Below are 51,700 nucleotides of genomic sequence, written 5' to 3' on the forward strand. Positions count from 1 at the left end.
TCTGCTTGTCGGAAAGCGATGAAACAATAGGGCCAAACTCTACATGAAGATCAAACGGATGATGAACCCATTCAGCATATTCCTCTTTTGGCTGACCGTTCAACGCTGTACCGAGCGCATTGCGGATAAATGAGCAAAAAATGCTGCTCACTGCAAATTCACGATCATTAATATAATGAGTAATATCGTATGGATTGGAACGGCTATTTGATAATTCAATAGGATCAGGTGTGACAAATATCGTCGCCTCTACCTCTTTTTCTTTAAACAGACGATAAAAAAAGCGTACTAGATGCCCTTTTTGTTTTCGCTCGTATACATTGTTTGGATTTTTCGCCAGCAGGTGCGACAGAACCTGTGCTTTCTCTCCCACCGCTCGTATTGTCAGCTGCATATTAAATACCCCTTTTCCACTCTCTTCTGTATTTTAGGTTATTAAGATCCATTATTGTCTTCTATTGTCTCAATAGCAAGGCTTTTACATATGATCCCTGACGGTATCGATCGCAAAATCAGTTTCTATCTTTTCAACGCGACACTCTCTCATACCACTCCAAAACGGGATATGTTTCGGCTGCGCATCCTCATCTTCTTTTCCTATTTTAATCTTAAATTCCGCCCGAAAACATGAAGAAAAATTTGAGCATTAGCAGATAGAAGATGGTGTTTGGAGGATAAATGAAGATGACTTCAGCAGGAAAGTAAATCCTAAACTGCTTACATTAGTAAGTATCAATTGTTTACTAAAACAGGATCAATATTATTTTTTTATATGGACATATAACTGGCATCAATCTTAGCTCAGAGGGCAGTTGACCAAAACGGTTGATAGATTAAAATGTTATTTCACCAGAGAGTAAGCCTAAAAAGAGGAACGCTAAAACAGGCGCTAAGAATGAAAGTGGAAGTTTTATTCATGGGCGTATTACACTTACTCGATTTTTAAGTTTATCCGCTATACCAAAGGCTGACACGGCAAGTAAAACAGTTATAATCGTTTTAAGTATACTGACAAGGCTAAACGGTTTGCGGATAGATTCATCAAAGTAAAAATAAAAGGCAGAAAGCATAGTAATCATTAAAACTGATAAATAAAAAATCTAAAGTAATGCATGTATGAATTTACTCCTGTTCTACAAATATCTTGTATATAAATTAATAGCTTCTCCTCGAAAATAACAAGTTAGCTTATTAGCTAACAGTTCGTCCATATAAATAAGTGATTATTTTTAATTATACGTTTCTAAAGCTTAAAAGCATTGTTGTCCCTTTACAATTCTGATATGATATTTTTTTGTGCTTGAAGTTGCTTATATACTAAAAAATGAGGAGAGAACTATTACTTTATGAGGAATAAAGACATTAAAAAAGAGGCCCAAAAATGCCTTACAGGACATTGGGGCAAAGCAATTTTACTTACCTTTATATCGGGATTACTGTTTGTCCTTCTGCCTACTGCCGTAGAAATTTATTTATCAGGCGGGTTTGAAGCATGGATGTATACGACAAGTACGCCAGTTGCTTCTGATGTATTTAGCACCGTTCTTTCGATTTTACTCACTCCTTTTATGGTCGCTTCTTTATGGTTTTATCTAGCTATTTATCGAAAAGAGAACCCGTCTCTTTCAAATGTATTTGGGATTTATAAACATGGCCGGACTTCTTTTAAAACAATTATTGCCTGCTATTGGATGCTTTTGTTAACTTTTCTTTGGTCACTGTTGCTTATCGTCCCAGGGATCATTAAAGGCTTTTCGTACTCACAGACTTATTTTATTTTAAAAGACCATCCTTCTTATACCGTTAATGAAGCTATCACAGAAAGCCGTAAAATGATGGACGGTTTAAAAAATCAGTATTTTACACTTTGGCTGGGCTTTATTGCTTGGGCCTTTTTATCCCTCCTTACATTCGGTATCGGGTTTTTATGGCTTTTCCCTTATGTTCAAGCATCTCTTGCCGTGTTTTATTCAGAGGTTGCCGCAAAACGGAATACTCAAGCAGCAGAAACGGTTACGTCTTAATCAAAAAAAGAACTTCACCCGAAGTTCTTTTAAAATTTGAATGTTACTATTTTTAAAGAAATTAAGTGATTCTACTTCACTCGTTTTCTTCACTTTTCTTAAGCAGCTGCTCTTTAATCGCCCTGGCTTTTTCCTTAATGCTTTCCCTTCCCCCTTCTAAGAGTTCACCCCGAATTCCTTCCGGACGAGACTCGATTTTAAACAAGTCATATAAAGGTGGGGTGGCTATGAATTCTAAAGTGAAAAGCAAAGGTGGAAAAACAAACCATAAGCCGTATGTATCCTCTGCTCTTTATAAGGCTTACAAAGATAAAGACCGGGACAAAGATGGTATTGCTTGCGAAAGATAAAAAGTAACCAATGCTCTATGGGAAAAAGCCGTATCGGTAAATAACTGATATAGCTTTCCGACTATGGACAAACGCCTGCTTTTTTACTTCATCTACACTCCCAGACTGCTTACGAGTAAGCAGTCTTTTTCCGGAAAGAAAACATATTGACAATAAAAAATGAAATATGATACCATATAAAATTTGAATAAAAATTCATGGTGTGTTAATCTCAAGAAAGGAATCATCCATGGAGGTGGATTAGTTTGTTTGAGATTGGTGACAAGATTGTATATCCAATGCATGGGGCAGGCGTAATAGAAGCCATTGAGGAAAAAGAAATTCTAGGGAAAACACAGCAATATTTCATTATGGCTTTTCCTCTTAGAAAACTGCAGGTAATGATTCCAATCACGAAAGTGAGCGACTATGGGATGCGGCTCGTATTGAACATGGCGGCGATTGAGCAGGTCATGGACATGTTTGGGCAAGGTGAAATTGACCGGTCTATAACACATAAACAAAGATTTAAGATCAACACCGACAAAATGAAAACGGGTATGACGAAAGATGGAGCTGAGGTTATCCGCGATTTGGTTATGATCCAAAAGGAAAAACCATTGAATTCAAACGAAAAACTAATGCTCCGTGATGCCATGCAGTTTCTTGTCAGCGAACTTGAGCTAAGTAACAGCATGACGCAGCCACAGGCGAAAGACTTATTACAAGATCGGCTTAGCCGGGTAAAAACCGCTGGCTAAAAATATATATAATAAAAAAGCTTGCAGACATCGTCTTTAAAATGAAGACTTTTTCTACAAACTGAAAGCCATATCAGTCAATAACTGATACGGCTTTTTTCATTTCTTTTCTTCAGTTTGCTTGAGCAACTGTTCTTTCATTACTCTAGCTTTTTCCTTAATACTTTCTGTTTCCTCTTCTAAAACCTCAACTTGGAGCCCTTCTGGCAGAGACACGATTTTGATCAAGTTCCCTTCCTTTACATGAGTTCCAAGCTTTTCAGCCTCTACTAGCTCTTCAATCGATTCATCTTCCCGCCATAGCAGCTTCGCCTGGCCTTTTTCAATGGAATCAATCGTATACATACCGTTTCTCATCAGTCCACCGCACTCACAATTTCCCAGTTTGAATCAAATAACTGTGCTGGATCTCCGATATTAGCCCACATGTTAGAAGTTGTCCATTTCAGGTACGTTGGCAGCTGCTCTTTTGCGTTAGGACCAGAAGTTACATAAACAGTCTTTCCTGCCCCTAAGATGTATCCATCAGGGAATGTGTAGATTTGATTTCCTTGAACGCTTACAAGCTTCCAGCCGGACAAATCTACACTGCTAGCGCCGCTATTCTTGATGCCAACTGTTTCTCCGCTTAAATCTTTGCTGGCAATTTCGACTGGGCTGCTGCCTTCCACTGGATCTTCTACGGTTGGCGGTACATCAATCCCTTGTGTGAAATGAATCTCCTGGCCTTCTGTCCACGTTTCGATGTTCCCTTCTGGTGTTTTCCACACATCAACGCCATACTCAAGCAGGTGGTTCAATACCTCTGAATGAGGATGGCCATATATGTTTCCTTCTCCATAAGACAAAATTGCATCAGTTGGATCGACGGCAGCTAAAAAGGCCGGTGAAGTTCCCGTAGAAGATCCATGGTGTGAAACTTTTAATACTTCTGCATCCAGATCATATTTAGCCATTATCTCGTTTTCTACTTCAATGCCAGCATCGCCAGTTAACAAGTAATCTGCATCGCCGTAACTCACTTTAAGAACAATCGATCCTTCATTAAGATCCGATGCTTGGCTGTCTGCATGCAATACTTTTACTGAAACAGATGGATCCGGCGAGATATCCTGCCCTTCTTTCGCTACCTTAAAGGCCGCTCCTGATACCTGGATAGCTGCCAGATAATCTAGGTACGTATTTGTTGTATGGTCTTGGCCGGAATCAATAACGGTTTTCACACCGAAATCTTTAATCACGGCATCAGCCCCACCAATATGGTCAGCATCTGGATGAGTAGCCACAAAAGTATCAACTGTAAAACCTGGACCAAACCCGTTAACTGCTTCTCTAATATCAGCATCCGACCGGCCGGCATCGACCATCATTGTCTGGCCATCTGGGAACCAAAGCAGAATGGCATCCCCCTGGCCAACATTTAAGAAATCCACATATAACGCAGATCCTTCTGGAACCGGGGTTATATCTGCAGCATCTATAGCGCGTGACATAAACGCCGCAAACTCACCACGTTTGACTGCCTTATCAGGACGATATGTATTGTCTGGATAACCTTGTGTAATACCGGCTGCAATAATCTTACCAATATAAGAATAAGCTGCTGAATTCTTTGATACGTCTTTAAACGATACAGGAGCTGTCTCTGTCAGTTCATAAGCACGTGTCAGCAAAATCGCCAGCTGTCCCCGGGTAACCGGCTCATTAGGGCGAAATGTTCCATCTGGAAAACCGCTAATAATGCCTCCTTCTACTGCTTGTGCGATATAACCGGAGGCCACACTGGATGGACTTACATCATTAAATACCGTCGATCGCTTTGTTCCATCCACATCAAATGCGCGGCCAATCATAATCGCCGCCTGGGCACGGGTTACCTGCGTATCAGGCATGAACCGGCCATCTGGAAAACCACTAATAACGCCTGTGTCCGATAAATAATCGATATCTTCATAGAACCTGTAACTTTCAGAAACATCCTTAAATGTTGCTGCCTGAGCAAGCGGAGCCGCAATGCCAAGCGAAAAAGCAATACTGGATAATAAAGCTAATGGCTTTTTCAACTGTTCTTCCTCCCTCATTTACCAACCTGTTTATATTTTTAAATTATTTCTTTAGGTGTCAATATTTCGATTTAAAGAGAAAACCGCCAAATCGCTTGGCGGTTTCTCGTTTACTTCAATGTAGTCATGCCTGCTGCCTCCATGCGCTGGAAGAAAGCAGAGATTTGAGCACGGGTTAACGGTTCATTAAAGTGATAGTCTTCAAATGTTTTAGCACCCGTTGTGCCGGAAGAAAGATTATTTTTATACATAAATCCGACTGCCGAATATGGGCCATAAGCAGCACCCTGAGAAGCCGCAATGACTTGTGCCAATTGGCCGCGTGTTACAATAGCGTTTTTCGCAGTATCATTCGTGTACCCTTTAAGCGGCAGATTGTACGGTTTAAAGAAATCGTAATACTGCTGTGCCCGGTGGCCATAAGCAGCACCTGGCTTAAAACCGAAATATTTAGCCGCAATTACAGTGAAGTCAGATTCTTTCAATAAAGAAAGCGGCTGGAACCGGCCATCCGGGAACCCTTGAATCAACCCCGTGCGGAATGCCCACGTTATATTTTCACGTGCCCAATGATCTTTTCGAACATCGATAAATGCTGGATATAGCAAGTTTTCCAGTTTCCAATGCAGTCTGTCCGGATCGTAACTCAATTTTGGCGTGCCGCCAGACGTTAGAAAGAGCACACCGCGCATATGATATCTTGCTTCTTCATCAAGCTCAACGCCATTTACTGAACCCCATCCTGAAAATACATTAGTTTCGCCGACTTTCAGCAGGTCCACTGGCAATTGTTTATACCAGTCGAAATCAGACACAGCAAATTCATACACTGTTGTACCTTCTGGAATTAGAAAATCTTCATTTAAAAATACATCGCCAACTAAATCTGTTGCTTTTGGCTGGCCGAAATGAAAATAGCCATACTGGTTATCTTCATCCCAAATATCTTCAAAGGCATAATTTCGCAGTGTACGCCAAAGCATCGAACCATTTTCAGCGTCAACAGCTGCCCCTTTTTCTTTTGAAGTGTAAGCAGCATAAAATCCATCTTTACTTACAAGCATGTAATCTTTTGTATTGTGAGGCCGTGCGATAATATAATTAGGAGTTTGCTCATAAATTTTAGTAAACCCATACTTCATATTATTAAAATCAACCGGCTTGTGCGTATGAGTGTAAACAGTCATCCCTGCTCTTTCTCGTAAAATATTATAAATCTCAGCTGGAACTTCCCATTCTGGTTTCTCTGTCACATTTTCCCGCGCCGAGGAAAAATCTGGAACTAACAAAACAAGCGAAAAAAGCAAAGATGACAAAAACAATGATGTAATAAATTTTTTCAAACTATACTCTCCTTATCAATTTTACAATATATTACCTTAGAATATGGCGAGTTTAATGAGCTTAAATACCTATTATTGTTACAATTTATATTATTTTTTAAAAATAATTGTTAAACATCATAATACTGTAAAGTACAAGCGGCAATTCGGATAATTAAATATAAGTTTCTTTAATTGCTGCAAATTCGCCAGTTATACTTTGCAAGGAAACATGTTCATCAACACCCCTATTTTACTTTTTATCCTAAATTACTTTTTTTGTATACTGTCATCGGATACATACTCCTGTATAAATCAACGGAAGGAAAATTTAAACAGAGGGGCAAAAAATACTTCTGACTGGCTGTGGCTGGTTTTTTCCCAGATAAGATTATCTTTCATTAAAGACACGATATAAGAGAGAAATTAATCAATAATCGATCCCTTACTCCGCAAAAAAAAAAAAAACACCCACCATCATTAGAAGACAGTGGGGTTAAAAGAATCAAATTAAAATAGTTGTTTATTTTTTGCGGGTGTTTCTTCTGGCAGCTCAATTGGTGTTTCTGCGGGTGGTTTTGCCGGCACTTCAGCTGGCGGCTCTACAGGTGTCTCTACTGGTGACTTTGTCGGTGCTTCCACTGGCGGCGGCTGTACCGGTGTCTCTGGCGGTGACTTTGCTGGAGTTTCTTCTGGTTGTTTTGGTATTTCTTCAAAATCGCTCATATTGATTCTCCTTTTTTTAGCAGCATGTAATATGATTAATTAACTCTATCCTTGTGTTTTAAACTTTCTTCAAAAAGTGACCGTCTTACATAGCAGTCCGGAACTCTTAGTATTCACAGCAAGCGCACCGTCTAACCCGAAAATCTGGCCTGCAATATTAGCTGCCATTATCACCATGAACACGCCCGCTTTTCTAGCGCAGCATAAAATACTGTCCAACTGCGCAGTCGTCCTGCTTTCCAGGCATACATAATACGGTCACAATATCACAGAGCAACACGTTCTTCTATACCCGCCATTGCATTGCTGGTTTCCACTTTTACTTCGAGGCAGCGCTCGTATTGCTACATGTTTGGTCTCACTAGAGACAGCTATTCCTTCTTCCGTTGTTTTAAAAAAACGAAGAGCATCTCCTCGTTCTGCTTTCTTTACATGAGCCCCAATCTTTTCAACCCCTATCAACGATGAATACTGTATATGGAAGTTACTCTAGTAACGAAGAGAAAAGTGATAACCCTGGCAATACAACTTCTACTCCTGCCCCTTTGAAAAACCTTTCACTTATACAGGAACATACTCATGCGCAAATCTATTTTTTTAAATGGTAATAATTATGTTTAAATGCATTATTTTCAGTGTTATGTCAAGGGGAATTATGTAGAAGCTCCTAGTTTTTTATAGCATAATAAAGAAGTTGTTTTTTCAATTCTACATTCACTCTTTTAGATTTTAGAATTGAAAATATCGTTGATTTAGTCTGGGAGAACTATTTTAGATGGGGGTACATACATAAGTGGATTTGAAAAACAAAAAAGTTATGGTTTTGCTCGGTGCTTTTATTTTGGTGACTATTTTACTGGTCACGAATGTAAGTTCTGTATCTGAAAAAGAAGATCAGGTAGCTGCTTTACAACTTAAACTAGATGAAAGTGAAAAAACCATCAAGGACCAGAACACTAAAATCACTACATTAGAACAGAAAGTCGAAGAGGCACAGCCATGGTTTGAGCTAGCAGAAAAGGAACAGCAACGAAAGATTGAAGAACAAAAAGCCAAAGACGCCGCTAAAAAAGCTGCTGAAGAAGCTGCTGCGAAGAAAAAAGCTGAGGCTGAGGCTGCTGCCGCTGCTGAAGCTCAAAGAAAAGCTGAAGAAGAGGAAAAAAGAGGATACGATACAGGAATCACTTATGACCAATTAGCCAGAACACCTGATGACTATACCGGTGAGAAAGTTAAATTTTTTGGCAAGGTTGTTCAGGTAATGGAAGGCGATGGAGAAGTCCAAGTAAGGATTGCTGTTAACGAAGATTACGACACAATACTTTTTGGCGCTTACGATTCCTACATTACCGATTCTAGAATCTTAGAAGATGATTTAATTACTGTGATGGGCACATCGAATGGTCTGTTAACTTATGAGTCTACAATGGGTGGAGATATTACTATCCCTAGTATATTTATTAATAAAATTGAGCAATAATTATTTGCAAAATCAAAGGCCGCATCAGCTGTTATGCTGACACGGCCTTTTTTAATTACTTTCGTTATTTCGCTTAAGCAGCTGCTCTTTAATCACTCTGGCTTTTTCCTTAATGTTTTTTGTTTCCTCTTCTAAAAACTGAACGTGAAGCCCTTCTGGAAGAGACTCAATTTTAATCAAATTCCCTTCCTTTACATGAGCACCAAGCTTTTCAGCCTCTACTTCCTCTTCAGCCGATTCATCTTTACACCATAATAGTTTCGCCTCGTCTTTTTCAATGGATCATAAAAGCCACGTTATTCTTACTTTTCCACAAAAGTTTAACAATAAAAAAGCTGGCACAAAAGCACGTATGCTTTTATGACAGTTCAATCTGGGTACTCCTATAAACATTATTTAAATGACAATCGATAGAGGAAAACGGCCAGCTGACCGCGGATAATATGACGGGAAACCCCGAATTGCGCTGCAGTGTAATTTGCTGGGAGCGGATGGTTGCAGCAAATTACACTGCAACCTTTCCACTTTTGGCTGCATCCTTTTTCGTTCGATCCCCCGGCCATCCTTCGCAGCTTTTTCGATCTTTTAAGGTACCGAGTTTTATACCATGCTTTTCCGCTAATGCAGAAAGCGCTGTCTTGGTTGTTTCCCATTCTGATCTAATGTTATCCCCGTTTGCCACTTCACATCACCACTTCCATTGTTTCTCCAAAATAAAAAGGGCCCCTCCCAGGAGCCTTTTTATTAAATCTTCTTTTAATGCTTAATACCGTTTTTTAGTCTTATCTTTAAAAAACAACTAATACTCAGATATAAACCATCATTCTAAAAGGTGTTCAATTAAAATATGACAGGTGCAAAAGTTTTTTCTAAATACCCTTCTAAATGTTCTATTTTAAATTCTTCACCATGCCTCTCACTAAAAAGCTTGCCGTTCTTAACAATGAGCTCGTCTAAGTATAGTTCTTTTTGATGCTGAAGAATTTTTATCTTGTTCGTACTTTGTTTTACCTTAATATGTAGTTCTGCATCTTTAATTCTAATTTTCCCGCCTGTTTCAGGTGACATCCTAAAGCTATAACTTCTGTTTTCTTCAGAACCTATTTTACTGTTTAATTCAGAGAGATACGGGAATAACACCTCTTTAAATTCTTTCTTTAAAACAGCTTTATCAGGATCTTCAACCAGATGCTCTTTAACTTTCCCGGCAAAAATATCTTGAAAACTCAAACGAATCACTCCTTCTGCTGTTTTATAATCATAATTTCGGCAAAAGGAGATAATTTCCTGCTCTTCACTAGACACAAAATTTATTACCATGCTCAAGTGACTTCATAAGAAAGAGTGAGCAGCATTAATGGAAAGAAAACAGGAAATCAATTTGAGCATTACTTACAATATCCCAGAAGTACCTGACAAAGTCAGCGGTCGTTGCGATAATTGTAATAATGCGCAGTTTAAGCGTTTAATAAAGAATATGATCTTTCTTCTTGAGTGCCGGAATTGCGGCATGAAGAAAATAATTTAACCCTGCCAGATGACAGGGTTTTTATTTGAGGAAAGAAAAATCCATCTCTTGCCAAGGAGGCTGCTATTAATTTTTGTTTAAATTTTTATAAATAACTAAAGCAGTGCAGTGAATTTTGCATTGCACATCAGTCTCTTTGTGAGTACTAATTGATAAAGGAACAATATTGTACTTTATATCAATTAATTGCCCTTCACATAACTCGTGATAAATAAAAAGATTAATATGTCTAGTTAGTTCATCAAATTTATTGCTTTCAAAACTTTTTACTGAATAATGTCGTTTATTCATTTTTCCCCTCTCTTTCCTCATGCTGTTTCGGTAAAAAAAAAGATAATATCCTGCATAATCGTTAGTCAAATAATTACTCGGACATCAATCGTCACTTGCACTTATCCTTGTTTTTGTCTTTTCAAAATTGTTTTAAGCTATTGGGGGCAACCTCCTGCTTGCTTTTGTACTTACTGCTATTATCACTTTATTGGGATTAGGAACTTTTTATGTTAGCTAATTAAATGAATGATAACACCAGGTGAATTATTTCCTTCTAAGACTGCCTCCAACCCGAGCGTATGTACCTCTTCGCTGTCCCATTAACTCTTACATTCCCGGCGACGATAATTTTCTTTCGGGTTTGCAGGCTTTATCTTTTCTTTCTTCTTCTGGCCAGAAACAGCGGTCAATTGCTTCTTTAGTATCAGCTGAAAAATGATCTGCTATTCTTATTTTCGTGTCCCCTTATTAGCATCGTATTGCGCTATTTGTTTTTGTGAATTTAAAAACCCGTTCATACACAATCATCCGGGGGAACGGCCAGGATTGCAGGTAACGGTCGTTGTGAATCTGGACAATCGTTTTTTGCAAGGGACTTTCACACTTACCCCCGTGACTATCGTGCGCAATACTGCTAGACTCCAATTGTTCCCCCCGTAATTTCAGCCGGCAGCCTTCACAGTCATTCGATACACCCGAATACGTCTTGATAAAGAAAAAGAACTTCTCCCATCGACTATTGCAAAATGCTTCATCCGCAAGAAAATATTACCTTTCAGGGAAAAATAAAAAGGTGCTCAAAATGGTACCCGTTTTGTTCGAAACTTGTCCAGAATTTGTTCGTTTTTTATCCGGGAAATGCTTAGATGATGCCGGGATCTGCAGCAAGACGATAAATAGCTGATCGCTTTTTGTCATAGTACTTTCCTTTCTTCACTCCTAATTCCATGTAAATGTTAATGTCTTTGGTTTCCTCGGAAGTGAAGTACTTCATTTTAATGATTCTGCGTTCGATAAAATCCAAGCTGTGGTTCAATGCCCGGTCGATCTGTTTTACTTTAATTCATTCAATTGATCCTGCTGCCTTACAGAAGCAAAAAGGGCTACGATTCCTGCTGTTTCCCGCTCCTTCTTATTTTTGATTTGTACGCCTAGGACCCGAAGTTGCGCAGTTCTATAATTACGTAATTTTTCGTTTCTTTTCCATATGTGTTTACAAAGAGCGCCAGTTTTTTTGCCGTCATCTCTTTTCTCCCTTTCCCTCCTATTTGTGTGTAAATAAAAAGGACACTAAACAGCACACGGGTTTCCGCGTCTGTTCAAAGCCCTTGAGGTTTCCAATAAGCGTATTTATTTAGTTATGCTGTACCAAACTATCCTTCTTTTTGGATGTTGCCATTACGTCACCAGACAACATTTTTTCTTTTGCATCCAGCGGCATACCAACAACCACGCCGATACTTTCTACCTTTTTTTAAATCATCGGGATCGGTGTTTCTTCTGCAATCTATCCATCTCGCCGGTGTTCAAGTCATGATGAACGCTCCCCCATTGCCGCTCTATTCCCTTTATTTTCTTCAAGATATTTACGAATATCCCTCCTGGGTGTATAAAATTTCCCATAACTGGACGATACTATATTTGTAGGAGGGGAGGTTGGCCCCTCCTTACTTTTATCTAAAATACTTTCATCCCCGTCAGACGGCCCACCATAAACAGTGAATGGAATCACTTAACTACTTCCTCTTGGTTTCAATATTGAAATTTGCACAATGTTTATTATGTTTAAAAGGAGTTTCATTTTATTAATACCAAGTCTTTTTGCCGTAAATTGTCGCTGCTCTCCATTTAGGAAACGCAAATCAATAGCAGCTTGTTATGGCTTGCTTTCACCCCAACAACATTTCCAAGCCCATACTGCTGTATCCACCAGCTCACGAATATTTTGCAGGCTAGGTTTTTCCTCTCTCATCACCCACTTATCCTGCTTTTTTTTCACCGATATGGGACTCCCTTTCTGTTTTCTATCTCTACTCATTGTCATAATTAGAACAAAGGAAAAAGCACCCACTAGCATTAGTGAGTGCATCCTTCTATTTAGGATATTTATAAAGAAGCTTATAAAATAAAACTTATTCAGTAATGGTGAAGTATGCCGCTATGGACACCTTCTCTCCTTCATCCGTTGATGGATAAAATGTATGACTGGCTCTGTATTCTCCCACCGTTATTAATGTTTTAAATTCCCCAAACCAAAGATTTATTTTTTGGGTTTCACCAGCTTCTATGCGTGGCATGTCGGCCGGGAACTGAAGTCCCGTAACGTATTGTATTTGTCGCCACTTATCTCCTTGTTTCTTTTCCAGCCTGTACATCCGGTTTCGTTCATAAGAAAACGCTGCTGTGTTTGTAAGGGTCAAGCTTACAGACGTATCAGACGGTAAACGATAATGCTTCTTTTCAGCTTCCATCATCAGCCCTCTTTCCGAAGAAGGCAGGTCACCGTAAGGAGATGGAGGAGACAAAGCGGGATCACTCAGCCGGGCTACCATTATCGCAAAATGACCCCGTTGTATAGGGATATTTGTGCCGAACTGGTCAGGCGTTACTCCATTTACAATGCCAGTAGCAACCAGCTTGTTGATAGCCTCCGCGTACCGTCCTGTTGCATCTGTGAAATGATGCACTGGCTTGGTCGGTGTTACTAGCACACCTCTATATGCTCTTGAGAGAATGATAGCGGCTTCTCCTCTTGTGATCGTATCATTAGATCCGAAAAAAGTTTTCGTTTTTCCATTTACTACTTGATAAGATTGAAGAAAGGCAACCGCACCTTTTGCACGGTCTGGAATGTCCTTAAACGTCGATACCTCATTCGGGCTAGAAAATTCATTTCTAAAACCCATGCCGCGTGCAGTGATCATCGCCGCATCTATCCGCTTGATCGTCTGGCTCCATCCAAACTTATCAGCACTGACACCGTTAAAAAACTCGTTTTGGTAAAGAGCCAAAATGCTTCCCATATGGTCTTCAGGAACATCAGTAAACGGGAATTCAGCTGTAGGTTTTGCATAAATCGGCATGAAGTCTGCCGCCTCTGCTGACGGGCTAATTGAAGAAAATACCGCTCCTGCAAATACAGCTGTAGCTAAAACACAAGATATCTTTTTCATAAAATGTTTCTCCCCCCTGCCTCTTAACAAATTTTCTCATTAATTGATATGTCATACAGTATAACAGAAAGCAGAGGAAATTAATTGTAAAGAAAGGAAAAACTGTAATATTAAAAGCTGTCGCTATGATAACTGTAGTATCGCTGAGTTTAAAAGCTCTATTAAAAATATGATCTATCTTTGTGAGTGCCGGAACTACGGTATGAAGAAAATTATTTAACCCCGCCGGCTGGCAGGGTTTATTTTTTACTCTCTCATATATACGGTATTTGTACGACAATGCAAAGGGATTTTATTCTTTGAGCTGCCTTTTGAAAAAGCCTAGATTTTTATCGAAATGTTTTTGGTTGAAATGAACAATGATAAACATAACAATGTTTACGATTAAAATAATAATACAAGGAATATTAACAACGTCGGAATAAAACACAGCTAAAGAAGCTACAGTCATAATTGATAAAGCATGACTAGTCTTAAGAGCTCTTAATTCATGTACTCTGGATAAGAGATGTCTGTAACGCTCTCCTATTTTCCCACCTTTGTTTTCAGAATCAAAGATAATTCTATCCAGTTCATACTCTTCTTTAAAAAATTTGTTCTTATTTGGTGTCCATATAATGAAACCAAAAAACATACTCACCTGATGAATTAAGTATCCGACCGGAACACCTAAACCAGCTAAAATAGCCCCTAAACCTATTAATGATAAGCCCTCTTTTCCTTTAAGGTCCGATATATAGTTAGGATTGTCAGTAAACACATAAAATATAATCGTGATTAAATAAACCCATCCTGGAATTCCCCATCGGATCAAGTGTTTTGTGTCAAAGTTCATCCTATTATACTCCCTCTCTTTATCTATGCATTTATATTCTAGTAATACAGATACTATTCCTTCTTAATGATAGCTTGTTAAAACAGAAAAAGCCTTTCTCTCGAAACAAGAAAAAGGCTGCCGTTTTTGCGTTCTTCATTTTCCGTTCGGCTCTCTCAAAATACGTTTGGACAGATAACTTAGTAAGCCCCAGCAACTCCGCTGTGTACTCGTAAGTCAACCCTTCTGCTTTTAATACATCTCTTTCCCTTGCTGCTAACTCAGCCAATACATCATCCAGCAGCCATTGTTTATGCGCTGTGAGTTTTCTCTCTTCAATGTGCGCTTGGTTTTCAATCAGTTTCAGATCCAGCGTATAAGCTCCTATCCGATCCACTCCGCGTCTTGCATCTGGATTCCGGCCAGATATCATCCATTGAAGAGCAAACCCTACTTCATTGATCATGCCGTTAATGAGCGTCTTATCCTGGATATCCTGCCCTGACAATTCTGGTTTGGCTTCTATAAATGCCTTCATTTCCTTTAGCGCTCTTTATGATTGTTTGTATTCGTAAATAAGTGTCCTCATTTTCATTCCCCATTTCTTGTTATTAGGCAAATAAAAAAGGACACCAAACAGCATACGAATTTTCGTATCTGTTTAGTGTCCTTCAGATGGCTGAGAGAACCTTTATTCACCTTTCTTATCTACTTGATTATTTATAGTGCCATTACTATAACTTATTTTTGGAGTTGCTGATCCTATCGAGTCTTTTAGACTGTACAGATCGGTATTAGGTAACCATTCATAATCTTTTGAAGACAGATACAGTCCTGCACTACCTGTAGATAGCTTCATGTAAGACTTCTTCTGCGCTTCTTCAAGTTGAGCTACTTTCTTTTCAAGAGATTTAATAGTCCCTTCCTGAATTTCTTTATTTTTAGAAAGCCCTCTTATCTCTTGTTTAAATTCTTCAATAAGCTTATCTTGTTCTTTTTTATCTTCTTGAAGAGCTTTTAGATTAATTTTTGTCTCACGTATAGAACTCACCAATTCGTCAGCACTACCAGCTATTCGGTTTAGAACTAGAAGCTGGTTATTCAATAATTCATTATCTAACTCATATGGATAGCGCAGCTGGTGATCTATTTCACTCCAGCCTTCTTCAAAAATTGTTCTCACTTGAATTTCAGCTATATTTTTCGCTTCTTTTACTTGTGTTCTTATTATATAATGCCATGAACGATAGCCTGCCGGATGCTCTTTATAACTAAAGCTTTCAGCGTCATTCTCTAATTTTTTATCTCTTAAATCGCCCTTTCTTTCGTATTTAGTTGGAGTTCCGTCTAACTCCCACGTTTTTCGAATAAGATGATCAATTTGAAAAGCTTGATCCTTGTATAAATGAAGAACGCGTATACCGATTAAATCTGTTACTTCTTGTTTATAATTATTTAATGTGATTTGATACTCGTTTTCTGTTTCCTGTTTCCGAATTACTTTTCTTATTATTTTTTCCAGCAAGTGTTCAGAACTTTTAATTCTTGATCTAACAGTGTGAACATCTGGATGCTCCCTTAAAATATCTGCAATAGTTCTAGAGGCTTCCTCTAAGACAGGAATGTTTCCCAAATGGTCCTCGTATATAGACGAGAGTACATCCCAGTTAATCGAAGCTTGTTGGAAGGCAGTTTGATCAATATTATATTTTTTAAAAAACGCATTTTTTTCTAATTGGATAGTCATTTATATTCCCTCAAATCTATATTTTTCCTGATCCATAACATATGTAATTTTATAAATACTTATTTAAAAATTCTTATATTAACTTTAAGTAGTTACAGGCGCTTTACGAGCTTATTTTAGATTTGGTAAAATTAATCGTTTTCCATAATAAGGATTCTTCTCCCTCTTTCCGCCTCATCCGCTTTACTTTACCCTGGTGAGTGACGATCTTATTTCCCCATGCGTTGGTAGCTCTCTGACCTTAACTTTTCCGTCACAAACCACCAAAACACATCTATCTGGTATTTCCATTGTATCCAATTCCAGCTTCATTATGGAAGGATCAATTATAATGTCTTTCATAGATGAAAAGCCCCCAGTCTGTTAAAATAGAAGTGCGAGTAATACGTTAAAGGCCGGGGACTTATTCTCGGCTTTTCTGCTCGTATTAATAACCTTCGCCATCTAATGATTGCAGCTGGACGGCAACATGGCCTTGGAAGCCCAGAAACGTTGCGTTACAGTGGGCAGTTAGATGAGCTTATTTTTCAATATCAATTTCAAAATAGATAAGTAAATTTTTAGCCGGGATCTCTTTTCGGTTTTTTTTGTATAAATTTTCATCTAATGAGGCAATACTAATACTGTTAATTTCTACTCCACTTCTAAAGATCGTAATTTTGTCTACAGTCAGGCACCAACCTGGCTGTTTTTGCATCCTTTTCTTTAATTAGGGGAAATAGTCAATATCAAGGCATTAAATAATAAGCCCCATGCAGTTATGTAACGCCCTTGGTGTTGGCTTTGGAGCTTGGAAACCTCCTTGGCTTTTTGTATAAATCTTTCTTAACTTGTCCATACTATTGACAGCGAGAGACTCCCTCTCTTGTGCTGTATCCCATAACACTGTGCAGTCAGAGCCCCTCTGGCTGTTTTTTTATGCAACAAATCCCCGCCGTTTCTTCGCTTCCTGTAACCAACCGGACGGCAGATCAGGATAACAGTTATTAATAATATTTTATTTGGTTAATCCTTGTTTAAGATAACGTTTATATTACTTCTTGTTTGGTCCCGTCAGGCAGAGGTCGTTCCTTTTTCACTTAATGTTTTTTGAAAAATGAAAAGCATCATCCTGTTCTGCCTTCTTTACATATGTCGGACGCTTTGACCCAAACTTTTCAGCACAATAAGCTTGTACTTCCTCCGATGTCCATTGCTGCACAATCAATACTCCACGGTATACCACTAATTGTCCACTCCAATCCTCTAACTGAACTATTTTCAACTGATTGTGTTGTTTCATTTAACTTTTTAAAATAAAGGAGCTGCTTGGAGTTTTTGCTTCACCCCTGTAATAATTTGATCCTCTGAACAATAGGATTAGGTTATTATAACGACTTGGAGGTGCATCAAATGCTTAGTGAAAAATTTGAATTAGAAGCTCTGTATGATGTAAGAGAAAAACTACACGAAATTCAGGAATGGTCCGTTGCTCAAACAAACGATAACCAAGAGCTTTACGATATAATTGATGGATTGTGCCGAGTTGCAAACATGTATAATGATGTTGTAATTCAAGCTGTCAGGGATAAGGGGATTTTCACAGCAAACCCACAAGACTATATTGAGAGCAAGCTGGGAGCGTCCTATGGCGCCTATAAATATAGAGAAGACTAAGCAAAAGCCCTTTTGCTAAGGGCTTCAGAGTCTAGACAAACCCTATTTTCGAAAAGAACTTCTGCGAAAATGGGGGTTTCGTCTTTTAGTGTTAGCTTATTTAGTTGACTTCCGACTAAAACAACACAAAATCTTGATCGCTCATTCAATAAAAAAAAGACTGTCGACTTTGTCGACAGCTTCGAGCCCTTTTGCTAAGGGCTTTTGTTTTTAATCCGCCCAAAAACTATTTATTGATTCATTCCGATAATTTAATGAATTTTGCACAATGTTAATTATGTTCTAATTAGTGCAGAATACCTTTAATTGAAGAGTTTGAGAAGTATGTAAATCGGTTTTTAAAATAATTTTGGTCCGGTTTTGGTCATTAGCTAAAATAAACTATAAAAATAGCTTTTGACCAAAACAAGAAAAACCCCTTGAAGCCATACGGCTCAAGGGGCTTGTCCATCTTAGTACATTTGCATGTACTGTTCGCGCTCCCAAGGGTGTACTTGTGCGGAACAGATCTTTTACTGCTAATCAAGAAAACTTAAGCCTTTAAAACCTTGATACATAGCCATTTCTAAACAAACACTCCAAATAGATAATAATTAAATAAAACCCCTTGATGGGCAAGTGATGAGCGATCAGATGGGCAAAATTTTATTATTTAATAATTAGATATTTACCTATAGGGATGGGATGCGTTTTGATATTAACTTAATATACTAGTAGTACTTGTCCCTATACTATAGCCTGACGATTTCACATCCTTTTGTGATTTTTTCATTAGTTCTGTAAAACAAAAAAGGAAGAACCGAAGCCCTTCCTTTTTCGTCATTAATTATTGCCCGTGACCTTAAACTGCATTTTTACAGGTTCTTTTAACTCTTTACCTGAAGCCGACTTTACTGCTTTTTCAACATAAATAATATACGTTTCTCCTGCTTTATATCCTGCTTCAGGAGCCTGGACTTTAACTGACCTCTTATCAGCATTTAGGGAAACTTTTACTCCATCTACTAGTGTTGAATTGGTTTTCACATAGACGTTGCTGCTAGTGACTGTCTCAGCATCCAAATCGTTATTGAACTTTACAGTGAAATCATAGTGTGGATCAACATTTATTTTGGTTTCTAATTGCTTATAGACAGTCTCTTTTTTTACTATCACAATCGTTGATTCACTTACATTGCCTGCTTTATCAGTTGCTGTTATAGCTAGCGTTGTTCCGGCTTCCTGTTTTGGAATACTAATATTAAATTTCCCATCAGTATCTGCAACAGCTGTGCCTACTACTGTTCCATTAACATCAACCATTATTCTTGAGCCTGCTTCTGCTATACCTGTTATCTCTTTGCTCGTTTCTCCTACGCTACTCACCTTTGGAGCTTCTGGTGGCAATTCATCTTGTTTAATAGCTTGAGACTCATAAATCATTCTAACGCCTTTTCCTTTTAATTCATTCACAATATTTAAGCCTAAAGAATTTTCTGCTATGTCAATATAGTTGTAAGTAACATCAAATTGCGGTACGTCAAACTTTCCTCTTTCAGCGATTGGCAAACCGTTTTCTAAATTTTCCAAGAGCGGCTTTATATCTGTTACATGGTTGTAGCTAATATCCAGCCACATGAGAGTGGGTAAGTTGCTCAGTGGCGTTATATCTTCAATCCTGTTATGAGAAAGATCTGTCTGATGAATTTTCTTTAGATTGCTAATTTCTGAAATATCAGTGACATTACTGCCTTCTAAACTAAGCGACCACAAGTTTACTAATCCACGAAGAGGTACAAGGCTGTCTAATGGATTGTAATCTAATCTAAGATAGGTTAGATTGGTCAGATTTTCTAAAGGTTTTATGTTATATAATTTATTATTTGATAATCCTAATTGCTTAAGTTTTTCCGCATGTTCTAAACCAGATAAGTCAGTAATTCCTTGATTATCTGCATATAGATTTTCTAGTTGCCACATATCGCCTAATGTTAGATGTTGCTCTGGAGTGATATTTAATTCTTTTTTGATTGCTTCTTCCAATTTTTTATCTGGAATAGTTACCTTTTCATCCCCCCCTTCCTTCAAAGGATTTCTATCTAAATCGAGATTTCTTAATTTTGTCAAGTTTTCCACTGGACTAACATCTATAATTTTATTTTGATATAAGTAAAGGTTCACTAAATTTATTAAATTTGTTACTGGACTAATATCCTTGATTTGGTTTTTATTTAAATAAAGGGCCTCTAAATTCTTTAAATTTGTTACAGCGCTAATGTCTGTAATTTGATTTTGATTCAAAGAAAGATTAGTTAAGTTCGTAAGGTTTGTCACAGGACTAATATCTGTAATTTGATTTTTATCTAAAGAAAGATATGTTAGGCTTTTCATACTTGCTATTGGGCTGATATCTTTGATTTGGTTTCCGTTTAAAGAAAGATCCGATAAATTTGTAAAATTTTTAATAGGGCTAATATCTGTAATTTGATTATCGTCTAAAGAGAGATAGGTAAAATGTGTAAAATGTTCCAACGGACTAATATCTACAATTTGATTTTTCCACAAACTCAAGAATTTCAAATTCTCTAATCCAGCTATAGAGCTAATATTTACAATTTGGTTTTCATATAAATAGAGATCTGTTAAATTCGTCAAATTAGTTATGGGGCTGATATCTGTAATTTGATTTTTAACCAAGCCAAGGCTTGTTAAGTTTGACAAATTAGCTACAGGGCTAATATCTGTAATTTGATTATCACTTAGATATAAAGTTTTTAAATTCATCAAACTACTTATTGGAGTAATGTTTGAAATTTGGTTTTCATCTAAAGAGAGAAACATTAAATTTTTTAAATTTGATAATGAACTAATATCCGTAATTTGATTTGAATATAAAATAAGTGTAGTTAAACTATTCAATTTTTCCAATGGGCTAATATCAATAATTTTATTTTCTCTTAGATCTAATTTTTCTAGATTAATGGCATTCTCTATACCCTCTAAATTAGTTATCCCTTTTCCTTCTCCATTTAATTGGGTTAAGGTAATCATATCCTCTTTCAAAATGTTTCCTGTTGGTTTATTAAGTTCTTCGCGTATCACCTTTTCTAAATTATAGTCTGGGATGTTTACTATTTGTTGGTCTGATCCTCCTTCTAAATCTTCTTGATTAGGATTTAACTCAATGTTTTTTATTATTGATAGATATGTATCGTCGTTTAATATTGCTTTCGCTTCACCAATAATTAAAATATTAGAAAAACCAAGAATCCAACACAAATTAATTACTATAGACCTCTTTTTCATTTTTTATCTCTCCTTCTGTTTAAGAATCCCTTAGTTACTTTCTACATCTCTATACACTTTATACTTAAGACTATGTAGTATAGAGTTACTATCCATTCGAAGCGTATGATAGAATTCCCATTAAGTTTCTCATTAACTCTATTTCTCTTTTTAAAGTCCATACTTAACACATAGATTTTTACTATATAGTTTATTTTTTTCTCTTGAAAGCACCATAAATCCTTCTGACAAATTCAGTGATTATTTTCATAGAAAGAAGTGTGAGGGAACAAAAAGAGTCATTATAATTTAAAGTTAGTGAAACAAAGTATTGCCGATAAAAAAAGAAGAAGCCCTAGCTCCTTCTGTTCTCAGTTTAATAACTGTAGTATTCCTTGTGGCAACTGATTCGATTGTGCTAACATTGCTTGCCCAGATTGTATTAAGATATTCCGTTTTGTAAATTCCGTCATCTCTAACGCCATATCTGCATCTGAAATACGTGATTCAGAAGCTGTTGCATTTTCACCTGAATTTATAACGTTGGTGTGTATGTGTTCTAGTGCATTTTCTTTTGCACCTAAATTTGCCCTTACATTGGACACTTTCATAATCGCTACATCCAAGGTTTCAATGGCTTTTTGGGCACTCTCCATCTCCGTTACTTTAACTTGGTCGATGCCTAATTTATGAATACGCATATCAAATAGTTCAACAGTAAATATGTCACTTTCATCTGCCCCTATTTGTAGTTGCACAGGATACATATCGTCTAATTCCTCTGATCCTCCTGCATCATCCGAAATGCACATCTCTATCGATTCTTCACCATTTCCATATATTTCAGCTTTATTTATCCTTCTGTCAAAATACCATTATTAGTATCCGTGCCTTATATATCGCTTCCTCCATAAAAAACCTCAGTCTGTTTCTTTATTATCTAAAAGCAGGCAATCTTCTTATACAATTTAAAAGTAAGTGAATATCCAACTAAGGTAACTTTAAAAGGGGGATTTTTAATGCATTTGGATCAAACGTTAAAGGATCTTTTAGAAAAAGCAAATTTATATGGACTGCTTGCAAAAAAGTATGAGTATCTAGATCCTGAAAAGCACATGTATTATGATCTAAAACACTTTCATTACGTCCTCGAGTAACCGGCTCGTTAGGACGGAATGTTCCATCTGGAAAGCCACTAACAATGCCTCCCTCCACCGCTTGTGCAATATATCCGGATGCAACACTTGACGGGCTTATATCATCAAATACCGTCGATCGCTTTGTGCCATCTACGTCAAAGGCACGTCCAATCATAATAGCTGCCTGTACACGACTCACCTGCGCATCCGGCATGAACCGGCCATCCGGAAACCCAGAAACAATCCCTATATCTGATAAATAATCGATATCATCATGGAATCTGTAGCTTTGGGAAACATCCTTAAATGATGCTGCCTGAGCAAATGGTATAGCAATACCAAGTGTTAGAACAACGCTGGATAGTAAAGCTAATGGCATTTTCATATATTTTCCTCCCTAGTTTACTAATTTAATTATATCTTTAATTTACTTTTCTCGTTGAAAGTATTTTCAATAAAACAAAAAAGAAACCGCCAAATAGTTTGGCGGTTTTGGTTACTTCAATATTATTATCCCCGTTTCTGTTGTGGAAATGAACTTAAAACATTGAAACTCTGATATTCATCAGAATAAAAGTAACCATTAAAATTAAAAAACTTTACTTTAAATTCATCATTATCTGTTGTAACGTCAAAAATATAATACGTACGCTCATGATATTGCCCTGTATACCAATCGCGCTGAATCTCTGTTCCAGTAGAGGAGTACGCCACTTCTACTTCATTATAATTATAGTAAGAACCGTCGAGATAATAGTTCGTTAAGAATTCTTGTGCTTTTTTTGCCGATACATTCAACGGCTTCACGTTAAACAGTTCAAAATCATAATCATCCAACAGCCACTTAGCATTCTCCTTTTTAAATGTATAGGTAACAAATCCCCCGGTGGTCATTTCATTAGTCAATTCCACTGTTTGCAACACTAATTTCTTAGAGCTTGATTCAAGTACTTGAAACGATAAATCCGTTGCCATTTCCCATGGAAACATTCTCGAGTCGCATTCATAGCACATGTAATCTTCGTAATAAGATTCTAATGTCCCATATATATATTCATTTGTAGCCAGCTCCTTAAGATCATCTTCAAGAGTAGAAAAGTCATTCTGGCCATAATTATCATTGTTTTCCCAACCACTAATTAAAACTTCAGAGATATCTGAACCTATCGTTTCGACCATTTCTTTCATTTTATCTAAAGACGGTACTCCTGAAGATATTAACACTTTTACAGTTTTGGTCACTTCTGGATCACTGCCATTGTCATACTTGATAGTAATATTTGTTGCATCCCCATCCATAACATTAGATTTAGCTATTACTTTTCCAAAATCATTCACTGTAACAATGTCCTTATTTTCCGATTCCAAGTCGAAACTGCTATCGGGCAGTTCAATTTCTTTCGCTTGTCCTGATTTATCAACTCCCTTTAAGGTTAATTGTTTTGCTTCTCCAGTTTTTAGTTCTATTGAGTCTACAAGGATATCCTTAAACCCACAGGTAGACTTATGGGTTAGAGGTTTGGATAATATCGGCACCTCTACATCCCAAAAACTATTATCCTCTGAACCAATTTGGGCGGTTGCTTCTACATAAATTTCATCTTTTTGCCTGAAACAGACTTCATCAATAGACACTTGTCCTGAGATGTTTGTTTTATAACCTGCAGCAATATCAACACCAGCAAGTGTAAATTGAAGAACTTGTGCTTGTACGTTGACCCCTGCTCCCATTTTTCCTTCCATGATTCCAGTAAGTGAATTCATTTTCGCGGAAGCGTCCATTTTAGAGCGATTAAATCCTCTCCAATCATCCTCTACTTTTTTTATACCGACATTATAATAGGTAGTGTTGGTTACTTCGAAGTCCAGATACACTTGACCTTCGGCAGTAAACTTTATAAAAAATTGAATTTGAGCTCCTGCTATGCCGTACGCCTTGATTGGGATTGGAACCCCAAGAGGGATGGTAGCCTCCTCCTTTTGGCCTGACAGTTCAAACTTCACATTCAAATTATTATCAATTCCACTTGTAAATTCCAACCGATTAACAGACAACCACTTTGAATCTAAATGTACTTCTGGGGTTAGAAGTTTAAGCTTGCCCCCAAGCGTTGCCGCTCCATGATCCTGCCCTTCGGGCAATAACTCGACTCCGCTGAATTCTATATAAGGATTCTCTCCCTCCATTCCAAACTTAATTGTTCCAACTGAATTTCCATCACTGTTAGCAATTTTGAAAGTACGTTTATTTCCTGTGCCACTCTGGCTAACAATATTCGGATAGACTTCAGGATCTAGGGTCATATCTTTTGCTTCAATAGGAATTACTTTTGAGATATCAATGTTTTCAATGACTTCTTCCATATTTGGTTCTATTGTTTTGATAACGGTATTAGTCCCATCAAAAACACAGCTAATAACTTCCTTAGACCATCCATAAGGATATGAACTTGTAGGAGGCAGAATAATGATATCTCCACCAGAAATATTTTTTAATTCTTCTGGTGCACCTGCAAAGGTAAAGCTATTTTCTTCATATACAGGATTTAGCAGTACGTCTAAAATTTCTTTTGGCAAACTAATGATTCCCTGTTTTAATTCAACGGAATTATGACTATCTTCACGTGCGATAAATGCCTCTTCTTCTGAGATCTCGGTCCCTGTTGTGAAATTCTTTCTTACAGGTTTTTTTAATAGTTTCTTGCTTTTAGAGTAAACGTCTTCAGATATGTATAAAGAGTAAGATGTGTTTGGGAGATAGCCTTCTTCTGGAGGCTGGACAATGACTTGATTTCCTTCATTTAATAAGAGTAATGTCACATTAACTTTTTGTTGAGAGGGGTCAAGTACATAAATATTTTTACTCGTTAAAGAGGAAACATCCACATCGTCATTGAAAGTGATCGTCCATTCTTTATTAAGCGGTACATTTTGTTCACTATCAAAACCCTCCCAATTTGTTTCAGCGTTAACTTGGTTACTACTAAAGACCGGATTACTAGCAATAAACATTAAAATTATCACAATAATGGTAAAAATCTTTCTAATATCAATAGATTTCAAACAACTCTCCTCCTGTATTGTATCCTACACTCCGCTAAGGGTAGTATAATTTTCCCTTATAACAAAAACAATTCTTTTTTAAGAAATATTTCCCTTAATTGCATGATTAACTATACATTATTTGTGAAATATATTGAATAAATAACATTAAAAGTAATTTATGTAATTATTTTCAATCACGAAATATTAACTAAATACAATTTTCTTTTATTTTGATTTACTTTATTGTACACCTTTACCAAACATATATTCTTACGCATGTCAATTGGAAAAGAGGCGGTTACTTTGGGCTACACAAAAACACATCTTGAAGAGTTTGTAGAGGCATTATATATGAAAATTGGTGTCTCAAGACCAGCAGAATTAGATATTGAGTTAATTGCAGCACGGATAGGAATCATAGTAGAATACATACCCGGCCCTAGCAAAGGCGTAGAAGTAGGATCACGTTCAATTATCATGTTAAACAACTCTCTTCCTCCTACCTTGCAGTGGCAAGATTTTGCACATGAAATTGCGCATATTCTTCGCCACTCTGGAAATCAGTACATACTTCCTCATGATTTTAGGATGCTTCAGGAATAGCAGGCAAGCCACTTCGCTTTATATTTCTGTATACCTGGTTTTATGCTTCAGGATATTGATCTTCCTAATTCTAAGCAAGAAGCAATCTTAAAAGTCATGGATGTCTTTCATGTGACTCCTACTTTTGCAGCTGCTCGGCTTGATCAGTGGTTTAATCATATATTTTTTTAACCCTTAAAGAACATACATTCCGAATAAAAGTTTGTGAAATACTTTCATACATAAAGACGTAGATCCTTTTCACTTTTTGTATGATCTATTACTGTTTATGGATAGTTATCGGGACTGTTTGTATTTGTTTGTATATTGAATCATCCTCTAATACGTTAAATGATATAAACAAAGGAGTGAACTACTATGGCTAGTTTTCGTAAGTTAGGCAGCGTCTGGCAGTATCGTGTTCGCTATAAACGTGAAGATAGCGACGAATGGATGGAAGTATCTAAAATTGGCTTTAAAACGAAGAAAGAAGCACAAATAGCTGCTGCTAATAAAGAACGTGAGTTATCAAATGGTATTGAGCAAGGCGAGATGAATTTTGCCTTTTACATGAATGAATGGCTTGCTCAATATATAAAAGACAAGAAACGCCCTAATACATATAGAACTTATCGCAATGCGATTGAAAAGCACGCTATTCCCCGTTTCGGTCATATGGATATAAAAGATGTTAAACCTATGATGTATCAAAAATTTATCGACAGTAAAATCGAAGAAGGTCTTTCTACTGAAACAGCACGACGCATTCATAATGCGGTATACCAGGCATATAAACGAACTGTAATAAATGGCTACTTAGAAAAAAATCCATGTGAACACGTACAGATCACCAAGCGTGAAGTAAAAAGGCTTAAATATTTAGAGCCAGAGCTAGTTCCCCTTTTTCTTAAAGAAGCATATAAGCGTGGTCAGATATATGGTTTGTTTTTCAGGCTACTGTTTGAAACCGGTATGCGGAAAGGTGAAGCAGCTGCTCTCCAATGGTCAGATCTAAATTGGAAAGATGAAACGATTCGTATTCAACGCTCATTGGATTTCCAACCCGAAGAAGATGAGGAATTGTTTGGCCAAACAAAAACTTATCATTCTGACCGGATTATCACTATTCGTTCTTCTCTTCTATCTGAAATTCAGACTCATCTAAAATACCAAAATGAACGTAAGCTGCATTTAGACGATTTGTATATTTACGACTTGAATCTAGTTCTTTGCCGTGATGACGGATCACCCTTACCTAAATCTACATTGTTTAGTGCTTTTGATAGTTGCTTGAAGAAAATTGATGGTCCAAAGCTTCCTATTCATTCAACTCGGCATACTCATGCTGTAATGTTGTTAGAAGCTGGTGCAGATATGAAAATGGTTCAAGAAAGACTTGGCCATGGTTCCATGCAAATTACTTCAGACGTGTATGCGCATGTTTCAAAAAAGATGGAATCTCGGTCATTAGATCGATTTGACAGCTATATGCAGGAATTAGAGGAATCGTAAAAAATCCGTGGTAAAAATGTGGTAAGGTTCTAAAAACTTTACCACGAACCCCATAAATTTAGGGCAAAAGAAAAACCCCTTGAAGCCATACGGCTCAAGGGGCTTGTCCATCTTAGTACATTTGCATGTACTGTTCGCGCTCCCAAGGATGTACTTGTGTGCGGAATATAATTCTTTCTCTTTTAGGATTAAAATAGCTTCAAAAAGCCTGGAAAATCAATACTTTCCTTATTAAAAAATTCATTCCTTTTCATATCTTATTTGTTTTGTGTGGGTGGTTCGTGGGTGTTGCCGCTGTTTTTTAATTTTCACCCACAATAAATTTAGGGATAAAAGGACTGCCTTCCCTTCTCTACGAATTGATCATGGCATCTTTTTTTATAACTATTCCTAACATTCTCTCAAGATTTTTGGTACTCTACTCGGTTCAAACTAGCAATCTCTACTCTGTCAAAAGCATATCGCTTGTTGTGATTATTAATTATAGGATGGCTCAAATGTGTAGCTGGCTGTTACTTTCGGTGTCATTTCTACGGATTCGGATAAAAGAAAACAAGAATATTTCCCTATCGCCGACTCTACTGCTTGTTTTGTTATTTCTCGTTCTATCCCCGTCAAAACTAACTCCAATTCCTTGCTCGTGCGTCCACCATTCCTTTTCGATTAATTTTGCCTCAACGCGCCGCCACGTCCCCCACTATAATGCGGTCTATCTATTCTCATAAGCTCTTTTATTTTCTGTTCAGACTGCTTTTCCGTACTCCTTTGTTCCACTGTCTATCCTTTATTTCCTAAATCGGCCAACCTGTTATTTTTTCTTCGCCCAGGTTATTAATTGATCTTCAAAATCCTTCACTTGCTCACCCCTTCCTAAACAAAAAAGAGGACACCGATCACACAGCAATTCAGCTATACAATCGGTGTCCACAGACTTTCCTATCTTCGACATATTCTTTTAAAAAGGCATATTATCATCCATAGTTAATCTGGCGCTAAAAATCATTCCAATGATCAACTTTTATTTCTTTTGCTTAAACTGTTAGATAAGTTTTCATTTCCTGTCTATCTGAGTACTCAACAATCATTTCAAGAGGTTTATTTACACCATCAACAATAGTAGGTGCTTTAAAATTTGTAAGTGGTGCAGGTAAAACTGCTTTAACAGATTTTGTTGATTTTTCAATATATTCTTTTTCTTTGAACCTAAAAGCTTTGACTGAAAATGAGTCAGACCATTCTGTAACTCTTTGGTGAATTGCTTTGTGGCTGTTATTGTTTTCGTTTTCAAATTCACTTATTTTGAATACTACAGCTTGTATTTCTCCTTCTGAGTATCCACAAGCATACAAAAATGGTATATACATTTCTTTTAACCATTTGAAGTATAAATTGATGATTTCTTGGATGTCATTGTATTCTTCAAGAGTCCGCTTTGCTTCTTTGATGAATTCCTCTTCTCCAAATAGTTTTCCAAAAAACACACCATTTTTTATGTTTGTTAATTTGTTCAATGAATCTTTTTGTAAAGAAAGCATATTAAGTAATATATCTATTGTCTTATTAAACCGATCTTCACCTTGGTTTCTAATAACATCATCAAACTTTCCATTTTCCCTAAAATGAGGGATCACTCTCACTTCGAAATAGTTAATATTTCCCTGGGCATGAGATAAGTAATCCTTCATATGAAGTTTCTTAAGCTCATCCAGCTGATATTTAATTTGTTTTAACCTTTGATTAATTTGTTGCATATGTTGTTGAGCAACTACTACAGAAGCTAATTGGAAACTAGCATTCAACACTAGTGCCGGATCTATTTCTTTAATTATTTTTGCATGTTCTAGAATTTTAGGGCTACCTTGTGCTGATATTGCCATGCTACGATACCCAGTTCCATCTTTCGTTTGCATTACTTTTGCTGTACCATTTTTAAACTTCTCCATCATTTCAGGCGTAAAGACGATTTTTAACTTATCACCATCACGGATCGTTGGGTAAAAAGCCGTCACAACTTCTGAAATAACCGGCATAGTGGAACTTGGCAAAGATAATTTGTTTTTATATTTTAACTCTTGTGGTATCACGTCAATTTTATTTACCTTAATAGGTAATTGCTCTAATTGTTTTTGTTTTTGTTTTTGCTTTATCTCTCTTTTCTCCGACTGCTTCTCTGCTATTAAAGTAGGATTTAACACTTTAGTATTATCAAAAGATCTATTTTTCTTGATTGACGAACGACTCCTTAATAATATAAAAATAAAAACCACAAGTAAGATTATAACAACTGAAAGAATATAATCAGACAAATTCTCACTCACTTTCCTTTCTTAATAATCATCTTATAATTTATCATAATTCATCATACAAAAAAATCCAGTATTTTTAAAAATTAAAAACAGAAAGTTGGATTTTGTTGTTTGATGTAATTATCCTTCCAATTATTAGTGTGAATTAAGAATATTATCTAATTTTTATCTTGCCGCCTTTGAAAGTAAAATACGGAATGTTTCTCTCCCTTTCGGCGTCATCAATATTTGGATATTTGCTTCTCCATTATGTTCCTACTCTTTTATTTCAAAAAGCACCGATACATGCCGCGCGTATAGTTTCAATTTCCCTTTTGAATCTTGGTACAAACAGTGCTTCTCTAATAGCCAGCTGATCAGCTTTTGTTCACTAGTTTTTAATTCTTTGGCCGTGTCACGGAAGTTTGTCAGCAAGTGCCGATCTACAAGCGCGTTAAAGTATTCTGCTTTTGTCTGCATGACTTCAATTTGCTCGTCTTGCTTCCGAACCGTTTCAAGTGTTGCTTGGAATATTAATTTTTTCTGTCGATCTTTATGAGCTAAATAGGTTTGAACAAACAACTAACGGTTTGCTACGTAGAGCCCCTTGTTTTTCGAATCATCGGCAGCATTTCATGCGTTACATACTGCTTAAATTGTTTTGCTCCTTTTTTGTGGCTGGTAAGGATTAATGAATATAAACCAGGCCTGTAAAAATAGCGACTTCTCGGTTTCCTCCAAGAGTGTAAATTTTACTTTTCCCTTTCGTTTCTATCCAATCGGGATAATGCCTTACGGCTATTCCCCTGTAAAAAGAATAGTCTTCCTGGCTATTCTTTACTTGATAGTTTTTACCTCTTCTGTAGCTGCTTCGACAATACTAAATAATTCAGTTTTACTATTTCATCTTTACAACATTTTGAGAGAGTCCTTTAGTAACTCAGTGTTAAATCTTTTTTTAAAAAGATAAAAGAAGCACCAGAAGAACAGCTAGAGGAAATGCAGAAAATTTGGGAAGTCATCAAAAAACGCGGACTCAATAAATAGACATGCTATCACATGTACTTATTAAGGCTTTACATACGTACTATTTTTCTCAATACAAAAGGAGAATAGTGCGGCCTGCAATTTGTTATTCTTTTGCAATTAACCCAACCGTTCGATAACTTCAATGAAAAAGAGCGTCAATCATTTGATCAACGCTCTATCTTACTTCAAGCATGTCCAACTTTTTAATAATCACATAAATACTTTGTAAAGAAAAATGAATACATCAAAGGATACCACTGTCTGCTTGCTAGTCCAACTAGGATGAATATACACGCTTCTTTTTTTCTTAGTTCTATTTCATCAATTTCCAATGAATTTCTTTATTAAATTTAAGGCGTCAGTTGCTAAGTTTGGAGATTCATAGGTAATTAACAAGTTCTCTTTATAAAATTTATCGTATAATTTTCTTTTTTCTAACCATCGTTCCGAATATTGTTCATTATTTAGCATTCCGATATGTTCTAAAAAATAAGTTTTTCCACTCAGTTGAATTGTGAAGTCTGGAGACATCTGTTTGCCGTTTGATAACAACAATGTTTTTTCATATTCATACGGTATGTTTTTATTAAATAAAGTGTTTGCAATGACTACTTCAGATTTTGATCGAACTTTATCTCCTTTTTCTGTTGCATAAATCTTATTTAAATCCCACTTACTCACTCCAAGAAATTGAGCTATCTCTTGATGCAGCTCAACAGAATTTTCTGTACGATCAATTGTATAAACGAAATAATCAAGCTGATCATATTTAAATTTCTTCTTCTCCTTAATCATTTCATTTATTCGTTGTTCAAAAGGTTTTAAATCATCAACTAATACTTCAACTATTAGACATTTTGCCAAACTTCTTTTAACACTACATTCTCCCTTTAACAATGATTCAAAAACCAAATCAGAAAGTTCTTCTGGGGTGTAATCCGTTTTCTTCAAAGTTGTTATAAATGTTTTTGGCTTTGAAGCCTCTAATGCTAATTGGAGATCTGTATTTTTTATATTCTCTAAAATTTTCAATGAATGAATGGCTTTCGCACATATCTTTACTGCTCCAACATCTAATAAGTATGGTAAACATAATTGCAATGTATCATCATTATAGTATTCTATGTTTCTAAAGCCTGTTTTCCCATCTCTAATTTCTTCAAACTTTTCTTCAATTTTCTCATATGATGGGAAACTTTTATTTATAAAATGTGTTTTCTTAATCTGAACATTTTTGTCCGTATATAAAAGGTAAGCATTTGATGTTTCTTTATTACGGGAAGCACGCCCCACCTCTTGATAATACTGTGCAATTGATTCAGGAATCATAAAATGAATAACTAATTTTATATCTGGAATATCAATTCCCATTCCAAACGCATTCGTTGCAAATATTAAATCAATCTCATTATTTTTATATTTTCTTATAATGTTTTGTTTTTCATTACTTGATAAATCTGCGTGGAAATAAACTGATTTAATTCCTTTTTCTTTTGCCTTCTCTGAAAAATCTTCCACTCCACGTTTACTATATTTTCGGTATACATAAACTAATGTTTTTTCATTCTTATGTAGCTCTAATAAGTTCCAAAAGGTCTCTTCTTTTTCATCCTCATCATTAAAATGCTTACAGATTAAATTAATCTCAGTTCGCATTAATTGAACATCTTTTATGACATTTTTATCGTTAATATAAAAGCTCTTTTTTATATCTTCAACTTCTAATACATTCAAAGTAGCAGAAAGCCCTAAAACAACTGGCCACTTATCAAATACCGTATTTAAAAAAGTAGGAATATGAGTATATAAAGGTCTAAAACTCTCTCCCCACTGTGAAATACAATGTATTTCATCAATTACAATCAATTTAATATCTTCTTTACGATTCTTTAACGCCTTTTCTAATAATCCATCCATTGCTAAACGTTCTGGACTCACAAAGATGAAACTAGGCGTATATTCTCCATTATATAATTTGGACAATAATTCTATTTGTTCTTTTTGTTTAACATCTGAGTGTAATTTTAAAACAGATATATTTTGTTCACTCAGTTTCTCTGCTTGTTCATCTATTAAGGCAATTAGAGGTGAAACAACAATTGTTATTCCGCGAAGTGCCATTCCTGATAACCAATAAATCAGCGATTTTCCTCCACCAGTTGGTAAAATAGCTAACGTATTATTAACACCTAATACATTTTCAATTACTTTCTTTTGTATTTCTTTCAATTTTATTTCTTTAGCCATTTGAGGGAAATATTCTTTAAACACTTCTTCTAATTGCATTAAACCCATTCCTCTCGAATGTTTCTAGTTAATTCAGCAATTTCGCCATTATGGCGATTTGCTACAAATTTTAAAAAGTCATTAACAAAAATATAACGGTGATTTTCTAGAAAATAGACGCCTAGTTCGTTATATTTTTCTAACAATAAACGATAAATTAGATAACTATATATACCAAATAATTGGTATGGATAGTAGAAATTTTGTTGAGTAACTACTTTATCAGTTAATATCATTAAAAATTCAGAATCTTGTTCGCAACCGAAATCCTGCTTATTGGTTAAATACCACAATGCCCAAATAGCTTCTCTAGAGCGATGTGGAAAATATTGAGGTAATAATTTATGTGCTATATAACTTTTAATACCTCCACCAATTACACCATCTACTCCATAACCTGTTGTATCAAAAATTGATTGTTCTAATAGATCATCTTCTATTAAATCTTCTATTTTATAATCACCATTGTAATCATAACCATTCCATTTTTCAGGATACTCATCTAGATAAGCTGCAATGTTTGTCATTACTTCTAATAAATAATTCGCATTACAACAATTAAATTTAATTTTAAATTGGTCTAAACTTCTGTCTTTACTATTCAATGTTTTTCTAATCATGGAGCAATCTCTTTTTAGATCATTTTTAAAACCTGCTGGGTCTTCTTCATACTCCTCTAAGGTTTCTAAATCAAATAATTCTTCATATTCTTCAACATCTTTATTAAATTCTTTAATAGCATTATTTTTAATAGCTTCAAGATTTTTTTGAAATTTAGATTTATCTATCGTAACCTTGATATTACTATTAATATTCATTTGTTCTTTAAGAGATTCAATTGCCTCATTGTTGACAATTATCCCACCTCTTGATGCAACATATTTTTCAAAATAATCTTTAAAATTATTTTTTATTTCGTCAAAAACTTTCTTGATATGATGAGCTTCATAACAAAAATCATCTAACTCTAAATTATAATCACGCATTCAAATTCCCCCTATTAGATTGAAATATCAAGTATATTTTACCAAATATCATAAATAAAGTGACCTATTTCAATTTTCCTAATTAAAATTCTAATTGTTTTGATGATCATAAAGAAACTTAAAGAAACGTCTGTCATCCAAAAGTCTTAAATTCTAGACACTCTTTTTTTAATAGGACTGATAAAAATATTATCGATCTAATCGACCAGACCAAGGAGGGAAGGATATACTTTTTGTTGGAGGATCATGCTCATTTATTTCATCACTACCTCTTGCACGGCTTCCGCAAGTCCAAGAAAACCTGTTCTGACCGGCTTCATTTTTAAAAGGCTGTTTAAGCCAATTGTCTTTTGATTTCCTTTTTCTTGATTTATCTGCTCAGTTGAAAGAACAAAAAATTCCCATTGGTCCAGATTCAGTGGATTTACAACGCTTCGGTCCTTTTCATTTAGCAAACAGAAAACATACACATCTGCGCTCCTTTTTATTTCTGCAGCATATGTATTTGTGCTAGCTTCCCATCCCTTTGCAGGAGCAATCCCAAAGCTGATAGTCGAATTTTTTGCTTGCTGCCATGACTGCAGATAAGCGGCCGACTTTACTTCAATCTTGATACCCGCTGGAGTTACAAGGTCAAATGCATCCCACTCAATTCTCATTTTGTTGGTTGCAGTTACAGCTTTTGCTACAATAAACTCCGCAAGTGTTCCACGAAGCGCATTACTTAGAAGATCTGATTGGTTCCACTGCCAAAATTCCAAAAGCCGCATATCTGTCTCGGTATTCCTAAGCAGGAATCGTTCTTCACCGGTTTTTTTCATTTTAAATGGATCACTCCCTCTTAAAACACGCCTCTACATATTTATTCGATAACCAAAGTTTCATTTTTTAATATATAATATTGCAAGTAATGTTATAGGCGCTCTGCATTAAATGTGCTTTCTTCTTCATAAATGTTTTCAAGCTGACTCAGCAGTGCTCTATCGAGGTATTGTTCATAATATTTATTTGTTTTGCGTCCAATCGACTCTACTAAATATAACTCTTCATCGATTTCTTCAAAATGCTTCATTTCAACAATTTCTGGCCAAAATGACCCTTTGATTATTTCACCGATTTTGAGTATGTATATCCCTCTCGAATCCACTAATTACAAAAAAAGTATATGGCAGCTTTTCATATTTGTTAAATCTACACTTCTTTCAGTTTCAAATTTTATCCATGAAAAGGTATAATAGTTATATAAGCTACATTTTATACTATATCATTTGACTCAGTGAGGAGGGGTAAATTTGTCAGTTAATCCACTTGTATTAGCCGAGACTGGAAAAATTGTAAATGAATTAATCGTAACCTATGGCAAATATAAAGAAATTCAAGAAAAAGAACAAACGGAAAGAATACGTATCCGAGCAACTTTGCTCGCATTAACCAAGAAAATTGAAGCTGAAACACAATCCTTTACATTTTATTTAGGAAAACGCTTTGAAGAACGTCACAGAATATATGATATTGCAGAAGAAATGATGCAGTATGGAATGCGAGAAAAAGATTCCGATATGATCCATGCTGCAACAGCTTTAATCAAGTCAACATACAGCCAAGACCCTTTAAATGGAAATCCTTTATTAAAAATTGAAGATATTAATTAATTTAAGGTGGAATAAATGTGATAAATGAAGAGTCACAGAAAAAAATTCTTAATTATATGGAAATCGTTCAACAAGAAAAAATCAAACAAAATCAAACAATTGCTAGTTTAAAAAAATACACAGAAGTATTAAACAATGGATCTAATACAGTAAAAAAGAATATCGATAATTTTTTCGATGAACGCAGCAACAAAATTGCCGAATTAAACGTAAAGCTTCAACTTGCTATTCAACACAATGACAAAGAAGCTATTTTTAAAATAACTGCCGAATTAGGAGGAATAGACAAATGAGTTTTTTAAAATCTTTATTTGGGAGCGTTACGAAAACTACGAGTAGCGGTGGTTATAATGGGGGATATTCACGACCTGATATTTCAAAATTAGTTACTGGCTCAGGTTCTGAACCAAAAACGGAATTAGGTAGAGCAATTAAAGATATTGTGGAAACAACTGAGCAAACTAAACAAGAAATGAAAGATATTGTTGTCGATACAGCGCGTGACATTGTGGGGTTGGGTCCTAGTGATAAAAAGATTGCTAACGATACTAAAGAAGAAGCAGATGAAATTATTGCTAAGGCCAATGCAAAACTAGAGCGCCAGCGAGTAAAAGTCGAAAAAAAACATTCAGAAGTAAAGGGCTTATTGAATAAACTTTTAGATCAAAAAAAATCACTATTAAATACAACTGTGAATGACTCACAAAAATTAAGTACGCTTTTTGAAAATACCGATTGGGAAAGTAAAATCGCACCTACCTTAAACAAATTTAATACAAGTATTCAATTACCATCTAAAAATTTCACAGCTTCATTCATGGGATATTCTAACACTAGTGTAGATCTAATTAATCTGTTCCTTAGTAATAGTACAAATAAGGCCAATTTAAATGCAGCTAAAGAATATTTGGAAGAAGCTAAAACCTATAGTAGTGAAATAAATTATCAAGTAGAAAAAATGGGGATTGCAATCGCAAATTTAGAATTTACACAGCTATTAATTAATGAAGAATCTCGAATTTTAACTTTTTTTGAAGACAAACTAAAAACTTTAAATGTGGACCTAACGAAAAAATTGAATAAATCAAAAATAAATCAAAATGAATTAGAAGAAGTGAAAAACGTTTATAAGATGGTATCGCTTGTAGCAGATACGTTAAAAGATAAAATGTTCCATGCAGATAGCCGTATCTCTCATTCTTATATTGAAACTGTAAAACAGCTAGATATACTTATGTCTAGCACAATATCTAGTTCACCAAAATCACCTGAATTCAAAGAATATGTACCTTTAAATATTAAAATAATTAATTACTAAATAAAAATATCATTTTGCCAACTAACGCAAAATCGTATTTTCTTTAATACAACGCATTATACATATGAATCGTAAGTTCCGCTTCACTATAAGGTGTCGTTTTATTACCTTCTATCGTCATCATTTTCAGCATACATTTTTGACCTGTTTTATAATACTGCTCTGTTAAATTAAATGTTAAATTTGTTCTACGCTCAGGGTTTTGGCCTTGCATGTTAAACGTATAATCAATTTGGAAATTTTAAAAGTTCTCACTGATAATAAGAAAGGTAATTTGTTCTAAAATATTTAAGACTGTGAGGGTCCCTATAATGGAAAAAATACTTGTTTCAACATATCAACGTAGAATATTTTACATTATATCATTTTCTTTCTTAGCCTTAGTTGAATTAATCCGTTTATTTATTATTCCTGTTATATTTAATACTGAGAGACTCGGCTTAGATTCTATTTTAAACCTGATCCTTGATAACTTATTTGCAACAGGTTTCGTAACTATTGCAATAGCTTCACTAGTATTTTGGTTAACACCTGCTGTTGAAAATGAACCTAAACTAGAAACAGTTGAACCACGTAGAATTGGGGGATTATTAAAGCGTGCGAGGGAAACCAATGAGTATTGGTTCAGTGGAAATTCGGCAAGGTACACCCGCGCAGTAACTTTACCTGAGTTAGCTGAAAATTCCCGTACTCAAAATATCAGTAAAAGTATTACTATGTTGCTTTTGGATCCTACCGATAAAAAGCTTTGTGAAGAATATATTAAATACAGAAGCGGGGTACGATCTGCAAATAAGAGTGGAGAATGGACTTTAGAGCGAATTCGGAAGGATATATATGCCTCAATAATTGCAGCTTATGCTTATGCAGCAGAACACCCACTTTTAGAGATAAAAATAGGGCTAAAAAAGGCATTCTCACTCCTTCGAGTAGACCTAGGTGAAAATTTGGTAGTCCTAACAAAAGAAGATAAACAAGATCCAGGTCTTTTTGCAGAAGCAGGGAGTTTTCATTACTCAGTCTATCGTGAAGAGTTAAAATTTAGTCTAAAACAATCGAAGATATTACCAATACATAGCATCCAGGGAATTCCATTTTCCGATCTAAATAAAAATAATGTGAAAAAGTTCCTCAACGATCTAGACATTTATGAATCTAGTATTAGTGACCAAGATCTTGAAGAAATAATTAAATTAGCAAAGGACAAGGAAAATCCATATGGATAAAATTTTATTAACTTTAGCAGTGAATCTTGTCAATAAAGCACCTCATGAGCAAATAAAATCACTGCTTTTAGAGATAATTTCTTTAAAAAAACAGGACAACTCCTTAATTGGAAACTGGCATCCCTTAGGTTTTATACATGCTAATCTCGGTCATATAGATGGTATTGGAACAATCAGGTTACATATTTGGTTACCAAACAAACGTAAAACCCAAAACCCATCTTTTCCAATACATGATCATGTGTTTACTGTAAACAGTCATATACTTAGTGGATCTGTTACCAATCGTATTTATCAAATTGAAGAAGATCTTATAAATTCAACCCATAAATTGTATACTGTCAAGTATGATAATAATAAATCTATTTTACAATCTTTAAATCAGAAAATAAATTGCCAATTTATTAGCGAAGAAAGCTTTACATCCGGACAATATTACTCAGTAAACAGCAACGTTTTCCACTCTTCAGAAGTGAATAAAAATCAATTTGCATCTACTTTAGTACTGACAAATAACTATATAAATGGTGAACCTAAGGTAGTTGGTGAATTATTTTTGAATGATATTTATACCTATGAACGAAGCTTATGTGAATCGGTGGAATTTTTAGAGATCATCGCTTCATTAGAACAAAAATTAAAATTAAGTAAGCAACTATTTATAAATTAGGCTTTGTTAAATAGCATTATTATTGTATACCAAAACAAAAACACCACAATCCTTATATATCAAGGATTGTGGTATTGCTTAAAACTCCATAAATTTAAATTATGGAGATTGTGGGAGTCCAACCGGTTTCTCCTGTAAATGCTATTACATCATGGTTTATAAAGGTTTCTAGCCTCTTTTTTAAAACTTGATCAAGGTTTTGACTAGGTTCAAATTTGAGTCAATAATTTTGACTCAAAAAATTTAAGCCTTAAGCTTGTTTTCTGAACCTTTTATTTCATTCGTCATTTTTCATACTGCTTCTCTTTCAAACTAGTTCTCCATTGACAAAAGATTAGCTTCATCGAAAATCGGTGTTCTTTACAAAGTGCTGCGACAAGATTCATTATACTGACCGCCGCATCAAGCAATTCTTTCACCACTTTCTGAACTTCTTCCTTTTCAATTTCAGAATACTGGTCTGGCGGTTTGAACCAATACGTTTTTTCCATGCCCCTCATCGCTTTTTCAGTTTCCATTCTTACTAGATGAACTAGTGAAGCTGTCCTATGATCAATGAAGGCCCCGTCCAGATAAGGAATATTGACAAAGCCTGTTGTTTCTTCCCATGCTTCAAAATAAAACTGCGGATCATCCAATGCTTGGGCTACCCGTGGATACATATCTTTTGGAAATGTTCGTGTCCCTGCTTCATATTTCGCTATTGATTCTTTCGAAATGGCCATTCCTTCTTCTTCTGAAAGCGAACGTTGAGAATGACCTGTCCGTTTCCGTGCTTCGGCTATTTTTTTTCCGATTGTCACCTCAAACTCCTCCTTTTCTTGCCGGATAAATATTGCTCTTCAAACCATACCAATAGAAATTCCTCTGCCTCTTTTGCTGGATAATACCACTTAGAACCAATCTTATGTTTCGGAAAACGCGGATCATGAAAAAATGTTTCTTGAATGGTGTTCCAGCTCATACAAATACGGCGCTTTAATTCCGGGGTGTCCCAATAAACAAGTTCTCTATCAGCTGCCTCTAGCTTTTTTTGCACTTCTTCACGGTAAATCTCTAGAAGCGCTGCTTCATCGATTGTTACCGAAATCATTGTTGTTCCTCCTTTTGTATTTAACCTAGCCTGGCAAAAGTGCATTTATAACTTATGCAACCTGCATCATTTCATAGTTTTTTATCTTCCATTCCCCGCCTGTGTAATGCATCCATAGCTTCATTTCATTTATTGTTTTTGTTCGAATCCCTTTCAACACCAGTTCCTGTTCAAACTGAACAATTACCTCAGCGGTCTCATTTCCTGTCTTGTTATAAACTGAATCCGTTATATTTACTAATGAAATAGTTGTCTCCCCCTGCTCTCTAAACTCTTCATATGGATCCCTACTCTGTTCTTTTGTTATCTTTTCTTTAGCTCCACCAATCGTCATCTTTAGTGCTGCTTGTCTGCCATTCTCATAAACACGCGGGTCATAGGTAAATAACCTTTCAACGAAATTAGACGCGGCTTTATTAATTTCTTGTTCGTGGTTGCTATTCAATGCTTCAATTTGCTTATTAGCCCCATTTAATTCTTGTTTTAATTGAATTGCTTTGTCTTTTTCTTGCTGCCATAGATCATATAAAGCAAAGCTACTCACTAGTGAGAAAATCAATAATACGATTAAAATAATTGAAAGATATTTTTTATTCATGCTCCTCCTCCTACAAATGGTTTTGGATCAATCTTCATGCCGTTAACAATGGTTTCAAAATGAAGATGCATACCCGTACTAGAGCCTGTTGTCCCGCATAATCCGATTGATTGACCTTGGTCTATTGGCTGGCCAACCTTCACTTGGATTTTCGAGAGATGCGCATACACTGTGACAAGGCCACCTCCATGATCAATATAAACACGCTGTCCATATCCGGCGTTATAATTACTTGGATTTTGCCAACCTGCTTTTGTAACTGTGCCTTTTTTGACTGACCGAATTGGGACCGGTGACTGATTGCAGCTATAATCAATGCCTGCGTGCAGCTTAGCAACGCCGGTTATCGGATGAATCCTTACCCCAAACGGTGAAGTAACCTTTGTATCGAGCGGTTGAATTAACCCCATTGCATTTGGGGTACCTGTTTCTGCTGCACTTACTCCATATGTGGCACCAGTGTAGTAGCGTAGGACGTTATCAACGTAATTTACATCTCCATATCGATTCCACCCCATCTTTGAAGCCATCATATTGGAAAAGGATTGTGCCACTTCTTTTGAATAGCCTCCTCGTACTTTTGCGTAGTCAATAAACCCTGTTCCAAAATTGTACGACTGTAAAGCCAGCTTCACATCTCCACCGGCTTTTTTCAGTACACCAGCAAAGTACTTCACACCAACATCAATAGACTGTTCCGGATCAGTAATTGTATTTCTCGGTAATCCGATCGATTCGGAAGACTGCATAACATCCGGCAGCCTTCCTCCTGACTCCTGCATCATTTTCGCAAGGAGCAGCTGAGTATAATCAGAAACTCCATATTGCGCTGCATATTTGGCTACTAACGGCTCGTATCGCTTAACAAGTGCCGACACTTGAGCCTCACCGCCCGTTCCATCCCCGGAGTACTTACCTTCCTGCTGTTGTTCTTGTGCACCGAAGAAAAACATGAACATAACCATAAAGATCGTAATCAGCAAAATGAGCAGCTTCTTCCTGTGATGAATGAGTATAGCCAGTTTAATGTACATTCTTCATCGCCACTTTTTGTCCGTAAATTTTCTCGTATTTTTCCGGGTGAATCAGCCTCATCTCTTCCGGTGTATGATCTACCTTCATATGAACACGATTATTTCCGACCACATAAATGCCTTCACCCTGGCGAAACTTGCTGATAATGAGCTCCTCTTCTTCCGATAGCTTAAGAATTTCATGGTTCTTTAAGTCGGCAATATCCTTCTCTTTCAATGGCAATATTAATTGTGAAATGGAATTGCCAATAATGGCTTGTCCATAATTTCTGTGTCCTTCCTGAGCCGATAAAAAATCAGCTATTTGCTGAGTGGCTACTGTCGCTCCGCCGTCATACTTCCGAATACGCTTGTATATCTGATATAAAAACTTCATGGCCCTTGGATTATCCGGATCCGCAATTGTATGAGCTTCATCAACATTCAGCCAGGTGAATTGCTCTTTCTTTTGTGTGATCTCATCCCATAAAAAGTTTAAAGCGTTATACATGGCTGCCGCTTGTGAATCGGATTCTTCTTCAAGCTCTTTTAAGTCGAAAGAAATAAAATCATTGTTTAGATCAACATTGGTATGTCCATTAAACATCCGGCTGTTGGATCCTTTTACATACATATAAAGAATTTCTCGAAAGTCTTGTAAATGCGAATACCGTTCCCTGTTTTCAATCTCGTTATACAAATCTTCCAGTATCGGAAAATCCGCGGCTTTCAATCGTTTAAAGTCTGTTACAAAGCCAATCCCTTTTTGCTCATACGTAGCAATGATAGCTTTCTCCAACTGAGCCATTTCTACAATTTCCATATTCTTTTTGATCAGCTTAAAGAAAATTTTTAAGCGCTGAATCTTTTGAAATAATAACGGCAACACTTCCGATTCCTCTGAATCGTCCACTTCTAAATCGGCTGAATCCATTGATGCTTTAATTTCTAAAATGTTTACAACAGATTTAGACATGGGTGACATTTTAATAACTTGGCCGCCAACCTTTTTACACACTTTTGAGATTTCCCCCTCTGGATCAATGACAAATACACGGTCTCCTGTCATCCATTTTCGCAGCAGGTCTTTCATCAAATAAAAGGTTTTCCCCATTCCCGTCTGTCCTACAATAAATTCATTGTGAGAAGCTAATGCTTTTTGATCGATTAATACAAGGCTGTCTGTAGTCAAATTAATTCCTTTAATGATCCCCCTATTATGGAAAAGCTCCGATTCATCAAAAGGAAAAAGACTGCTTGCTGCTTCCGTATCAAAGTTACGATACGTCATTTCTGGCATCGCGTTTGACAGTGTAGGCAAGACGGACTTAAACGCTTCTACCATGTTTGCGTCCGCTTGTGCAATTCGCAGACCTCGTTTAAAGGCATTCACTTTTAGCCGTTTAGTTGCTCTATCCAATTCATCCAAAGAAGGTGCCTGGAGATGAAGATACATATGAACATGAAAAATACTTTTATTATCGCCACTCATTAGTTTTTCAAGCGTGTTTTCAGCTGCATGTAGCTTTTGTTCGAGTTCCAGCTTACGTGCAGGCTTCATTTTTACGACTCTTTTGCCGTGCAACTCTGTATTCAATTCACTGATGGACCGTTCTGTCTGCTTAATGTATTCATCAGAAGGCTTTGGAATCAAATGAGTGGATACCGTTAGATTTCCTTTAAAGCGATACAGTTTTGAAAGAAAATTCCCCTTAGGCTGTCGTGGAAAGTCAATCACCAGGAAGGTTCGAGCAAAGTTATCACCTAAACGAATATGTGACATTTCCTCTTGGAAAATAGGTGCAGGTGCAATTAGATCTTTGAGAGTCATTGCCTGAGTCTGTTCAGTCACTGCCGGTTTTTTAAACATTTTCTTTCCCTCCCTGAATGATCTGTGAAATCGTTGAACTTTCGATAGGCCTGTTTTGCGCTTCGTTGTAATCAAACAGTGTGTGGAGGTAACGCAATAGCTCAAGATCTGTGACTTCTTCTGCTGTGAGTTCAAGCTCTAAGAGTGAAGTGATAATTTCCTCTTTCTTTTCTTCAAGTTCGAGCATCGTTTCGTAACGAACTTGTGGTGTATCTTCCTTCATTTGCTCACAAAAAATGACGTATCGTTGACGCTGCATAATATCCTGGCTGATTTCGATCTCTTTGGCGTACTCAATGTAACTTTCCTGCAGTTGACGCTTATATGGGTTTTTAGTTAAAAAGTTCATGCGCTCCTGCTCCGCAATATAGCTTTTCAGATCAACCGGCATGGAAACATTCGTAAGCTGAACCGAGTATGTCAGTGTTACTAAAAACCCTTCAAATAACTCAAAAAGCTCATTGCACTCCGCGTTGCTTGTCAGCTCCAGGTTGATAGCCGATACCTTCAAGCATTGGACCATTTTGTTGTCTGGCGTGATCAGCTTTCCCTGCTCGATTTCCTTGAGGGGAATTAGCTGCTGGACCGACTTCAACGCTTTTTCCTTCTGCTTTACTTCTTTCGTTTTTTTCTTGAGACTGGTCCATTTCATTCGGATAACCTTCTTTCCTGTATTGGAATAACCGCTGCCGGTTCAAAAACTTTAGCTTCCAGTAAAGGTGTTTATACAATGGAACGTTTTCTCGAACTGGATGTGTCCCCATTAAAATCCATGGGAGCCCAAGCGAAATCGCAATAAACGTTATTTTGTTTGAAAAGCTAAACGGCGTATGCTGAAGAATCATAAAATCCAATGCAATAATCGGCAGAAATGCAACGTGCTGCCATCCTGAAATGCCTGGAATCCATTCAAACTTTTTGTCATAGTTTTTTGGAATGAAGAATTGCTTTTTCTCCCTCACAATCTCAACTCCCGTTCTTATAAAGAAAGCACCCCTTGAAGCCAAAGAGTGCTTTTCTTTTCGTCATTAAATCAATCCACCCAGCCAGCCTAGTAACGGCTGCAATACAAGCAAAATCAGATAAGCAACAATTGCTATATAGGCCGTGCTTTTATGTTTACTTTTCTTGTGCTCGTCACCAGCCATAATGTACATCAAGAAAGAAAACCCGATCACAACAAGCGCAATCTTAGGAGCCACTTTTAGGATCTCTGCGAATAACCCATCGGAGATTTTGTTAACGTAAGAAGATGGTGCTGTAGCACTTGCAGACGTTGGAACAAGGAAGAACAGAACAGCTATAACTGATGCACATAATCTGGTAAACGAACTTTTCATAACTGATTTCACGGTCAGACCTCTCCTTACTTTCGTTTTTATTAACCAGAATACAGTATATTAGATTAAAAGTTAACCAAGGAATTTTACTACTCACGAATTTGAGAATGAATTAGATCCTTCTCCATTTCATCTAAGAAACTTTCCATAGCCAGAATTACTATTTCCTTTATATCTACATCTTCCCTTGCACAATACACCTTAATTCGCCTTTTTAGCTTCATTGGAACATCTACATTCAATCGAACAATCAATTTCTTGTCTTCCAAAAACGTTCACCACCTTTCTGGATTTGATCATTCATACAATCTTTCAACCTTTCAAAGATCACAATACAGTATATTAGATTAAAAATAAATAGGGGAAATTAACCATTTTTACAGGTTAACTTCGTATGAACAAACCATTTTGTTCAATGATTTGTTTGCATTTATTAAACCCTTCTATTGTTTTGCTGTATAGTGGGAAGCAAAGATCGTAATTCCCTACAACAACCGTATCTAGTGAATAAAAAAAGAACGTTGAAAAATAGATTTCGTTTATTGAGAGTTTAACAAAGACGGATAAAGTTTCTTCATCTTTTATTTTATAAATCCCTTTTTTAGTCGTGAATAACTTCCTAAAAAAGCTCGCTTCCCTGCGGTTTAATGAACTTAAAATAAATTTGAATTGTGCCTTGCTTAATCCCTTCTTGTAAACATGTACATATACTTCTTTTTCAATGTTAAAAAGCTGGATAAATGTCTTTTGGAAATGAGAGCTATATCTTAAATTATGCTCATTGTACCCTAAAAGGTCATTTGCTTCTTGTTCAGAAAGAACATAGTTATATACATCCATAATGCCGACAAAATTAAAGTACTCGCTTGGTTCTTCAAGGAGATCCACATTAAATTTCTTAAATTTTGCTTTCAACTCATTAATTTCTTCTTTTGTTGCTTGTTCTATCTTCATCTTCTCTCCTCACTTGCTACACTTGCAAGCAATTTTGCCTTTCTATTCCAATTCCCAAAAAGTAGGCTTCATATATTCAGGAAACGTGCTGATTAATTTTTCATAGGTAGAAAATAGATGGTTATTTGAAATGACAGCTATACTTGTTCCATCATAACCAATCCAAAAAACACTTGAGCCTTCTTCTAAATGCACTACTACTGAATCATCAAATTTCTTAAACCAATTTCCTTTCCATTTTCTTTTCTCTACGCTAAAAGCAGCTCTATTGGTTGACCATAAAGCTAAACTATTTGAACTGCCAATAGTAATACAAAATGGTAAAAGCATTTGAAATTGTTTAAGACCATGCACTTCTGCAATTTTCATATCGGATTTTTTCTTATAAGCTAATGACTTATAAGCAATGTGGTTACTCTTACAAATCTCTTCGAATTCTTCTTTCCAATATGAAGGAACCTCCATACAACAATAAAGTGGGAATGCTGAAAGGTTTTTCATCCACATCGGCAGCCAGCGATCTCCATCATCAGGAAGATAAATATTGCCGATATCAAAGACATAATTAGTTGGCCCCTCAATAGCAAACGGAAAAAAGCCCCCATTATCAGGATCACTGCTGAAATAATGAGCTGGCAAATAACTAATATCAACATCCATATTTAATCACCTTTTTCTCTTCAAAAATGAATTTTAGGAGTCATAAAATCGTCCTTCTGGCAACATAAATTGTTTATATAAACACAGGGAAGTATAGAAATGCTCCCGGATGTTCTCTTCTTCAGCCCTTTCTTTTATCATGTTTCCAATGTAAGCTGGAACGTTAGTAAAGAAAGTAACCATTTCCCCTCCTTCATATGAAGGTAAATTCTCAGAAGGCCCCTGTAAAACAGAATACGAAACCAAAGCATTTAAGGGAATATAATGTTTCTCACTGTATTCCATCATCTTTTTTTTTAATGTCTCATTCACTTGAACCATTAACTTCTTTGATTCAACCTCATTTTCTTTCCCTGTATGAACTGCATTTTGAAAGTGATTCGATACAATATATCCAATCAGTCGATTCTTTTTCAATTCGTAATCCTCAGCCAGCTGGTTGATCTGGTTCATCAGATTTTCATTTACCGTTAAAACGAAGTGCTCACGCTCAAGCGTCATTGTATCTTCAAGATCAGTAATTTCTGATTTTGACGGCGGGTTCTTAAGCAGTTTTGTTAATTCAAATAAAATAACACCAGCCATCGAAACACCCAAATTTTTGGCCGCTGTTTCAATCTTTTCTCTTGCACCCGCAGATAATCGAATGCTTAATTTAATGGTTTTTCCTTTATTTAATTTTGGCAATTTTGTCAGCCCCTTTTTCAATCCATTATACTTCACTAAGATTAAAATCTAAACATGGCCTTGCTGCAAAAAACGCGCAGCAAGGGCTAAGCCCTCCGCAAGCGACCCCCTCCCCTCAAGCCGAATGCTAGGCATTAGGTAGGGTGGCGGAGATAAATCCCCTAGCAAGGGGATTAAAAGCCATGCTTCGCATGGGCTGAAACAGCTACCTCCTATTTTTGACTAGCTATAATTAATCCGATATACTGTATTATGAAAGCTATTAAGGTGCTAGCACCTGTATTTCAGCAGAAAACAAGCACCTTAATTTAATGGCTTTAAAGGAGGAACGAAATGGCCAGGAAACAGCAAAAAAATATCCGAATTGATCAAGGAGTACTTGCTGAGTTTGAGAAAATTGCTAACCGAAAAAAGCAGCATCATAATGCTGAAATTGAAGAATTAATGAAGCAGTACATTGCTAGAGACGGACAGCTTTTGTTTGATGATTTATATGCTCCACGAATCGCTCACAGCGTTAAGCAGGCAGTCGATGACCAGATTAATCGGCTAGCAAAAATGATTTACAAAACGCAAGTTGAATCAACCGCTGCTTTATATGCTACGCCTGTTTTCCATAATCAAATTGTAAAAGGCGTTGAAGATGTTCTGGAGATGTTTTTAGATGCACGGATCTTAAATCAGAATCGTATTCGAATCAGTGACCAATACTCGATCTCTTCTAACGGAAAACAAGCAGTAAAGAACTTGCGAAAAATGGCGCTCACCGATCATCAGGAACAAAAGAAAGGAAAACCAAATGATCAAATGAGTGTATAAAACTATCTATTTTTTAATCTAATATACAATAAAGGGAGTGTGAAAAATTGGTGCATATGCTTCTCACAAGTATATTAAGTCCTTTGAAGATGCACGTTCTCATATTCGATATATTGGTTTCAGAGAACGGGAAGATCGATCTGAGTCACTCGGACTTTTTTCTGAGCGCCACGATGCTGCCGATGCAGAGAGATTTATTGATTCTTTAAAAGAAAAACGCTTCTCTCATCCAGATGTTCCACATATTCATACCATTTTGTTTTCAATGTCTGGAGATGAGTGGACGAGATCTGGATTTGAACCTGGGGATTATCAAGCAATGATACGGGATGTCATGAAAAAGTGGGAAATCCAAAAAGGCTACAGGCTTCAATGGGTGGCAGCTGAACATCGGAATCCAGACCACCCCCATTGCCATGTAGCTATTCGTGCCTCTTATCACGACCGGGATGGAGTCGAACACAGACTCAAGATTTCAAATGAAGACCGGAAGTTTTTTCGCGAACAATTCCAATTAACAAAGGAAAGAATACGTCCTTTCGATCCCCCGCCCCGGGAATTGGCGTATCAATATGAACGAGAACCTAGCTTGGTGATTGATACTTCATTTATTGACAACTTGTTTTACCAAATTAACCGAGAGTTAGAACAGGAAGAATGGGAACGAGAACAGGCCCGTAAAAAAGCTCAAAATCAAGAAAGGACGCGATGATAATGGTAGTAACTAAAGACAAATGGAAACAATCACTGCTTGCGGCCGGAATCACTGGAAGCACAGCCGAGTATATCAGTGCTGCAGCAATGATTGATTTTTCTTTATTTAAGAATTATCAATTTAATCCATTCTATGAGGCATTTCAATATAATCTTTTACATCCAGTCCAGACAATGTCAGAAGCATTTTCAAATGACCTGTTTATGCAAATGCAGCCTATTCTTCTTGTTGGAACACTTCTTTTGTCCGGAAAAGCTTTTTTTCAAAAGTCGAATAAGTATGAAGAAGCTTCCCAATACGGTGCATACGGCACTTCACGTTGGGCAAAGGATTCGGAAATTTTCAAAACCAATTCCATTACGACAACCTTTCAAGGAGACGGAACCATTTTAGGTATGTACAAACGCAAACCGATTATTCAGCATACAAACAGCCATTTAAACCGCAATGTTTTTCTCGTTGGAGGATCTGGCGCTGGTAAAACGCGCTCCGTGATCATCCCGAACATTTTGAACAATACGAGTAAATCTATTGTCGCGGTGGATCCAAAAGGCGAGCTTTATGAAAAAACATCACAGGCCAAGCGTGAACAGGGCTATGATGTACGGCTTGTTAATTTTAAAAATCGTGATGTTTCCGATCGATATAATCTATTTGAATACATTCGAAAAGATTCAGATGCGTTTAAGGTTGCTGATACACTGGTCAATAATGCTGGTGATGGATCAAAGCTGAGAAAAGATTTTTGGAATCAGGCTCAGACTTCTGTGCTTCAGGCGCTTATTTTATATGTTAAGTACGCTCTCCCTCCTCAAGAGCAGCATATGGGAAGCGTTATAGCTGTAGGACAATTGCCAGAAGAAGAACTAAAGAAAGCATTTCACGAGTTTGAACCGGGTCATGTTGTTAGAAAAGCCTATCAGACAGCGGTTGAGAATTTAAAGGAAAAAACAATGGGTGATGTTTTTATTACGCTTATGCAGACGCTCAATCCGTGGCAGTACGAAGACGTATGTAAATTCACCGCAGCCAATGACTTTTTATTTGAGGACTTGGGCAAAAAGAAGATGATCGTCTATATCATCATGCCAATTGCTGATAATGAGTTCCGCCCTTTGATTACTACCTTCTTCACTCAAATGTTTTCAGAGCTGTATCGACTGGCAGATCAGCATTATGGAACGTTGCCAAACAATGTGTTACTGCAGCTTGATGAATTTGCGAATATCGGTAAAATACCCAACTTTGAAGAACGACTTTCTACGACACGAAGCCTTGGTATTGAAGTAACAATCGTGTTGCAGGACACCAGTCAGCTTGAGCGAGTATATGGAAAAGAAATCGCTAAAGAGGTTATGAACAACTGTGACATTCGCTTGCTGCTAAAAGCCGGCGAACACGAAACAGCCAAGTACTTCAGCCAATTAGCCGGAAAAACAACGATTCGAATTAAAAACCAGTCTAATTCAAGCAGCACTACCTCTTCATCCAAAAGTGAATCAGCCCAATACATGGGGCGTGATCTGATCACAGCTGATGAAATTACACGGCTAAATAAAGACGAAGCTTTACTATTTTTATCCGGTCAATATCCGATGCGGATAGAAAAAGCTTGGTTTGACCGCTTTAAGCACTTTAAAGTTATGCTGCAGCAGGAAGTATCCAGAGACGACTACCCTGTTACTGATCGAAGTAATTATGCTGTATTTTGTCCTGACTCTACAGGTTCCACTTCTGATTCTCTATACATCATTGAAGATATTGTCTTGGAAGAAACGGAGCCGGATCAAACGGATGAGGAATTAGAAAGCGAACAAAATAATTTAAATACAAAGCAAACAAAAGATCAAGACGAGCTAGATGATCTTATAAACAGCTTTAAATTTTAAATAATCCAATACGCTGTATTACGAATAAAATGATTGGAGGCTTTCAGATGAATGTATTCAAAAGCCCGATTGAATGGCTAAAGGAAATGATTCAAGAGCTGGTTCGGGATTTTGCGAATATGGCTTTTAACTGGCTAGAAATTTTCATGCTTACTCCAACGGATTTGTCTAAGTATCCGAAAGTTGCAACTGTTTATGACTTTGTTTTTTCGCTTGCTTCTTCCCTTTGTATTGTGTTTGTTGCCTGGTCATTGATAGGGATTATGTTCAATCATCTAGCAGGAGTACAAAGCCGCAGTGTTGCAGAAGTAGTATCTAAGTCTGTTCTGGCGTTTGTCCTTGCAGCAACTGCCCCATGGCTCTTAAATGATGTTTTATTGAAACTCAACAACAGCATCGTTCAATTCTTTTTGGACAAAGGACTGGACACGAAAATGCTTGAAAAGTTTGCATTAATTCCGCCTACAGCTAACCTGTCTATTTTTCTCGGCGCCTTGATCATTGTCATCCTGTTTGTTTTGCTCGGGATGCAATATATCCAACGTCTTGGCGAGTTCATTGTATTGCTTGTTACATCTCCAATTGCCGCACAAAGCATTGTAACCGAGAACTTTGATATTTGGTCTGTTTGGTGGAGAGAAGCTATTAGCGTCGTATTCTCTCAAGCATTTCAAGTATCTCTTTTATGGATGATCCTCAATATGATTACTGGCACAGAACAGCTGCAGGATTACATGATGGCTATTGGATTGATGATTATCTTGCTGAAAGGTCCTAAGTATATCCGTCAGTTTCTCTACTCCTCTGGGGCTGGTAAATTGGCTGTAGGGGTTGCCGGAGGTGCAGGGAAAATGGCTATATATAAATATGCTGCCGCAAAAATCGCTAGCAAATAAACGTATAATACTCGAGTTTTCAACCAGTGGATATATGAATAACAGCACTGTCTCGTGTTACTTTAGAATAAAGTTTGATCAATTTAATGTTTTTAGACTTTGGTAGACGAACAAAACAAAAGAGCCTGCTTTGAAAAAGGGACTGACCCCATAGAGTGAGGCAAATAAAAACACCTTTAAGTTGAAAACGGGTATGGAAGGGACTGACCCCGTTTTTGAGACAGGGATCAAAACACCTTTAAGCAGCCAGCTGCCGATACTTGACCGGCGGCTGGT

55 protein-coding genes and 1 pseudogene (1 of these 56 only partly in view) are annotated in these 51,700 nt (G+C 36.5%); 19 read left to right on the forward strand and 37 right to left on the reverse strand.

Translation table 11 applies throughout. The features are described from left to right. A protein-coding gene (locus tag L2D08_RS07430) for a 3' terminal RNA ribose 2'-O-methyltransferase Hen1 (protein WP_242233117.1) crosses the window boundary here: on the reverse strand, window positions 1–394 show its beginning. 959 nt of this gene lie to the left of the window's left edge; the window shows 394 of its 1,353 coding nt (coding positions 1–394); its start codon is at window positions 392–394; its stop codon lies beyond the left edge, outside the window. A gap of 952 nt (window positions 395–1,346) precedes the next feature. On the opposite strand from L2D08_RS07430, the gene L2D08_RS07435 reads away from it, so the two are divergent. The 3 genes and pseudogenes from L2D08_RS07435 to L2D08_RS07445 all read left to right on the forward strand — a co-directional run bounded on the left by L2D08_RS07435 (window position 1,347) and on the right by L2D08_RS07445 (window position 3,114). Then, a complete protein-coding gene (locus L2D08_RS07435) occupies window positions 1,347–2,024 on the forward strand; it encodes a DUF975 family protein (RefSeq protein WP_242233118.1) in 678 nt (225 codons plus the stop codon). Between the two features lie 197 nt (window positions 2,025–2,221). Further along, window positions 2,222–2,374, forward strand: a pseudogene (locus tag L2D08_RS07440) (excalibur calcium-binding domain-containing protein); the annotation flags it as partial. A gap of 278 nt (window positions 2,375–2,652) precedes the next feature. Continuing rightward, window positions 2,653–3,114, forward strand: coding sequence for a CarD family transcriptional regulator (locus L2D08_RS07445; protein WP_242233178.1), 462 nt, complete (start codon window positions 2,653–2,655; stop codon window positions 3,112–3,114). Window positions 3,115–3,213: 99 nt separating this feature from the next. Here the strand turns inward: L2D08_RS07445 and L2D08_RS07450 are convergent, their stop codons facing one another. The 4 genes from L2D08_RS07450 to L2D08_RS07465 all read right to left on the reverse strand — a co-directional run bounded on the left by L2D08_RS07450 (window position 3,214) and on the right by L2D08_RS07465 (window position 7,225). Next, window positions 3,214–3,459: a DUF3006 family protein gene (locus L2D08_RS07450; RefSeq protein ID WP_242233119.1), complete on the reverse strand. Its 246-nt coding sequence runs from the start codon at window positions 3,457–3,459 to the stop codon at window positions 3,214–3,216. Window positions 3,460–3,470: 11 nt separating this feature from the next. After that, window positions 3,471–5,177: an S-layer homology domain-containing protein gene (locus L2D08_RS07455; protein WP_242233120.1), complete on the reverse strand. Its 1,707-nt coding sequence runs from the start codon at window positions 5,175–5,177 to the stop codon at window positions 3,471–3,473. 110 nt (window positions 5,178–5,287) lie between these two features. Further along, a complete protein-coding gene (locus L2D08_RS07460; protein WP_242233121.1) occupies window positions 5,288–6,520 on the reverse strand; it encodes an S-layer homology domain-containing protein in 1,233 nt (410 codons plus the stop codon). Window positions 6,521–7,009: 489 nt separating this feature from the next. Beyond that, window positions 7,010–7,225, reverse strand: coding sequence for a hypothetical protein (locus L2D08_RS07465; RefSeq protein ID WP_242233122.1), 216 nt, complete (start codon window positions 7,223–7,225; stop codon window positions 7,010–7,012). A 793-nt stretch (window positions 7,226–8,018) separates the two neighbouring features. On the opposite strand from L2D08_RS07465, the gene L2D08_RS07470 reads away from it, so the two are divergent. After that, window positions 8,019–8,705, forward strand: a complete 687-nt coding sequence (locus L2D08_RS07470; protein WP_242233123.1) for a toxin regulator — start codon at window positions 8,019–8,021, stop codon at window positions 8,703–8,705. Between the two features lie 51 nt (window positions 8,706–8,756). Here L2D08_RS07470 and L2D08_RS24050 read toward each other — a convergent pair whose 3' ends face one another. Together L2D08_RS24050 and L2D08_RS07475 are read right to left on the reverse strand one after the other, a co-directional pair. Beyond that, on the reverse strand, window positions 8,757–8,885 hold the full coding sequence (locus L2D08_RS24050; RefSeq protein ID WP_255821866.1) for a hypothetical protein: 129 nt from the start codon (window positions 8,883–8,885) through the stop codon (window positions 8,757–8,759). 660 nt (window positions 8,886–9,545) lie between these two features. Then, entirely contained in the window at window positions 9,546–10,025 is a 480-nt protein-coding gene (locus tag L2D08_RS07475; protein ID WP_242233124.1) for a DUF3942 family protein, read from the reverse strand. A 37-nt stretch (window positions 10,026–10,062) separates the two neighbouring features. Between L2D08_RS07475 and L2D08_RS24660 the strand changes: the two genes are divergently transcribed. Further along, window positions 10,063–10,233, forward strand: a complete 171-nt coding sequence (locus tag L2D08_RS24660; protein ID WP_483863880.1) for a DUF8096 family protein — start codon at window positions 10,063–10,065, stop codon at window positions 10,231–10,233. Window positions 10,234–10,299: 66 nt separating this feature from the next. On the opposite strand, the gene L2D08_RS07480 is transcribed toward L2D08_RS24660, so the two are convergent. The 4 genes from L2D08_RS07480 to L2D08_RS07490 all read right to left on the reverse strand — a co-directional run bounded on the left by L2D08_RS07480 (window position 10,300) and on the right by L2D08_RS07490 (window position 13,679). Beyond that, window positions 10,300–10,524, reverse strand: coding sequence for a sporulation protein Cse60 (locus L2D08_RS07480; RefSeq protein ID WP_242233125.1), 225 nt, complete (start codon window positions 10,522–10,524; stop codon window positions 10,300–10,302). 844 nt (window positions 10,525–11,368) lie between these two features. Further along, the gene (locus L2D08_RS07485) at window positions 11,369–11,569 is read right to left on the reverse strand and encodes an ArpU family phage packaging/lysis transcriptional regulator (RefSeq protein WP_375337570.1); all 201 of its coding nucleotides are present in this window, start codon (window positions 11,567–11,569) and stop codon (window positions 11,369–11,371) included. Between the two features lie 813 nt (window positions 11,570–12,382). Next, window positions 12,383–12,505 (reverse strand): hypothetical protein, encoded by a 123-nt coding sequence (locus tag L2D08_RS24055; protein WP_255821867.1) that lies wholly within the window; start codon window positions 12,503–12,505, stop codon window positions 12,383–12,385. Between the two features lie 133 nt (window positions 12,506–12,638). Further along, window positions 12,639–13,679 (reverse strand): S-layer homology domain-containing protein, encoded by a 1,041-nt coding sequence (locus tag L2D08_RS07490; protein WP_242233126.1) that lies wholly within the window; start codon window positions 13,677–13,679, stop codon window positions 12,639–12,641. A 109-nt stretch (window positions 13,680–13,788) separates the two neighbouring features. Between L2D08_RS07490 and L2D08_RS24665 the strand changes: the two genes are divergently transcribed. Continuing rightward, a complete protein-coding gene (locus L2D08_RS24665; protein ID WP_483863881.1) occupies window positions 13,789–13,899 on the forward strand; it encodes a DUF8096 family protein in 111 nt (36 codons plus the stop codon). A gap of 72 nt (window positions 13,900–13,971) precedes the next feature. Here the strand turns inward: L2D08_RS24665 and L2D08_RS07495 are convergent, their stop codons facing one another. From L2D08_RS07495 to L2D08_RS07505, 3 genes are all read right to left on the reverse strand, one after another. Beyond that, entirely contained in the window at window positions 13,972–14,514 is a 543-nt protein-coding gene (locus tag L2D08_RS07495; RefSeq protein WP_242233127.1) for a BA5345 family protein, read from the reverse strand. A gap of 31 nt (window positions 14,515–14,545) precedes the next feature. Continuing rightward, window positions 14,546–15,031 (reverse strand): sigma factor-like helix-turn-helix DNA-binding protein, encoded by a 486-nt coding sequence (locus tag L2D08_RS07500; protein ID WP_242233128.1) that lies wholly within the window; start codon window positions 15,029–15,031, stop codon window positions 14,546–14,548. A gap of 153 nt (window positions 15,032–15,184) precedes the next feature. After that, window positions 15,185–16,240, reverse strand: coding sequence for a RelA/SpoT domain-containing protein (locus L2D08_RS07505; RefSeq protein WP_242233129.1), 1,056 nt, complete (start codon window positions 16,238–16,240; stop codon window positions 15,185–15,187). Between the two features lie 426 nt (window positions 16,241–16,666). Between L2D08_RS07505 and L2D08_RS07515 the strand changes: the two genes are divergently transcribed. After that, entirely contained in the window at window positions 16,667–16,792 is a 126-nt protein-coding gene (locus L2D08_RS07515) for an aspartyl-phosphate phosphatase Spo0E family protein (RefSeq protein ID WP_309241336.1), read from the forward strand. Between the two features lie 840 nt (window positions 16,793–17,632). Next, entirely contained in the window at window positions 17,633–17,896 is a 264-nt protein-coding gene (locus tag L2D08_RS07520) for a hypothetical protein (protein WP_242233130.1), read from the forward strand. Between the two features lie 822 nt (window positions 17,897–18,718). On the opposite strand, the gene L2D08_RS07525 is transcribed toward L2D08_RS07520, so the two are convergent. The 4 genes from L2D08_RS07525 to L2D08_RS07540 all read right to left on the reverse strand — a co-directional run bounded on the left by L2D08_RS07525 (window position 18,719) and on the right by L2D08_RS07540 (window position 25,362). Further along, window positions 18,719–21,181 (reverse strand): leucine-rich repeat domain-containing protein, encoded by a 2,463-nt coding sequence (locus L2D08_RS07525; protein ID WP_242233131.1) that lies wholly within the window; start codon window positions 21,179–21,181, stop codon window positions 18,719–18,721. 350 nt (window positions 21,182–21,531) lie between these two features. Next, window positions 21,532–21,972: a flagellin gene (locus tag L2D08_RS24175; RefSeq protein WP_304653923.1), complete on the reverse strand. Its 441-nt coding sequence runs from the start codon at window positions 21,970–21,972 to the stop codon at window positions 21,532–21,534. A gap of 178 nt (window positions 21,973–22,150) precedes the next feature. Next, window positions 22,151–22,684 (reverse strand): S-layer homology domain-containing protein, encoded by a 534-nt coding sequence (locus tag L2D08_RS07535; protein WP_242233132.1) that lies wholly within the window; start codon window positions 22,682–22,684, stop codon window positions 22,151–22,153. A 125-nt stretch (window positions 22,685–22,809) separates the two neighbouring features. Then, window positions 22,810–25,362 carry an Ig-like domain-containing domain gene (locus tag L2D08_RS07540; RefSeq protein WP_242233133.1) on the reverse strand — a complete coding sequence of 851 codons (2,553 nt, stop codon included), beginning with the start codon at window positions 25,360–25,362 and terminating at the stop codon, window positions 22,810–22,812. Window positions 25,363–25,647: 285 nt separating this feature from the next. Here L2D08_RS07540 and L2D08_RS07545 point away from each other — a divergent pair, with 285 nt between their 5' ends. Together L2D08_RS07545 and L2D08_RS07550 are read left to right on the forward strand one after the other, a co-directional pair. Further along, the gene (locus L2D08_RS07545) at window positions 25,648–25,947 is read left to right on the forward strand and encodes an ImmA/IrrE family metallo-endopeptidase (protein WP_242233134.1); all 300 of its coding nucleotides are present in this window, start codon (window positions 25,648–25,650) and stop codon (window positions 25,945–25,947) included. 357 nt (window positions 25,948–26,304) lie between these two features. Continuing rightward, on the forward strand, window positions 26,305–27,438 hold the full coding sequence (locus L2D08_RS07550; RefSeq protein ID WP_242233135.1) for a tyrosine-type recombinase/integrase: 1,134 nt from the start codon (window positions 26,305–26,307) through the stop codon (window positions 27,436–27,438). A gap of 1,031 nt (window positions 27,439–28,469) precedes the next feature. On the opposite strand, the gene L2D08_RS07555 is transcribed toward L2D08_RS07550, so the two are convergent. The 7 genes from L2D08_RS07555 to L2D08_RS07580 form a co-directional block, all read right to left on the reverse strand. Further along, window positions 28,470–29,744 carry a hypothetical protein gene (locus L2D08_RS07555; protein ID WP_242233136.1) on the reverse strand — a complete coding sequence of 425 codons (1,275 nt, stop codon included), beginning with the start codon at window positions 29,742–29,744 and terminating at the stop codon, window positions 28,470–28,472. Between the two features lie 255 nt (window positions 29,745–29,999). Continuing rightward, window positions 30,000–30,305 carry a phage antirepressor KilAC domain-containing protein gene (locus tag L2D08_RS07560; RefSeq protein ID WP_242233137.1) on the reverse strand — a complete coding sequence of 102 codons (306 nt, stop codon included), beginning with the start codon at window positions 30,303–30,305 and terminating at the stop codon, window positions 30,000–30,002. An 11-nt stretch (window positions 30,306–30,316) separates the two neighbouring features. Then, window positions 30,317–30,412, reverse strand: a complete 96-nt coding sequence (locus L2D08_RS24450; RefSeq protein WP_375337571.1) for a BRO-N domain-containing protein — start codon at window positions 30,410–30,412, stop codon at window positions 30,317–30,319. Between the two features lie 661 nt (window positions 30,413–31,073). After that, window positions 31,074–33,038 (reverse strand): RecQ family ATP-dependent DNA helicase, encoded by a 1,965-nt coding sequence (locus L2D08_RS07565; protein WP_242233138.1) that lies wholly within the window; start codon window positions 33,036–33,038, stop codon window positions 31,074–31,076. Beyond that, window positions 33,038–34,024, reverse strand: coding sequence for a hypothetical protein (locus L2D08_RS07570; protein ID WP_242233139.1), 987 nt, complete (start codon window positions 34,022–34,024; stop codon window positions 33,038–33,040). The genes L2D08_RS07565 and L2D08_RS07570 overlap by 1 nt, the downstream gene beginning before the upstream one ends. 254 nt (window positions 34,025–34,278) lie before the next feature. After that, window positions 34,279–34,845: a hypothetical protein gene (locus L2D08_RS07575; RefSeq protein ID WP_242233140.1), complete on the reverse strand. Its 567-nt coding sequence runs from the start codon at window positions 34,843–34,845 to the stop codon at window positions 34,279–34,281. Between the two features lie 92 nt (window positions 34,846–34,937). After that, complete coding sequence (locus L2D08_RS07580; RefSeq protein ID WP_242233141.1) at window positions 34,938–35,096, reverse strand: hypothetical protein; 159 nt, start codon at window positions 35,094–35,096, stop codon at window positions 34,938–34,940. Window positions 35,097–35,316: 220 nt separating this feature from the next. On the opposite strand from L2D08_RS07580, the gene L2D08_RS07585 reads away from it, so the two are divergent. From L2D08_RS07585 to L2D08_RS07605, 5 genes are all read left to right on the forward strand, one after another. After that, window positions 35,317–35,676 carry a hypothetical protein gene (locus tag L2D08_RS07585; RefSeq protein WP_242233142.1) on the forward strand — a complete coding sequence of 120 codons (360 nt, stop codon included), beginning with the start codon at window positions 35,317–35,319 and terminating at the stop codon, window positions 35,674–35,676. Between the two features lie 17 nt (window positions 35,677–35,693). Then, a complete protein-coding gene (locus L2D08_RS07590) occupies window positions 35,694–35,969 on the forward strand; it encodes a hypothetical protein (protein WP_242233143.1) in 276 nt (91 codons plus the stop codon). Continuing rightward, a complete protein-coding gene (locus L2D08_RS07595; protein ID WP_242233144.1) occupies window positions 35,966–36,994 on the forward strand; it encodes a hypothetical protein in 1,029 nt (342 codons plus the stop codon). The genes L2D08_RS07590 and L2D08_RS07595 overlap by 4 nt, the downstream gene beginning before the upstream one ends. 311 nt (window positions 36,995–37,305) lie before the next feature. After that, window positions 37,306–38,220 carry a hypothetical protein gene (locus L2D08_RS07600; RefSeq protein WP_242233145.1) on the forward strand — a complete coding sequence of 305 codons (915 nt, stop codon included), beginning with the start codon at window positions 37,306–37,308 and terminating at the stop codon, window positions 38,218–38,220. Further along, on the forward strand, window positions 38,213–38,890 hold the full coding sequence (locus L2D08_RS07605) for a hypothetical protein (protein ID WP_242233146.1): 678 nt from the start codon (window positions 38,213–38,215) through the stop codon (window positions 38,888–38,890). The genes L2D08_RS07600 and L2D08_RS07605 overlap by 8 nt, the downstream gene beginning before the upstream one ends. 284 nt (window positions 38,891–39,174) lie before the next feature. Here the strand turns inward: L2D08_RS07605 and L2D08_RS07610 are convergent, their stop codons facing one another. The 11 genes from L2D08_RS07610 to L2D08_RS07660 form a co-directional block, all read right to left on the reverse strand. Next, window positions 39,175–39,693 carry a helix-turn-helix domain-containing protein gene (locus L2D08_RS07610; RefSeq protein ID WP_242233147.1) on the reverse strand — a complete coding sequence of 173 codons (519 nt, stop codon included), beginning with the start codon at window positions 39,691–39,693 and terminating at the stop codon, window positions 39,175–39,177. Beyond that, complete coding sequence (locus L2D08_RS07615; protein WP_242233148.1) at window positions 39,690–39,983, reverse strand: DUF771 domain-containing protein; 294 nt, start codon at window positions 39,981–39,983, stop codon at window positions 39,690–39,692. The genes L2D08_RS07610 and L2D08_RS07615 overlap by 4 nt, the downstream gene beginning before the upstream one ends. A 52-nt stretch (window positions 39,984–40,035) precedes the next feature. Beyond that, window positions 40,036–40,581: a hypothetical protein gene (locus L2D08_RS07620; RefSeq protein ID WP_242233149.1), complete on the reverse strand. Its 546-nt coding sequence runs from the start codon at window positions 40,579–40,581 to the stop codon at window positions 40,036–40,038. Next, window positions 40,578–41,615 (reverse strand): lysozyme family protein, encoded by a 1,038-nt coding sequence (locus tag L2D08_RS07625; RefSeq protein ID WP_242233150.1) that lies wholly within the window; start codon window positions 41,613–41,615, stop codon window positions 40,578–40,580. The genes L2D08_RS07620 and L2D08_RS07625 overlap by 4 nt, the downstream gene beginning before the upstream one ends. Beyond that, window positions 41,605–43,464, reverse strand: a complete 1,860-nt coding sequence (locus L2D08_RS07630; RefSeq protein ID WP_242233151.1) for a VirB4 family type IV secretion system protein — start codon at window positions 43,462–43,464, stop codon at window positions 41,605–41,607. The genes L2D08_RS07625 and L2D08_RS07630 overlap by 11 nt, the downstream gene beginning before the upstream one ends. Then, window positions 43,457–44,116 carry a hypothetical protein gene (locus L2D08_RS07635; protein ID WP_242233152.1) on the reverse strand — a complete coding sequence of 220 codons (660 nt, stop codon included), beginning with the start codon at window positions 44,114–44,116 and terminating at the stop codon, window positions 43,457–43,459. Before L2D08_RS07635 ends, L2D08_RS07630 begins: the two co-directional genes overlap by 8 nt. Window positions 44,117–44,492: 376 nt before the next feature. Beyond that, window positions 44,493–44,816: a hypothetical protein gene (locus tag L2D08_RS07640; RefSeq protein WP_242233153.1), complete on the reverse strand. Its 324-nt coding sequence runs from the start codon at window positions 44,814–44,816 to the stop codon at window positions 44,493–44,495. Between the two features lie 77 nt (window positions 44,817–44,893). Further along, window positions 44,894–45,073, reverse strand: a complete 180-nt coding sequence (locus L2D08_RS07645) for a hypothetical protein (RefSeq protein ID WP_242233154.1) — start codon at window positions 45,071–45,073, stop codon at window positions 44,894–44,896. Between the two features lie 115 nt (window positions 45,074–45,188). Then, the gene (locus L2D08_RS07650) at window positions 45,189–45,758 is read right to left on the reverse strand and encodes a hypothetical protein (RefSeq protein ID WP_242233155.1); all 570 of its coding nucleotides are present in this window, start codon (window positions 45,756–45,758) and stop codon (window positions 45,189–45,191) included. 42 nt (window positions 45,759–45,800) lie between these two features. Beyond that, a complete protein-coding gene (locus L2D08_RS07655; RefSeq protein ID WP_242233156.1) occupies window positions 45,801–46,418 on the reverse strand; it encodes a hypothetical protein in 618 nt (205 codons plus the stop codon). Window positions 46,419–46,451: 33 nt separating this feature from the next. After that, the gene (locus L2D08_RS07660) at window positions 46,452–47,105 is read right to left on the reverse strand and encodes a hypothetical protein (RefSeq protein ID WP_242233157.1); all 654 of its coding nucleotides are present in this window, start codon (window positions 47,103–47,105) and stop codon (window positions 46,452–46,454) included. A 333-nt stretch (window positions 47,106–47,438) separates the two neighbouring features. Here L2D08_RS07660 and L2D08_RS07665 point away from each other — a divergent pair, with 333 nt between their 5' ends. The 4 genes from L2D08_RS07665 (at window position 47,439) to L2D08_RS07680 (ending at window position 51,424) form a co-directional block, all read left to right on the forward strand. Then, the gene (locus L2D08_RS07665; protein WP_242233158.1) at window positions 47,439–47,924 is read left to right on the forward strand and encodes a hypothetical protein; all 486 of its coding nucleotides are present in this window, start codon (window positions 47,439–47,441) and stop codon (window positions 47,922–47,924) included. 112 nt (window positions 47,925–48,036) lie between these two features. Next, complete coding sequence (locus L2D08_RS07670; protein WP_483863882.1) at window positions 48,037–48,636, forward strand: relaxase/mobilization nuclease domain-containing protein; 600 nt, start codon at window positions 48,037–48,039, stop codon at window positions 48,634–48,636. 2 nt (window positions 48,637–48,638) lie between these two features. Beyond that, window positions 48,639–50,528, forward strand: coding sequence for a VirD4-like conjugal transfer protein, CD1115 family (locus L2D08_RS07675; protein WP_242233160.1), 1,890 nt, complete (start codon window positions 48,639–48,641; stop codon window positions 50,526–50,528). A 47-nt stretch (window positions 50,529–50,575) separates the two neighbouring features. Continuing rightward, entirely contained in the window at window positions 50,576–51,424 is an 849-nt protein-coding gene (locus L2D08_RS07680) for a conjugal transfer protein TrbL family protein (RefSeq protein WP_242233161.1), read from the forward strand. 78 nt (window positions 51,425–51,502) lie between these two features. On the opposite strand, the gene L2D08_RS07685 is transcribed toward L2D08_RS07680, so the two are convergent. Further along, window positions 51,503–51,700: hypothetical protein (locus L2D08_RS07685; RefSeq protein ID WP_242233162.1), on the reverse strand; the 198-nt coding region annotated here is incomplete at its 5' end.

Source organism: Domibacillus sp. PGB-M46 (genome assembly GCF_022668875.1).
Taxonomy (GTDB): Bacteria; Bacillota; Bacilli; order Bacillales; family Domibacillaceae; genus Domibacillus.

What these genes read in the sequence shown, in the direction of transcription:
- L2D08_RS07465 (WP_242233122.1), bottom strand. Translation starts at nt 7,225, where the DNA reads ATGAGCGATTTTGAAGAAATACCAAAACAACCAGAAGAAACTCCAGCA.
- L2D08_RS07570 (WP_242233139.1), bottom strand. Translation starts at nt 34,024, where the DNA reads ATGCGTGATTATAATTTAGAGTTAGATGATTTTTGTTATGAAGCTCAT.
- L2D08_RS07675 (WP_242233160.1), top strand. Translation starts at nt 48,639, where the DNA reads ATGGTAGTAACTAAAGACAAATGGAAACAATCACTGCTTGCGGCCGGA.
- L2D08_RS07505 (WP_242233129.1), bottom strand. Translation starts at nt 16,240, where the DNA reads ATGACTATCCAATTAGAAAAAAATGCGTTTTTTAAAAAATATAATATT.
- L2D08_RS07565 (WP_242233138.1), bottom strand. Translation starts at nt 33,038, where the DNA reads ATGCAATTAGAAGAAGTGTTTAAAGAATATTTCCCTCAAATGGCTAAA.
- L2D08_RS07635 (WP_242233152.1), bottom strand. Translation starts at nt 44,116, where the DNA reads ATGAAATGGACCAGTCTCAAGAAAAAAACGAAAGAAGTAAAGCAGAAG.
- L2D08_RS07495 (WP_242233127.1), bottom strand. Translation starts at nt 14,514, where the DNA reads ATGAACTTTGACACAAAACACTTGATCCGATGGGGAATTCCAGGATGG.
- L2D08_RS07650 (WP_242233155.1), bottom strand. Translation starts at nt 45,758, where the DNA reads ATGAAGATAGAACAAGCAACAAAAGAAGAAATTAATGAGTTGAAAGCA.
- L2D08_RS07520 (WP_242233130.1), top strand. Translation starts at nt 17,633, where the DNA reads ATGCTTAGTGAAAAATTTGAATTAGAAGCTCTGTATGATGTAAGAGAA.
- L2D08_RS07600 (WP_242233145.1), top strand. Translation starts at nt 37,306, where the DNA reads ATGGAAAAAATACTTGTTTCAACATATCAACGTAGAATATTTTACATT.
- L2D08_RS07625 (WP_242233150.1), bottom strand. Translation starts at nt 41,615, where the DNA reads ATGTACATTAAACTGGCTATACTCATTCATCACAGGAAGAAGCTGCTC.
- L2D08_RS07525 (WP_242233131.1), bottom strand. Translation starts at nt 21,181, where the DNA reads ATGAAAAAGAGGTCTATAGTAATTAATTTGTGTTGGATTCTTGGTTTT.
- L2D08_RS07480 (WP_242233125.1), bottom strand. Translation starts at nt 10,524, where the DNA reads ATGAATAAACGACATTATTCAGTAAAAAGTTTTGAAAGCAATAAATTT.
- L2D08_RS07445 (WP_242233178.1), top strand. Translation starts at nt 2,653, where the DNA reads ATGCATGGGGCAGGCGTAATAGAAGCCATTGAGGAAAAAGAAATTCTA.
- L2D08_RS07615 (WP_242233148.1), bottom strand. Translation starts at nt 39,983, where the DNA reads ATGATTTCGGTAACAATCGATGAAGCAGCGCTTCTAGAGATTTACCGT.
- L2D08_RS07535 (WP_242233132.1), bottom strand. Translation starts at nt 22,684, where the DNA reads ATGAAAATGCCATTAGCTTTACTATCCAGCGTTGTTCTAACACTTGGT.
- L2D08_RS07550 (WP_242233135.1), top strand. Translation starts at nt 26,305, where the DNA reads ATGGCTAGTTTTCGTAAGTTAGGCAGCGTCTGGCAGTATCGTGTTCGC.
- L2D08_RS07490 (WP_242233126.1), bottom strand. Translation starts at nt 13,679, where the DNA reads ATGAAAAAGATATCTTGTGTTTTAGCTACAGCTGTATTTGCAGGAGCG.
- L2D08_RS07680 (WP_242233161.1), top strand. Translation starts at nt 50,576, where the DNA reads ATGAATGTATTCAAAAGCCCGATTGAATGGCTAAAGGAAATGATTCAA.
- L2D08_RS07620 (WP_242233149.1), bottom strand. Translation starts at nt 40,581, where the DNA reads ATGAATAAAAAATATCTTTCAATTATTTTAATCGTATTATTGATTTTC.
- L2D08_RS07575 (WP_242233140.1), bottom strand. Translation starts at nt 34,845, where the DNA reads ATGAAAAAAACCGGTGAAGAACGATTCCTGCTTAGGAATACCGAGACA.
- L2D08_RS07630 (WP_242233151.1), bottom strand. Translation starts at nt 43,464, where the DNA reads ATGTTTAAAAAACCGGCAGTGACTGAACAGACTCAGGCAATGACTCTC.
- L2D08_RS07475 (WP_242233124.1), bottom strand. Translation starts at nt 10,025, where the DNA reads ATGGTAATAAATTTTGTGTCTAGTGAAGAGCAGGAAATTATCTCCTTT.
- L2D08_RS07605 (WP_242233146.1), top strand. Translation starts at nt 38,213, where the DNA reads ATGGATAAAATTTTATTAACTTTAGCAGTGAATCTTGTCAATAAAGCA.
- L2D08_RS07580 (WP_242233141.1), bottom strand. Translation starts at nt 35,096, where the DNA reads ATGAAGCATTTTGAAGAAATCGATGAAGAGTTATATTTAGTAGAGTCG.
- L2D08_RS07435 (WP_242233118.1), top strand. Translation starts at nt 1,347, where the DNA reads ATGAGGAATAAAGACATTAAAAAAGAGGCCCAAAAATGCCTTACAGGA.
- L2D08_RS07500 (WP_242233128.1), bottom strand. Translation starts at nt 15,031, where the DNA reads ATGAAGGCATTTATAGAAGCCAAACCAGAATTGTCAGGGCAGGATATC.
- L2D08_RS07450 (WP_242233119.1), bottom strand. Translation starts at nt 3,459, where the DNA reads ATGTATACGATTGATTCCATTGAAAAAGGCCAGGCGAAGCTGCTATGG.
- L2D08_RS07655 (WP_242233156.1), bottom strand. Translation starts at nt 46,418, where the DNA reads ATGGATGTTGATATTAGTTATTTGCCAGCTCATTATTTCAGCAGTGAT.
- L2D08_RS24660 (WP_483863880.1), top strand. Translation starts at nt 10,063, where the DNA reads ATGGAAAGAAAACAGGAAATCAATTTGAGCATTACTTACAATATCCCA.
- L2D08_RS07665 (WP_242233158.1), top strand. Translation starts at nt 47,439, where the DNA reads ATGGCCAGGAAACAGCAAAAAAATATCCGAATTGATCAAGGAGTACTT.
- L2D08_RS24175 (WP_304653923.1), bottom strand. Translation starts at nt 21,972, where the DNA reads ATGTGCATTTCGGATGATGCAGGAGGATCAGAGGAATTAGACGATATG.
- L2D08_RS07595 (WP_242233144.1), top strand. Translation starts at nt 35,966, where the DNA reads ATGAGTTTTTTAAAATCTTTATTTGGGAGCGTTACGAAAACTACGAGT.